The following is a 56,811-nucleotide window of genomic DNA, read 5'->3' as shown; positions in this document are numbered from 1 at the left end:
CTCGTGAGGGAGGCGGCGGCACGTTATGGCCGGGATGATCTCGATGTTCCCTCCGATATCGTCTCGACACTTGCCATGCAGGAGTGGCCCGGCAATGTGCGGGAACTGCGAAATGCGGCAGATCGGCTGGTGCTGGGGCTTGATGGCAGTGCCGCCGATGGGGCGCAAACGGCATCGGAAAGTGCCGCAAGTCTTTCGGACAAAGTCGCGGAGTTCGAAAAATCCGTTCTGGCAAGAGCGATTGCACTCCACAAAGGCAACCTCAAAGCTGTCTACGAGACGCTCGGAATATCGCGCAAGACGCTTTATGAAAAAATGCAAAAGCACGCGCTGACGAAACATGGCCTGGTCGATGAAGACCTGAAAACCCTGCCCTGAACCTTTGCCTCTATTGCGATGGGTGGATTTCCACCCATTGATGATGTCGAATGTTTCGCTTTCCACCCATTATGCCCATGTATCGAGGGCTTTTCTTCTGCGTTGCTCTGCCCGGCATTGCGCCAACGCCGACACCGATTGCAAATAACCTCACCCCGACCGGCGCAATAGGAGTGCGACGGTCGATGAGGCCATATTTCATCGGGAGAAAAAGATGAAAATTCTGAAAACCGTCACAGGTGCCGTGGCTGCTGCCGCCGTATCGCTGTTTGCTCTGTCCGCCGCCGCGCAGACCTATCCGCAGCGCAACATCACCATGGTCGTTCCCTTCGCCGCCGGTGGCCCGACCGATACGGTTGCCCGCCTCGTTGCCGAATCCATGTCGAAGGATTTGGGCCAGCAGATCATCGTGGAAAATGTCGGTGGTGCCGGTGGCACGCTGGGTGCAGGCCGCGTCGCATCCGCTGATGCGGATGGCTACACCGTCCTTCTCCACCACATCGGCATGGCGACCAGCGCCACGCTCTACCGCAAGCTGGCCTACAACACGCTCGAAGCCTTCGATTATGTCGGCCTTGTCACCGAAGTGCCGATGACCATTCTGTCGCGCAAGACGCTTGAGACAACCGATCTCAAAGGCCTGATCGAATATGCCAAGGCCAACAAGGACACGGTCACAGTGGCCAATGCGGGCATCGGTGCGGCCTCGCATCTGTGCGGCATGCTGTTCATGAGCGCGATTGAGACACCGCTCGTCACCGTACCTTACAAGGGGACAGGTCCGGCCATGACCGATCTTCTCGGCGGCCAGGTCGATATCATGTGCGACCAGACCACCAACACCACCAAGCAGATCCAGGGCGGCACCGTGAAGGCCTATGCGGTGACGACACCAAAGCGCCTGGACGTGCTGCCGAATGTACCAACCTCTGCTGAAGCCGGTCTGCCGGACTTCGAAGTTGGCGTCTGGCACGGTATCTATACGCCAAAGGGCACGCCCGCCGAGATCAACGAGCGCCTGTCCAAGTCGCTTCAGATCGCGCTGAAGGACCCCAATGTCGCAGCCCGTTTTGCAGAGCTGGGCACCACGCCATCGCCTGAAGCCGATGGCACGCCTGCGGCGCTGAAGGCGAAGCTCGAAAGCGAGATACCACGCTGGAAAACGGTAATCGAGGCCGCTGGCCAATACGCCGACTAAGTCTGCGCGCACGCAATCGACCGGTGGTGTTTCCATGCCACCGGTTTTCACTCGCCAGCGGGGGGACACACACATGAAATCACTTTCTTTCGACGCAACAGAGGCGATTTGTGGCGCCTTTTTCATTCTGCTCGGCATTTTCTTTGCCTGGCAATCCTACGGGCTGGAACTGGGAACGGCATTTCGCATGGGCCCCGGCTATTTCCCGCTGGTGCTGTCGCTCATCCTCGTCGGGCTCGGCACACTCATCCTCGTGCGGGCTGGCAAGGTTCAGGGCGAACCGCTCGGCCCCATCGCGTGGCGTGGTATTTTCCTCATTCTGCCAGCACCGATCTTCTTCGGCATGACGGTGCGTGGGCTTGGTTTCGTCACGGCACTCTTCATCAGCGCACTGATCGCATCCTTTGCATCGCATAAGATGAAACCGCTGATGGCCGTCATTCTGTCCATCGGCATCACCATCTTTTCCGTCGCAGTCTTCGACTACGGTCTTGGTCTGCCCTTCCAGCGCTTCGGCCCCTGGCTCAATTTCTGAGGTGCATGATGGAACTGTTCAATAATCTCGCGCTGGGTTTTTCCACCGCAACCTCTATCGACAATCTGTTCTTCTGCCTCATCGGAGTGCTGCTGGGCACCCTGATCGGCGTGTTGCCCGGCATCGGTGCCACGGCAACCATTGCCATGCTGCTGCCGATCACCTTCCAGCTGGAGCCGGTCTCTTCGCTCATCATGCTCGCGGGTATCTACTACGGCGCGCAATATGGCGGCTCGACCACGGCGATCCTCATCAACATGCCGGGCGAATCCTCGTCCGCCGTCACCGCCATCGATGGCTACCAGATGGCGCGCAAGGGCAAGGCGGGCGTGGCACTTTCGGTCGCAGCACTCGGCTCGTTCTTCGCCGGCACGGTTTCGACTTTCCTCGTCGCCGTCTTTGCACCACCGCTGACGGCCATCGCTCTGGAATTCGGCGCTGCCGAATATTTCTCGCTGATGGTGGTCGGCCTCGTGTCCTCCATCGCGCTGGCCCACGGCTCCATCATCAAGGCGCTGGCTATGGTGGTCCTGGGCCTGCTCTTGGGTCTCGTCGGTACCGATATCTACAGTGGTACGCCACGCTTCACGCTGGGCATCCGCGAATATGCCGATGGCCTGAACTTCGTGGCCGTTGCTGTCGGTGTTTTCGGCATTGCTGAAATCTTAAGAAACCTCGAAAACGAAAAGACACGCTCCGTCTTGATGGCAAAGGTCAGCGGCCTTCTGCCCAGCAAGGAAGACTTCAAGCAGATGATCGGCCCCGTTCTGCGCGGTACGGCCATTGGCTCGGCGCTGGGCATCCTGCCCGGTGGCGGTGCGATTCTTGCGGCCTTTGCGTCCTACACGGTCGAAAAGCGCGTGTCGAAGCATCCGGAAGAGTTCGGCCATGGCGCTATCGCCGGTGTGGCTGGTCCTGAATCGGCCAACAATGCCGGTGCACAGACCTCGTTCATTCCGCTTCTGACGCTTGGCATTCCCGCCAACCCGGTCATGGCGCTGATGATCGGTGCCATGATCATCCAGGGCATCGTCCCCGGACCCAATGTCGCCACCGAACAGCCCGCTCTGTTCTGGGGCATCATCGCGTCCATGTGGATCGGCAACCTGATGCTAGTCGTCCTCAACCTGCCGCTGATCGGGCTGTGGGTGAAGCTGCTGACCATCCCATACTACGTGCTGTTCCCCATCATCATGGCCTTCTGTGCCATCGGGGTCTACAGCGTCAACTCCAACGTCTACGACCTCTATGCCGTCGCCTTCTTCGGGCTCATCGGCTATGCGCTCGTCAAACTGCGCTGCGAACCGGCACCGCTTCTGCTGGGCTTCGTTCTGGGGCCGCTTCTGGAAGAAAACCTGCGGCGTGCGATGATCCTGTCGCGCGGCGACGCGACGACCTTCGTCACCCGCCCCATCAGCGCAACGTTGCTCTTGATCGCACTGGCGGTTCTGGTCGTCGTCTTCCTGCCCAGTGTGAAGAAAAAGCGCGAAGAGGTCTTCCAGGAAGAAGACTGACCCACCATCACACCACGGAAATCATCAACGGCCGGGCTTCATGTCCGGCCTTTGTCTTGTTTGCGGGATATAAAGCTGGCAAAGCAGGGCATTGACGAGGAGAGACCCATGGCCGACGACAGCGAAAACCGTATCATTGCGCTCGAAGAGACCGTGGCGCATCAGGCAAAGACCATCGAAGAACTGTCCGATCAACTGACAGAGCAGTGGAAAGTCGTCGAGCAGACCCGCGCCAAGCTGGATCGGCTGACCGACAGGTTCCTGAACCTCGAGGAACAATCGCTCGAAGCCCCCGCTATTACCAAGCCACCGCATTATTGAGGAGAGCGCCATGAGCAAAGGCATCGCTACGTCCGCTTCTGACGTTATGGCGTTTTGGAAAGATGCCGGACCCGAAAAGTGGTTCGACAAGGACGCCCAATTCGACGCGACGTTCCATGATCGTTTCCAGGATTTGCATTTCGCAGCCGCACGGCGCGAGTTGGAGACATGGTTCGAGGACGCGGAAAGCAGTCTTGCGCTGCAGTTGCTGCTGGACCAGTTTCCCCGCAACTGCTTTCGCGGCACGGCGCATATGTATGCGACAGACCCGCTCGCCCGCCGCTACACCCAAGAGGCCCTGCGGCGCGGCCATGACAAGACAATCGATCCAGAGCTTCCCATCTTCTTCTATCTCCCTTTGATGCATTCGGAAGACCTCGAAGACCAGCATCTATGCTGCAAGCTGTGCGAACCTCTGGGCGAGCGTTATCTGCCTTTTGCCATCGAGCATCGCGACATCATCGAACGCTTCGGTCGCTTCCCGCATCGCAACGATATTCTTTTGCGAGAGAGCACGGCGGATGAAAAACGCTTTCTGGAAGAGGGCGGGTTTGCGGGCTGATCTGGCCTGACATTACCGCATAAAAAAGCCGCGCATTCTTTTCGAAGCGCGGCTTTTTTTTGACGTTTCGACAGCATCAACCGTCGAAGAATTCCTTCATCCGGGCGAAGAAGCCGGTGGATTCAGGGTTGTTGTCCTTGGACGACAGTTCATCGAATTCCTGCAACAATTCCCGCTGACGCTTTGTCAGCTTCTGCGGTGTTTCGATCTGAATCTGGATATAGAGATCACCCTGCTGCGCAGACCGCAGAACCGGCATTCCCTTACCCTTCAGACGGAACTGCTTTCCGGCCTGCGTGCCCTCAGGCACCGTCACGCGCGACTTCGTGCCATCCAGCGTCGTCACATCGAAGGTGCCGCCAAGGGCCGCCGTCGTCATCGAGATCGGCACGGCGCAGTAGAGATCGGCCCCGTCACGCTGGAAAAACTCGTGCGGTCGCACCGACAGGAAGATGTAGAGATCGCCCGAGGGGCCACCGCGCATGCCTGCCTCGCCTTCGCCCTGAAGGCGAATGCGCGTACCGTCTTCGATACCGGCTGGAATATTGACCGACAACGACCGCTCTTCCGTCACACGGCCCTGACCATGGCACTTCACGCAAGGATCGGTGATCGTCTGGCCGCGACCGTGACAGGTCGGGCAGGTGCGTTCCACCGAGAAGAAACCTTGCGCCGCACGCACACGACCGGAGCCCTGGCAGGTGGCACAGGTCTTCGGCTGTGTGCCGGGTTTTGCGCCGGAACCGGTGCAGACGTCGCAGGTAATCGAGGTCGGCACACGGATTTGCGCCGTCTTGCCCGCGAAGGCCTCTTCCAGCGATATCTCCATGTTGTAGCGCAGATCGGCGCCGCGTTCGCGGCCGCCGCTGGAGCGACGCGCACGTCCGCCACCCATCATCTCGCCGAAGATGTCTTCGAAGATGTCGGAGAAACCACCGCTGGCACCGCCGCTGAAGCCGCCGCCCGCATTGCCCATGCCGCCTTGCTCGAAGGCCGCGTGACCGAAGCGGTCATAGGCGGCCCGCTTCTGCGGGTCTTTCAGTGTCTCATAGGCTTCGTTGAGTTCTTTGAATTTCTTCTCAGACTCGGCGTCACCAGGATTCTTGTCCGGATGATATTTCATCGCGAGTTTGCGGAAGGCGCTTTTCAGCTCTTTTTCGTCAGCTGTCCTGCCGACGCCAAGTGTTTCGTAAAAGTCTGCTTTCGCCATTAATTAACAAGCCCCGGAAATGGATTTCCGGCTGCACGAGGCAGCCGGATTTCAGTCAAGCATCAATTGGAGTTCAAGAGCCACGCTTATGCGGACTTCTTGTCGTCCTTGATTTCCTCGTAGTCTGCATCGACCACGTCATCCTTGTGACCTTCGGCAGCGCCTTCGCCGCTTTCAGCCTGCTGGGCTTCGTAGACGGCCTGACCAAGCTTCATGGAGACTTCCATGAGGGTCTGAGTCTTGGCCTGAATGTCGTCGGCGTCAGGCTCGGAGGCCTCAACCGATGTCTTCAGCGCAGCGATCGCATCTTCGATGGCCTTGCGGTCCGTTTCAGAAACCTTGTCACCATACTCCTTGACCGATTTCTCGGAGGAGTGGATCAGGCTTTCGGCCTGGTTCTTGGCTTCCACACCGGCACGACGCTTCTTGTCGGCTTCGGCATTGGCCTCGGCGTCCTTCACCATCTTGTCGATGTCGGCGTCGGACAGACCACCAGATGCCTGGATGCGGATCTGCTGTTCCTTGCCGGTGCCCTTGTCCTTGGCCGAAACCTGCACGATGCCGTTGGCGTCGATATCGAAGGTGACTTCGATCTGCGGAACGCCACGTGGCGATGGTGGCAGGCCGACGAGGTCGAACTGGCCGAGAAGCTTGTTGTCCTGCGCCATTTCGCGCTCACCCTGGGAAACGCGGATGGTCACGGCAGACTGGTTGTCTTCGGCTGTCGAGAAGGTCTGGCTCTTCTTCGTCGGGATCGTCGTGTTACGGTCGATCAGACGGGTGAAGACACCACCCAGCGTTTCGATGCCGAGCGACAGCGGTGTTACGTCGAGAAGCAGAACGTCCTTCACGTCACCCTGCAGAACACCGGCCTGAATGGCGGCACCCATGGCAACCACTTCATCCGGGTTCACACCCTTATGCGGCTCCTTGCCAAACAGCTGCTTGACGACTTCCTGAACCTTCGGCATGCGGCTCATACCACCGACGAGAACGACTTCGTCGATCTCGGCTGCGGTGACTCCAGCATCCTTCAAGGCTGCCTTGCACGGTGCAACAGTACGCTGAACCAGGTCATCGACCAGGCTTTCGAACTTGGCACGCGTCAGCTTCAGCGTCAGGTGCTTAGGACCGGTTGCATCAGCGGTGATGAAGGGCAGGTTGATTTCGGTCTGCTGCGAAGAGGACAGTTCGATCTTTGCCTTTTCGGCAGCTTCCTTCAGGCGCTGAAGCGCAAGCTTGTCGCCCTTGAGATCAATGCCCTGATCCTTCTTGAACTCACCGGCCAGATATTCGACCAGACGCATGTCGAAGTCTTCACCGCCAAGGAAGGTATCGCCATTGGTGGACTTCACTTCGAACACGCCGTCGCCGATTTCCAGAACGGAAATATCGAAGGTACCGCCGCCCAAGTCGTAAACGGCAATCGTCTTACCTTCCGTCTTGTCGAGGCCATAAGCCAAGGCAGCTGCGGTCGGCTCGTTGATGATGCGCAGAACTTCAAGACCAGCGATGCGGCCTGCATCCTTGGTGGCCTGACGCTGTGCGTCGTTAAAGTAGGCTGGAACGGTGATAACGGCCTTTTCGACCTTCTCGCCGAGATAGGATTCGGCCGTTTCCTTCATCTTCTGAAGAATCATGGCGGAAATCTGCGAAGGGGAGTAGCCCTTGCCCTGTGCCTGAACCCAGGCGTCGCCATTGTCGCCCTTGACGATCTCGAACGGAACGAGGCCCTTGTCCTTTTCGACGGTCGGATCTTCGTAACGGCGGCCGATCAGGCGCTTGACGGCAAACAGAGTGTTGGTCGGGTTGGTGACGGCCTGACGCTTTGCAGGCTGGCCGACCAGACGCTCGCCATCGTCGCTGAATGCAACCATGGAAGGGGTCGTGCGTGCACCTTCCGCGTTTTCAATAACTTTGGTGTCCTTGCCGTCCATCACTGCAACGCAGGAATTGGTCGTGCCAAGGTCGATACCGATTACTTTTGCCATTTTTCTTCTCTCCTTGAAGCGAGTTGTCGGAACCCCGGGAGGCATTCCACTGACAACTCCTTGACTTGGATGGTCTTCCGGTTTTGTCAGCATTTCTGCTGGTCTGCGGGGTATATAAGGAGCGATTTTTCAGGCTGCAAGGCGATAGCGCCGATGAGAGGTGCAAAAATATGGAAATGAAGCCTTCATAATCGAATGAGGCACATCCAAGCGCCCTGAGAGCGTCCGAATACAAGAAATATGAGGGTTTGGGTGTTCGCGGCAAATCCGTGAAAACCGTCACGTCTCTGTCATGGGCGGTCCTTATAGGCGAGTATATCTTCAACCCAACACCCATCCCGCGAGGTTCCCATGCGCAAATTTCTCGCGCTGCTTGTCACAACCACCGTTCTTGCAGGTGCCGCACAGGCCGCCACCGTCTATCCCCTGGATCGCGCGACGATTCTGTCCGGCTCGCCTTTTGATTTCAAAGTCGAGTTCAAGACAGTCGTAAAGCCCGAAGATGTCAAGATCACGGTCAATGGTCAGGATTACAAGACCCTCTTCGGCTCCGACGTGACGTTCACGGCAGAAGAAAAGGGCAAGGAAGACAAGGTTCTCGGCTCTGCCGTCATTCTGCGCGGCCTCAAGATTGCCAAGGCCGGCGATTACAAGGTCGAGGTGTCCGCCGGTTCCGAAACCAAAAACGTCACATGGACGGTTTACGGCACCCCTGAAACGCCAAAGGCCAAGAACATCATCTTCCTGCTGGGCGATGGCCTGTCTGTTGCGCACCGCACGGCGGCCCGCATCATGTCCAAGGGCATGACCGAAGGCAAGGCGAACGGCCGCCTCAACATGGACGAGATGGACCGCATGGCCTTCATCGGCACATCGTCTACGGAAGCTGTCGCAACCGATAGCGCCAACACCATGTCGGCCTATATGACCGGCCACAAGACCGCTGTGAATGCACTGGGCGTTTATGGTGACCGCACGCCTGCAAGCCTTGACGACCCAAGGGTCGAAACGATGGCAGAAGCCCTGCGTCGTCAGACCAAGAAGTCGATCGGCATCGTCACAACGTCCGAATTGCAGGACGCGACCCCTGCTGCGGTTGTTTCCCACACCCGCAAGCGCGCCGACAAGGCCGAAATCACCGGCATGATGTTCGATGTGAAGCCCGACGTTGTTCTGGGCGGCGGTTCGGCCTACTTCCTCGGCAAGGACACCCCCGGTTCCAAGCGCAAGGACGACAAGGACTATATCAAGCTGTTCAAGGATGCCGGTTACACGCTGGCCACCGACAAAAGCGAGCTGGAAAAGGCCGAGGGATCCAACACCGGCAAGCTTCTCGGCCTGTTCCACCCCAGCAATATGGACACCGTTCTCGACCGCAACTTCCTCAAGAAGGGCACCGTCGACAAGTTCCCGAACCAGCCGGGCCTCGTCGACATGACGAAGGCGGCCCTTGGTGAACTGTCCAAAAATCAGGACGGTTTCTTCCTGATGGTCGAGGCTGCCAACATCGACAAGATGTCCCACCCGCTGGATTGGGATCGCGCTGTCATGGAAACCATCGAATTCGACAAGGCCATTGGCGTTGCCCGCGAATTTGCGGCCAAGAACCCGGATACGCTGATCGTCGTCACCGGCGACCACACGCACGGTGTCTCCATCATCGGCACCGTCGATGACGACAAGCCGGGCGATGAAATGCGCGCCAAGGTCGGCACCTATGCCGAAGCCGGTTTCCCGAACTACGAAGACAAGGACGGCGATGGTTATCCTGACCGGATCGACGTCAGCCGCCGTCTGTTCCTGAATGCCAATAATGGTCCTGACCATTACGAAACATTCCGTCCAAAGATGGATGGTCCTTTCGTTCCGGCCATCCAGAACGAGAAGAAGGAATATATCGCCAACGAAGCCTATAAGAATGTACCCGGTGCCGTCTTCGTCCAGGGCAACATTCCAAAGGATGGCGATAGTGGCGTTCACGCCGTCGACGATATCGTTCTCCAGGCCACAGGCCCAGGCTCGGAAGAGTTCAAGGGCTATATGGAACAGAGCGACGTCTACCGCGTGCTGGCGGATACATTTGCGCTCGGGGCAAAGCAGACGCAGTAAATACGACGGTTGTTGACAACGATCCGGCTCGCGACCTGCGGGCCGGATTGCCGCGTTTTAGAACAATCCGGACAGGTCGAATCGGAGATCGTCATGGCGCATCCTTCCCACATGCTGACACGCAGACAGTCGCTTCAACTCGCCAGTCTGGCCATGTTGTCGCTGAGTGCTCGCCAGGCCGCTGCCGCGCCGTCGCAGCTCACCTTTGATGAGATGTATGGCAAGGTGGGCGTGCTGGGGCTGGAGTTTTCCGATAAACTCAAGCAGTTGTCCGGCCAGGAAATCCGCATGAAGGGCTTCATGGCCCCACCGCTGAAGGCAGAAGCCGCCTTTTTCGTACTGACGGAAATTCCCATGGCGCTTTGCCCCTTCTGCTCGTCGGATGCCGACTGGCCCGATAATATCGTCGTCGTCTACCTCTCGGAAAAACAGACCTTCGTTCAGCCGAGCACCACGATCGAGGTTACCGGCGTGCTGGAACATGGCTCCTGGACAGACCCGGAAACGGGTTTCGTCAGCCTCGTGCGCATCCGCAACGCAGAATATTCGGTATCGTAAACATGCTGTCTTTGACCATATCCGGCCTGGCGGTCTCCTATCCCGGACTTGCAACGCCGGTCTTGTCCATCGACGCTTTGAGTGTCGCAGCCGGTGAGATGATCGCGATCACAGGGGCGTCCGGTTCGGGCAAAAGCACCTTCGTCAATATCATCACCGGGTTGGAACGGGTTCGCGAGGGCAAGGTCGTCTGGAGCGATCAGGATATCGCCGGCTTGAGCGAGACAAGACGAGATCGCTGGCGCGGCGAAAATGTCGGGCTGGTCATGCAGGAGTTTCATCTTCTGCCTGGCCTGTCCGCCATCGAAAACGTCCTGCTACCGGTTCGCCTCAGCCGCGTTATGTCGGGTGACTACGGCAAGCGTGCCGCGGCATTGCTCGAAAAAACCGGTCTCGGCAGGCCCGATCAGACCATCGACACCATGTCGCGCGGCGAGATGCAGCGTGTGGCGATTGCACGCGCGTTGCTGCGAAAGCCCGGTGTCATCGTCGCCGATGAGCCCACCGCGAGCTTGGACCCCGACAATGGCGAGGCCATCGGCCGCCTGCTGGTCGATCTGGCGCGGGCAGACGGCACGACACTCATCGTCATCACCCATGACAGGCTGTTGGCGCAACGCTTCGACAGCCGTCTGGAACTTGCCAATGGCCGTATCCTGACCGATACCGCCGGGAACCCGTGATATGATCCGTTTTATCCTCTCCGATCTAAAACGCCTATGGGCCGGTTCTCTGGTGGTCGTGTTGCTGGTGTCGCTCGCCACAGCGCTCGGCGTCACGGTCACCTTGCAAGAACGCGCTTTGCGCCTGGGAACCGCGCGCGCCGCCGACAAGTTCGATCTCGTGATCGGTGCTGCTGGAAGCGAAACGCAGCTGGTTCTGTCCTCGGTCTTCCTTCAGGCCGCGCCCTTGCCGCTGGTCAGTGGCGAAACGCTGGCGTCCTTGGCCAAAGACCCGCGCGTTGCATGGGCAGGGCCGGTTGGCTTCGGAGATTCCTTCGCCGGCTACCCAATCGTCGGAACGACGACCGCGCTGATCAACAATACTTCCGGTGGCTTTTTGGAAGGCCAGGGCTTTGCCGACGGCGAGGATGCCGTCATCGGGTCCGCAGTCGATCTGCCCCTCGGCGCGGACATCAAGCCGATGCACGGAACGGCAGAGGAGGGGGGCCACACGCACACCGAAATCGTCTATCATGTGCAGGGTCGCCTGAAGCCCACAGGCACCCCCTGGGACCGCGCCATTCTGGTGCCGATCAGCTCCGTCTGGCACATTCACGGCATGGAAGCGCACGAAGATGGTCATGATCACGCCCATGAAGGGCAAGAGCACGCGGCGGAGGAGCATGAGGCTCATGCCCACGAAGAGGGCGGGTTGAACGAGACCTTTACGACTGAAACACCCGGCGTGCCCGCCATTCTGGTCAAGCCGAAAACCATCGCCGATGCCTATAAGCTGCGCCAGCAATACCGGCAGGGCAACACGCTGGCGGTGTTTCCAGGCGAGGTGCTGACGAAGCTCTACGCCACACTGGGCGATGCGCGTCAGGTTCTCTCCGTCGTCGCCATCGGTGCGCAGGGGCTGGTGGGTGCGTCCCTCATTCTCGTGACATTGACGCATATCGTCCAGCGACGAAAACAGATCGGGGCCTTGCGCGCGTTCGGCGCTCCGCGGTCCTCCATCTCGCTGATTGTCTGGACGGAGCTGTTTACGCTCTTTGCCACAGGCATCGCGCTGGGCTTTGCCATCGGTTTCGCTGCCGCAAAGATCATCACCGGCATGCTGGTCGCCAAAAGCGGGGTGGTCATGCCGGTGGAATTTGCCAGGGCTGATGCGACTCAGGCTGCGGTGCTGCTCATCGTTGCCGCTGGTCTGGCAATCTTGCCCGCATGGCTCGCCTACCGCCAGTCACCGGCAGAGGCGCTTCGCGGCTAAGCGCTAGCGGCTCGCTGTCAATGCGGGTCGATATGCGCCTTGTGGAAAATGTCGTCCTGAGGCGGGATCGCCTGACGCTCGATCATCCGGTGCACGCGGGGGCGTGTCGCGCCGCGGTGTAGCTTCAAGATGCTGTCCCAGCTTTCCGCATCTGCCTGCGTGCGGCGGTGATTGTGCCGCACATATTCCACCCATGTCGGCACATGGTAGATTTCCGTCCAGATGTCAGGGTTTTCCAGATCTCGCATCAGCGTCCAGTTCTGCGCCCCGTCGCGCAGACGAATGCGCCGCCGCTCCACCATGATCGCCATGAATTCCGGCAAATCGCTGTCATCGATCTCGTAATCCACCAGAATGGCGATCGGGCCGCTTCTCGGCTTGATGTCGAGACGCAGGTTCGGCTCCACGAAGCGGTTGAGCGGATCGAGATTGAGCGAGGCGAAGGCGGGCATGGTCAGCTTGAAACCGACGAGAACGCCTGCCAGCATTAGCACGCACGAACAGAGCAGCGAATAGGTGAGGCCGTAATTTTCCGCCAGCGAGCCCCAGAGCCAGCTACCCACAGCGATCCCGCCGAAGGTCAGCGTCTGGTAGAGCGACAGCGCACGTCCCACCACCCAGCGCGGCGTGGACAATTGCACGATGGTGTTGAACAGCGACAAGGCCAGCACCCAGCTTGCGCCCGAGACCGTCAAAACGAACGCCGTCAGGATGGCATTGGTGCTGATGGCAGTGACGCCAGCGCTAAACGCAAAACCGAGGAAGGCGACGCGCACGATCCACTCGCTGCTCAGGGTTTCGCGCAGACGCGCACTGATCAAGGCCCCGCCGATGGCGCCCACCCCGAACGCGCCGAGCATGATGCCGTAGGTCAACGGCCCGCCCTGCACCAGATCGCGCGCAACGAGCGGCATCAGCGCCAGAATGGCGCTGGCCGACAGGCCAAACAGGAAGCCACGAATGAGAACCTTACCGATATTAGGCGACATCGCCACATAGCGCATACCCGCCGAAATCGCGGCGAAAAGCTGCTCGCGCGGCAAAGTGGATGTGTTCTTCGGCGGCTGCCATTTGACCAGTGCGTAGATCAGCGTGAAGTAACTGAAGGTGTTGACGAGAAAAGCGGCTGCCGCGCCTGCAATCGCGACGATCACACCGCCGATGGCCGGGCCGACGCTGCGGGTGATATTGAAGCCGACGCTGTTGAGTGTTACGGCTGCAGGCAAGTCCTCGCGCGGCACCATTTCGCCCACCGATGCCTGCCAGGACGGATTGTTGAGCGCCGTTCCGCAGCCGATCATGAAGGTAAAGAACAACAAAAGCCATGGCGACAACCAGTCGAACCAGGCAAACGCGGTCAGCATGACGGAGGCGGTCAGCATCAGCAGTTGCGCCGAAATCATGATGCGGCGGCGGTCGAAACTGTCGGCCAGGGCGCCGGACACCAGCGAAAACAGCATGATCGGCAGGGATGTGGAGGCCTGCACCAGCGCAATCATGTTTTCCGACGACGACAACGCCGTCATCATCCATGCCGCGCCCACTGCCTGAATGAGGCCGCCGAAGTTCGATGCGATGCTCGCAAACCAGATCGTGCGGTAGGTTTGATGCTTGAGCGGCGTAAGCGGAGATTTTCTATCGGGCACGGGGCAGTCCAGTTGATGCAATTGCTGGTGATGCGGCTGACACTATAGACGCCGTTTAAGAGGATGCCACTGTTTCAGGGCCTGCAACGGTAAAATTGTGACGACGGTCAATTTTGCTGCACTTGCGCCTTATCCTTGCAATGGCGACCATAAGGGTTTATACGGACCTTCAAATTCTTGATCGTCTGATGAAGAGTGGGGTCGCAAGGCCCCGCTCTTTTTCGTTAGGCGCCCTGAAAACCGGTGTGAATGCCGGTTTGAGACATGAAGACCGGAAGACCATGATGGCAGAAGCCGAACCAAGACTGATAACCGAAACGGGTGTGGATCAACGCATCGCCGAGATCATCGAGCCGGTGCTGACAGGCATGGGCTACCTGCTGGTCAGGGTTCGGCTGTCCAGCCAGAACGGGTCTACCCTGCAGGTCATGGCAGAGCGCGAAGACGGCACCATGACCGTTAAGGACTGCGAAGCGGTGTCGCTTGCCATTTCTCCGGTTCTGGATGTGGAAGATCCTGTCGAAAAAGCGTATCATCTGGAAGTGTCGTCGCCCGGCATCGACAGACCGATGGTGCGCAAGGTGGATTTTGCCCGTTGGCAGGGCCATATCGTCAAGGTCGAGACATCGATCCTGGTGGACAATCGCAAGCGCTTCCGTGGCAAGATCGCAAGCGTCGAGGAAGACGGTTTCAAGCTCGAGCGCGACCAGATCGCTTACGGCGAGGAGCCGGTGGTGATGATCCCGTTCAATACACTGTCCGACGCGAAGCTGATCCTGACGGACGATCTCATTCGCGACGCTCTGAAGGCGGACAAGCAGGCCAAGGCCGCAGCCGCCAACCAGAACGAAGAAGCAGACGAAGACTAATTCCAACGTAAGCCCTGATACGCGGGCAAAACGACTGACGGAGACATAAAAATGGCAGTAAGTGCTAACCGGCTTGAGCTTCTGCAGATCGCCGATGCTGTGGCGCGCGAAAAGGTCATCGACCGCGAAATCGTGCTCGCCGCGATGGCCGATGCCATCCAGAAGGCTGCCCGCTCGCGTTACGGTTCCGAGACCAACATCCGCGCCGACATCAACTCCAAGACCGGCGAAATCCGCTTGCAGCGTCTGCTCGAAGTGGTCGAAAAGGCCGAAGATTACGGCACGCAGATTCCGCTGGAACTGGCGCGCGACCGCAACGTCGACGCCAAGATCGGCGACTACATTGCCGATCCGCTGCCGCCGATGGATTTCGGTCGTATCGCTGCGCAGTCCGCCAAGCAGGTCATCGTCCAGAAGGTTCGTGAAGCCGAGCGTGACCGCCAGTATGACGAGTTCAAGGACCGCATCGGTGAAATCATCAACGGTACCGTCAAGCGCGTCGAATATGGCAACGTCATCGTCGATCTTGGCCGTGGCGAAGGCATTATCCGCCGCGACGAGATGATTCCTCGGGAAAACCTGCGTTACGGCGACCGCGTTCGTGCGTTTGTCTACGACGTGCGCCGCGAACAGCGTGGCCCGCAAATCTTCCTGTCGCGTACGCATCCGCAGTTCATGGTCAAGCTCTTCACCATGGAAGTGCCTGAAATCTACGACGGCATCATCCAGATCAAGTCGGTTGCCCGTGACCCGGGTTCGCGCGCCAAGATTGCCGTCATCTCCAACGATAGCTCGATCGATCCGGTTGGCGCTTGCGTCGGTATGCGCGGTTCGCGCGTTCAGGCCGTTGTCGGTGAGCTCCAAGGCGAAAAGATCGACATCATTCCCTGGTCTCAGGACCCGGCATCCTTCATCGTCAACGCGCTTCAGCCCGCTGAAGTTTCCAAGGTCGTTCTCGATGAAGAGGCAGAGCGTATCGAAGTTGTCGTTCCCGATGAGCAGCTGTCGCTGGCCATCGGTCGTCGCGGCCAGAACGTGCGCCTCGCTTCGCAGCTGACCGGCTGGGATATCGACATCATGACGGAAGCCGAAGAGTCCGAGCGCCGTCAGAAGGAATTCAACGAACGCACCGGCATCTTCATGGAAGCGCTGGATGTGGACGAAATGGTCGGCCAGGTTCTGGCGTCCGAAGGCTTCGCACAGGTCGAGGAACTGGCTTACGTGGACCTGAGCGAAATCTCGTCCATCGACGGCTTCGATGAAGACACAGCTGTCGAAATCCAGACCCGCGCCAAGGAATATCTCGAGCGCATCGAGACGGAAATGGACGCCAAGCGCAAGGAACTCGGCGTGTCCGACGAATTGCTTCAGATCGAAGGCCTGACCTCGCAGATGCTGGTCGCCCTGGGTGAAGAAGGCGTCAAGAACATCGAAGACTTTGCAGGCTGCGCCGCCGACGATCTGGTTGGCTGGAGCGAACGCAAGGACGGCGAGACCAAGAAGTTCGAAGGCACCTTCTCCAAGCTCGACGTGTCGCGCGTCGAAGCCGAAAACATGATCGTTCAGGCCCGTCTTCTGGCTGGCTGGATCACCGCTGAAGACCTTGCTGCGCAGCAGGAAGAGGTTGCTACCGAGGAGGCGGATACCGCCGATCAGGAATGATTTCGCAGGCGCATGAGCCTGAAGACCTGTTCGATGACGCGCAGGTCGAGGGTAAAGGCAGCGAGCGGATGTGTATTGTGACACGGCAAATCGGAACGCCTGAGGAGCTGATCCGTTTTGTCGCAGGCCCGGACCAGAGTGTTGTTCCGGACCTGAAACGCCAATTGCCAGGGCGCGGATGCTGGGTCACACCCGAGCGCGCCCTGATCGAAAAGGCCATTGCGAAGAAACTCTTTGCGCGTGCCTTGAAGACGGATGTGAAAGCCGGACCGGACCTTCTGGATATGATGGACCGGTTGATGGCGCAGCAACTGGCCGGAATGATGAACATGGCGCGCAAAGCCGGTCAGTTCATCTCCGGTGCGACGAAAGTCGATGCCTCCGTGCGATCGGGAAAAGCCCTTGCGGTTTTTCACGCCACGGATGCGGCGCCGGATGGCGTGAGAAAGATAAACCAGGCCCGCAAGGCCTGGACACTCGGCTCAGGCGCCGAGACGGAAATACCGTCCTTTCAGCTCTTCAGTGAGCAGGAAATGGACGACCTGATGGGTCAGAATGCTTTTATCCATGCCTGCGCGCTTGCGGGACAGGCGGGTGAGGGTGTAGTGAAGCGCGCAAAGATGCTTGAGCGGTATCGCCACGGCGAGAAAGCTCAAGACGAAATTGACGCTGCCCGGACGGAAACACGATGACGCGGTTATCGGACATGACCGTCTACCGCGTTCGGATACAGCAATTGTAGAGACAGAGTCTGGTGACGTCATCCGGCTCTCGTCTGAAGGAACGGGAACGGAATGACCGACAACAACGACGACAAGACACTGAACGCACCAGCCAAGAAGACCCTGACACTCAAGCCGAGTGGGGCGTCTCAAGGCACCGTGCGTCAAGATATGGGTCGAGGTCGCACGAACGCGGTTGTAGTGGAAACACGCAAGCGCCGCCCTTTGCGTCCTGAAGACGAAAAACACGTGATTGCACCGGTTGCCGCACGCCCGGCAGCACCCGCTGCCGCTGCGCCGTCAGCACCGCGTCCGCAGCAGCCTCAGCAGCGCGTCCACCAGTCCGGTAATCAGCAGCGTCCAGCACCATCGCCGCAGCCACAGCGCCAGCCGGATCGCCCGCGCGGCAACGTGCTGCACGATCTGTCGGCCGGTGAAATGGATGCGCGCCGCCGCGCTCTCGCCGAAGCACAGGCCCGCGACATCGTCGAAGCCAAGCAGCGCGCCGAAGATGAAGCGCGCCGCAAGGTCGAAGAAGAAGCCCGCCTCGTCGCCGAAAAAGAAGAAGCGGCCCGCCGCGCCGTGGAAGATGCGGCCGCTGCCAAGCTCGCAGCGTCTCAGCCAGCACCTGTCGAACCTGTGGAAAGCCCGGCTGAAGCATCGGCCCAGCCTGCTCGCCAGGATGCGCGGTCACAGACGACACGCACAGCAACACCTGCGGCTGCACCCGCACCGGGCTTGATCCCGACGCGTGGCGCGCCTGGCGTTCGCCGGACCGAAAAGGAAGACGAAGACGATCGCGGTCCGCGCCGTGGCAACCTGCCGGTTCGCGGCAAGGTCGCAACACCGGTTCCGGCCAAGCCTGCTGCCCGCCTCAAGACAGAAGAAGAACGCCGTCGTGGCAAGCTGACCGTCACATCCAACCTTGAAGAAGACGGTCAGGCCCGTGGCCGCTCGCTGTCTGCCATGCGCCGTCGTCAGGAGAAATTCCGCCGCGGCCAGATGCAGGAAACCCGCGAAAAGGTCATGCGCGAAGTCATTCTGCCTGAGACCATCACCATTCAGGAACTGTCGCAGCGTATGTCCGAACGGGCTGTCGATGTAATCAAGTATCTGATGAAGGAAGGTCAGATGATGAAGCCCGGCGACGTCATCGACGCCGATCTGGCTGAAATCATCGCAGGCGAATTCGGCCATACCGTCAAGCGTGTCTCTGAATCCGACATCGAAGAAGGCATCTTCAACGTTTCGGACGAAGATGGCGGCGGCGAACTGGTGTCGCGTCCTCCTGTCGTCACCATCATGGGTCACGTCGACCACGGCAAGACATCGCTGCTCGACGCCATCCGTCAGACGAGCGTTGTTTCAGGTGAAGCCGGTGGCATCACCCAGCATATCGGTGCCTATCAGGTCGAGAAGAACGGTCACAAGATCACCTTCATCGACACTCCCGGCCATGCTGCCTTTACGGCCATGCGTGCTCGCGGTGCACAGGCAACCGACATCGCCATTCTGGTGGTCGCAGCCGACGACAGCGTGATGCCGCAGACGATTGAATCGATCAACCACGCGAAAGCCGCTGGTGTGCCGATCATCGTCGCGATCAACAAGATCGACAAGCACGAGGCAAACCCTGAAAAGGTCCGCCAGCAGCTGCTGCAGCATGAAGTCTTCGTGGAATCCATGGGTGGTGAAGTTCTCGATGTGGAAGTCTCCGCCAAGAACAAACTCAACCTCGACAAGCTTCTCGAAGCCGTTCTGCTCCAGGCCGAAATTCTCGACCTGAAGGCAAACCTCAACCGCACGGCGGAAGGTACGGTTATCGAAGCCCAGCTCGACCGCGGTCGTGGTTCCGTCGCAACGGTTCTGGTCCAGAAGGGCGTTCTGCGCCCAGGCCAGATCATCGTTGCCGGCGATCAGTGGGGCCGTGTGCGTGCTCTGGTCAACGATAAGGGCGATCACGTCAAGGAAGCCGGTCCGGCCATGCCGGTGGAGGTTCTTGGTCTCTCGGGTACGCCGTCTGCCGGCGATCGCTTTGCGGTCGTTGAAAACGAAGGACGTGCGCGCGAAATCTCCGAGTATCGTCAGCGTCTGGCCCGCGACAAGGCCGTTGCCCGTCAGACGGGTCAGCGCGGTTCGCTGGAACAGATGATGACGCAGTTGCAGTCGACGGGTCGCAAGGACTTCCCGCTGCTCATCAAGGGTGACGTGCAAGGCTCCATCGAAGCCATTGCCGGTGCGCTGGACAAGCTTGGAACGGACGAAGTTCGTGCCCGCATCATCCATTCGGGTGCAGGCGGTATCACAGAGTCGGACATCTCGCTGGCAGAAGCATCGAACGCAGCCATCATCGGCTTCAACGTTCGTGCCAATGTACAGGCGCGTCAGGCCGCCGAGCGGGCTGGCATCGAAATTCGCTACTACAACATCATCTACGATCTGGTGGATGACGTGAAGTCTGCGATGTCGGGCCTTCTGTCTCCGGAACGTCGCGAGACCTTCCTCGGCAACGCCGAAATCCTCGAAGTCTTCAACATCACCAAGGTCGGCAAGGTTGCCGGTTGCCGTGTGGTCGAAGGCAAGGTGGAACGTGGTGCAGGCGTTCGTCTGGTGCGCGACAATGTCGTCATCCACGAAGGCAAGCTCAAGACGCTCAAGCGCTTCAAGGACGAAGTCGGCGAAGTACCGGTTGGTCAGGAGTGCGGTATGGCATTCGAAAACTACGAAGACATCCGCGCTGGCGACACCATCGAGTGCTTCCGCGTAGAGCACATCACCAGAACGCTCTAAGCGTTTCGCCACACGAAATAAAACTGTCGGGCGCCGGCTTAACCGGCGCTCGCTTTGTTTGAGGCTAAGACAAAATGGCAAAAGCATCATCATCCGCGCCCACACAACGCATGCTGCGCGTTGCCGAACAGGTTCGCGCTGCGGTGACCCAAATTCTGCAACGTGGTGAAGTCCGCGACGATCTGATCGAAAAGACGGTGATTTCCATTTCGGAAGTGCGCATGTCGACCGATCTCAAGATCGCGACCGCTTACGTGACGCCGATTGGCGTTGACGACCACACCGATACGATCACGGCACTGAACCGCCACGCCAAATTTTTGCGTGGCCGCTTGGGCCCGCATTTGCGACAGCTGAAATACGTGCCGGAACTGCGGTTCCGCGACGATACCAGCTTCGACAATTACAAGAAGATCGACGCGCTCCTGCGTTCGCCGGAGGTTCAGCGCGATCTGGGACCTTCCACCGAAAAAGACGACGAACAGAACTGAAGCATGTCCAAACCACGCAAACAGCAAAACCGTAAGCCCAAGGGCCGGCCGATTTCCGGCTGGCTCATTCTCGATAAGCCCTTCGATTTCGGCTCCACGGAAGCCGTGTCCAAGATCAAATGGCTCTTCAATGCCCAAAAGGCCGGCCACGCCGGAACGCTCGATCCGCTCGCGTCGGGCATGTTGCCGATTGCTTTGGGTGACGCCACAAAGACCGTGCCTTACGTGATGGACGGGCGCAAGATCTATGAATTTGCCGTTTCCTGGGGTGAAGAGCGCACCACCGACGATATGGAAGGTGAAGTCCTCAACACATCGCCAAACCGCCCCGACGAACAGGCAATCCGCGATTTGCTGCCGAATTACACCGGCACCATCATGCAGACGCCACCGCAGTTTTCGGCCATCAAGATCGCTGGCGAGCGCGCCTATGATATTGCGCGCGGTGGCGACGCCGTCGAAATCCCAGCCCGCGAGGTGGAAATCCACCGCATAACCCTGCTGACCTGCCCGGATGAAAATACGGCGCATTTCGAGGTCGAATGCGGCAAGGGCACCTATGTGCGGGCACTGGCCCGTGACATGGGCCGCGATCTGGGCTGCTACGGCTTTATTTCTGAGCTACGCCGCTCCATGGTCGCACCCTTTGCCGAAGATGCCATGGTGCCCTTGGCAAAGCTGATTGAATTCGAAGCCATCGAAGACCGTGACGAGCGGTCGGCGGCGCTCGATGCCTATCTGATCGACACGTCGGAGGCGCTGTCGTCTCTGCCGCACCTCATCATCAATGATGATCAGGCGCACCGGCTGAAGATGGGCAACCCGATCCTCCTGCGTGGGCGTGATGCGCCGACACAGGAAATGGAGGCCTATGCCACGGCACGCGGCAAGTTGGTCGCCATCGGCGAGATTGCGGAAGGCGAGTTCCGCCCCAAGCGCGTTTTCGGTTAAGCGCTCAAACACCCGATCATCCCAAAGAGGCGGTTCCAATCGCCTCTTTCCTTTATAGACCAATTGGTTTATAGGCAGCGGCAGCTTGGGCAGCGCCCGCGCTAATGAATGGCCAGCCCTGGACGACATCCCGGTGCTTGGCGTCTTGTTTTTTCCTTAAATAGAAAGGATCGTCCGATGTCGATTACTGCAGAGCGCAAAGCCGCCCTCATCAAGGAATATGCCATCAAGGAAGGTGATACCGGTTCGCCGGAAGTTCAGGTCGCAATTTTGACCGAACGGATCAACAACCTGACAGGCCACTTCAAGGATCATAAGAAGGACAACCACTCGCGTCGTGGCCTTCTGACCATGGTTTCCAGCCGCCGTTCGCTTCTCGACTACGTCAAGAAGAAGGACGAAAGCCGTTACACCAAGCTGATCAGCGCACTCGGCATCCGCCGCTAAAAACATGACACCGGCGGGTTTCTATACGAAGTCCCGCCGGTTTCTTTACCCGCAGTCTTTTTTGAAGACGCGAAACAGAAGATGGGCCGGATGGGCCGGTGCCGTCTGAAAAAAACCGATGACCTGTCATGGGGCAGGATTGCCGGATGCTTTTGCAGCGCTTGGAAGCGTTGCCGCATTTTTGAAAAAATGCGCGTTTTAAGCCTCCCGCTGTCTTGCCCGTGACGTGTTAAAGCCGCCGCGTTTTCCTTTGCTGTGAGAACCGAGGCTACATTTGAGGACAAGATATGTTCAATCAACATTCCGTCGAAATCGAGTGGGCAGGCCGCCCTCTAAGACTTGAGACAGGCAAAGTCGCCCGTCAGGCAGATGGCGCCGTTATCGCTACCTACGGCGAAACAATGGTTCTCGCGACCGTCGTTTCTGCAAAGTCGCCAAAGCCCGGTCAGGACTTCTTCCCGCTGACCGTTAACTACCAGGAAAAGACCTACGCAGCCGGCAAGATCCCCGGTGGCTATTTCAAGCGCGAAGGTCGTCCTTCCGAAAAGGAAACGCTGGTTTCCCGCCTGATCGACCGCCCGATCCGCCCGCTGTTTCCTGAAGGCTACAAGAACGACACCCAGGTTGTCGTCACCGTCATTCAGCACGACCTCGAAAACGATCCTGATGTTCTGTCGATGGTTGCAGCCTCTGCTGCCCTGACACTGTCGGGCGTTCCCTTCATGGGTCCCGTCGGCGGCGCACGCGTCGGCTACATCAACGGCGAATACGTTCTGAACCCGCATCTCGACGAGATGGACGAGTCGGTTCTCGATCTGGTCGTTGCCGGTACGCAGGACGCCGTCCTGATGGTCGAGTCCGAAGCCAAGGAACTGAACGAAGAGATCATGCTCGGCGCTGTGATGTTCGGTCATCGCGGTTTCCAGCCGGTCATCGACGCCATCATCAAGCTGGCTGAAGTTGCTGCCAAGGAACCACGCGAATTCGAGCCGGAAGATTTCTCCGCTCTCGAAACAGAAATGCTCGGCCTTGCCGAAGCAGAACTGCGCGACGCCTACAAGATCACCGAAAAGGCTGCCCGTTACAACGCAGTCGACGCCGTCAAGGCCAAGGTGAAGGCGCACTTCTTCCCGGAAGGTGCAGAGCCGAAGTACACCAATGAAGTCATCGGCGCTGTCTTCAAGCACATTCAGGCGAAGATCGTTCGCTGGAACATTCTGGACACCAAGAGCCGCATCGACGGCCGCGATCTGTCCACCGTTCGTCCGATCGTGTCTGAAGTCGGCATGCTGCCACGCACCCACGGTTCGGCGCTGTTCACACGCGGCGAAACTCAGGCCATCGTTGTTGCCACACTCGGCACCGGCGAAGACGAGCAGTATGTTGACTCGCTCACCGGCATGTACAAGGAACGTTTCCTTCTGCATTACAACTTCCCTCCCTACTCGGTTGGTGAAACAGGCCGCATGGGCTCCCCGGGCCGCCGCGAAATCGGTCACGGCAAGCTGGCATGGCGCGCTATTCGCCCGATGCTGCCATCGGTCGAACAGTTCCCTTACACGCTGCGCGTCGTCTCCGAGATCACCGAGTCCAACGGCTCGTCCTCGATGGCAACCGTTTGCGGCACATCGCTCGCTCTGATGGACGCAGGCGTTCCGCTTGCCAAGCCAGTGGCCGGTATTGCCATGGGCCTCATCCTCGAAGGTGAACGCTTCGCCGTTCTCTCCGATATCCTGGGTGATGAAGATCACCTCGGCGATATGGACTTCAAGGTTGCGGGTACTGCTGACGGCATCACTTCGCTGCAGATGGACATCAAGATCGCCGGTATTACCGAAGAGATCATGAAGGTCGCTCTGGAGCAGGCAAAGGGCGGTCGTACGCACATTCTCGGCGAAATGGCCAACGCCATCACCGAAGGACGTTCGCAGCTCGGCGAATTTGCTCCACGCATCGAAGTCATGAACATTCCGGTCGACAAGATCCGTGAAGTCATCGGCTCCGGTGGCAAGGTCATCCGCGAAATCGTCGAAAAGACCGGCGCGAAGATCAACATCGAAGACGACGGCACCGTCAAGATCGCCTCGTCCTCGGGCAAGGAAATCGAAGCAGCCCGCAAGTGGATTCACTCCATCGTTGCAGAGCCTGAAGTCGGCATGATCTACGAAGGCACGGTCGTCAAGACCGCTGACTTCGGCGCATTCGTCAACTTCTTCGGCGCACGCGATGGTCTCGTTCACATCTCGCAGCTGGCATCCGACCGCGTTGCCAAGACCTCCGACGTCGTCAAGGAAGGCGACAAGGTTTGGGTCAAGCTGATGGGCTTTGACGAACGTGGCAAGGTTCGCCTGTCCATGAAGGTTGTCGATCAGGCAACCGGCAAGGAAGCCGTTGCTGAAAAGAAGAGCGAAGGCGAAGCTGCCGAATAAGGTAGCTGGCGCTTGACCGTATCGAGGCGCGGGATTTCTCCCCGCGCCTTTTTTCTATTTGAACTTAGGAACGACCCCATGAGCCGTGACGCTGTCAAAACCCTGTTTCATCCCTTTGCCGCAGATATGCTGGCGAGCCCCAAAGCGGGCGAACGCGTTCTGTTTTTGGGCGCAGAAGCAGGCGCGCCACGTCTGGAAGGGTTCGAAGCCGCCATCACAGCCGTTCAGAACCTGCGCCCGCTTTACCGCGCATTGCAAGCGCAGGGCGCAGAGGTAGCACCAGATATTTCTGGTGAAGACTATGATGTGGCACTTCTCATCGGTGGCAAGCACCGTGGCGAAAATGAAAACCGTCTTGCCGAGGCGCTGACCCGCGTCAAGGCAGGCGGCCTGATCGTCGCTGCCGGTTCTAAGGAAGATGGCATCGTCACCCTGCGCAAGACCCTGTCGAAGCTCGGCATCGAAGCGGAGTCGACACCGAAGTATCACGGCGTCGCCATCTGGTTCAGACGCCCCGACGATGTCTCTGCTGCCGTTTCCAAACTCCAGCAGGGCACTGTGACCATCGATGGTCGCTTCACTGCCATGCCGGGCATGTTCTCTCACGACCGCGTCGATGGCGGCTCCGAGCTTCTGGCCTCACGCCTGCCGACGGATTTCGATGGCAACGCTGCCGATTTCGGCGCTGGCTGGGGGTATCTCTCTGTCATGCTGGCTGAGAAGTCTTCGCGTACGGCCCGTATCGATCTGTTCGAGGCAGACTGGAACGCGCTGGAATTTGCCAAGACCAACATGCTGGAAAATTGCCCACGTCTGACGGCACGTTTCTTCTGGCAGGATCTCGTGGCAGAGCCGCCGAAGGAGAAATACGACCTCATCATCATGAACCCGCCGTTCCATGCCAATGGCCAGGCGTCGGAACCGGCTCTCGGTCAGGCCATGATCAAGACGGCCGCAACGGCACTGCGCAGTGGCGGCAAGCTGCTGATGGTCGCCAATCGCGGCATGCCCTACGAGACGATCCTGTCCACCGAATTCCGCTCCAGCCAGGAAGTCTGCCGCAACTCGCGCTTCAAGGTTTTGAGCGCACAGAAGTAATCAGCTCAAAAGCCACGCCCAGAACGACACGGTCAGCACACCGAACAAAGTGGAAATGCTGATCGTGGAGGCCGCTATGCTGTGGCCAATCCCAAAACGGTTGGCCAGCAGCCAGGAATTGATGCCGGTCGGCACACAGGACGTCAGAACCAGCGCCGCCGTCCAGGCAGGGCTCAGGCCCAGGGCATGCGCCATTAGCCAAACGCAGGCGGGCATCAGGATCAGCTTGAACGCCGTCATCGTCACCGCAATGCGCAGATTGCCGCGTATGGGGTATTTGGTCAGCGCCATACCAAGCGAAATCAGCGCCGCCGGTCCCGCCATGCTGGCGATTTGATCGATCACGGTCGTCATCACCTCCGGCATGGCAAAGCCGGTCATATTGAAGCACAGCCCCAGCACGAGCGCGATCACCAGCGGATTTTGCGCCAGATTGCGCCCCACCTGTTTCAGCACGGCAAACGCACTGCGCTTTTCTCCGCCCAGAACCTTGTGCGTTGCATTTTCCATCAGGATCGTACCAGCAATCATCATGATCGGCAGATGCACCACCAGCAGAATGGAAATCGCGACAATGCCATCGCTACCGATGGAGCGACCGACGAGCGGCAGGCCGATGAAGATGTTGTTGGCAAAGGCAGACGAAATGCCAGCGATGACGCTGACCCGCAAATCCTGCTTGAAGACGTGCCGCGTCACCAGTTGCCCCGCTGCCCAGGTAATCGCAACACCGACGAAATAGGTCACCCAGAGCTTGAAGGGCGAAGCGCCGTGGAAATCAGCCGACGCAAGCGTCCGAAAAATCAGCGTGGGAACGGCGATCTTGAAGACGAAGTCGCTGAGCACATCGCTGGCTTCCGCCTTGAACAGCTTAACCTTGACGGTTGCCCAGCCAATGAGAATGAGAAGGAAGATCGGCGCGACATTGATGGCGACAGCATACATTGCGGAGGGACTTTCGCGGGCCTGCAGAAGCTTTCGGTCTAACGCATCTATCGGGACCGAACAACGCCAACCGCTTCCACAAAAGAAAAAAGCGAGGTCGCCCCCGCTTTCATCCGCTTGCCCCACCAGTACATCCGTGATGACGCAATGCGCATTCTATACCAACGCTGCATGACAGACACATGACGCATTGTTTTTTTGTAGCAGGGCTGTTCTGTTACAACCGCCAAGCGGTTTTGGCTTTTCTTGTCGCCAGAATTCTTTAAGACCGGATGGTATATAACGCATCCACCGATGCATCCCGGACAAGAGGCCCATGACAAAATTCGACGTACTGACGGTTGGCAATGCCATTGTGGATATCATCTCCCGCTGTAACGATCAGTTTCTAGAAGAGACAAAGATCACCAAGGGCGCGATGAACCTCATCGATGCCGAGCGTGCCGAATTGCTCTATTCGTTGATGGGCCCGGCGCTCGAAGCCTCTGGCGGCAGCGCTGGCAACACGGCAGCGGGCATTGCCAATTTCGGCGGAAGCGCGGCCTATTTCGGCAAGGTGGCCGAAGATCAGCTCGGGGAAATTTTCCAGCACGATATCCGCGCCCAGGGCGTTCATTTCGAAACCAAGCCACAGGGCACATTCCCGCCAACCGCGCGCTCGATGATTTTCGTCACCGAAGACGGCGAGCGTTCGATGAACACCTATCTCGGTGCCTGCGTGGATTTTGGCCCTGAGGATGTCGAACCGGCAGTCGTTGCAGAATCCAAGGTCATCTATTTCGAAGGTTATCTCTGGGACCCACCGCGCGCCAAGGATGCGATCCGCGATTGCGCCCGCATTGCCCATGAGAACGGTCGCGAAGTCTCCATGACGCTTTCAGACAGTTTCTGTGTCGGTCGTTACCGGGAGGAGTTTCTGGAACTGATGCGCTCTGGCACGGTCGATATCGTCTTCGCCAACAAGCAGGAAGCGCTCTCACTCTACGAGACCGATGATTTCGATCTGGCACTGAAGAAGATCGCTGCCGATTGCAAGATCGCAGCCGTGACCATGAGCGAAGAAGGCGCCACCATCGTGCGTGGCACAGAGCGGGTGAAGGTAGAAGCCTACCCGGTCTTCGACGTGGTGGACACGACGGGTGCAGGCGATCTGTTCGCCTCTGGTTTCTTGTACGGCTACACGCAGGGCCGTTCGCTGGAAGATTCGGGCAAGCTTGGCTGCCTTGCTGCCGCCGCCGTCATCCAGCAGGTCGGCCCACGTCCCATGTCATCGCTGAAGGCGCTGGCCGAAAAGCACGGTCTTGTTTAAAGGCTTGGCTTATTTGAAGGCTTCGCCGGGGTAAGCACCCCAGATTTCGCCCTGAGATACCCAGCCGGTCACCTGATCGGCTTGGGCCTTGCACCAGTCGCCATTGCATTCACCGATCCTGATCTGGACGCCGGGCTCCAGCTTGGCGACGACGGATGCACCCGATTGCGCTTCGCGGCGCATGTTGACGTAGACGTCCTTGCCCTTGCCGCGCATCCATGGGGCCGCAACGGCGGTTCGCTCCCCCGAGAGAAGTGCCTGGTTGACCCAGCCTTCGGTGCCATCGGCATCGCGAATGCGCCGCCAGTTTTCATATTCCTGAATGATTTCGACCGGCATGCCGGACTTCATATACATCCACGACACAGCGTAATCGGTGCTTGGCCCGATGCGCATGTTGACGCGCCGTGATTTGAGGCTGACGAAGCGTGGCAACGGCAGGCCGCTTGCGCCCTTGGCGGCACCTTGTGCCATCACAGGTGCGCTTGCAGCGTCGAGAAAACCCAGCGACAATGCAATGCAGACAATAAAGACAATGCTACGCATGCCGGTTTCCGTTTCCTTGCGGTTGGTAATCTTGGGTGACGAACGAAACCACCATTTTTAAAAGTCGACGACGGCAACATGCGAGATTTGTTTGTCTTCGCCGGTGGGTCTGGTAGAAACGCCCGTGGTGAAAGAAATTATCGCTCTTTTTGGTTAACGACCTCTGAACAAGGTGCCCTCGGACAATGACGAATAAGAAGAGACCGACCGTCTATTTGACACGCAAATTGCCGGATCTGGTCGAAACCCGCATGCGAGAGCTGTTCGACGCGGAACTGAACATCGAGGACACCCCACGCACCAAGGCCGAACTCATCGCGGCCATGCAGACCGTGGACGTTCTGGTGCCCACGGTCACGGACCGCATCACCGCCGATATGATCGAGCAGGCAGGCCCGCAACTGAAGTTGATCGCCGGTTTTTCCAACGGCATCGACCATATCGACGTGGATGCCGCCGCTCGCAAGGGCATCACCGTCACCAACACGCCTAATGTTCTCACCGAAGACAGCGCCGATATGACCATGGCGCTCGTGCTTGCCGTGCCGCGTCGGCTTGTGGAGGGAACCCGCGTTCTTGCCAATGGCTCGGATGAGTGGCTGGGCTGGTCGCCCACATGGATGCTGGGCCGTCGCCTGTCGGGCAAGCGCATCGGCATCGTCGGCATGGGCCGCATCGGCACTGCCGTCGCCCGTCGCGCCAAGGCGTTTGGCCTGTCGATCCACTACCACAACCGCAAGCGCGTCAACCCGGCAACGGAGGCGGAGCTAGAGGCGACCTATTGGGATAGCCTCGACCAGATGCTGGCCCGCGTCGATATCGTCTCGGTCAATTGCCCATCGACACCGGCCACCTATCACCTGATTTCCGCCCGTCATCTGGCGCTGATGCAGCCAACGAGCTACATCGTCAACACCGCGCGCGGCGATATCATCGATGAGGCCGCGCTGATCCGCTGCCTGATGGACGGCAAGATTGCCGGTGCGGGTCTGGATGTTTTCGAAAACGAACCGGTCGTGAACCCCAAGCTCATCAAGCTAGCTAAAGAGGGCAAGGTCGTCCTCCTGCCGCATATGAGTTCGGCCACCATTGAGGGCCGCATCGACATGGGTGACAAGGTCATCATCAACATCCGCGCCTTCTACGATGGCCACCGCCCACCCAACCGCGTGCTGCCGGGGCGTAGCTAGACGATCAGCTAAGCCGCTTCGTCATTTCGATGGACGTGACACGCGTATAGCCGGGATGGGAGTTTTCTGCCGTCCTCACAAAACCCCATGCTGCGAAGCGACGATGGTTGCCGGTAAGCTCGATGCGCGTTTCCAGCCGAAGTGCGGGAAGCCCCAGACCACGGGCCACCTCTTCCGCTCTTCGCAACAATGCAGAGCCCACGCCTTTACCCTGCGCCAACGGGGAAACGGCCAGTTTGCCGACATATAGGCTTGTCACTTCCGGCTTGCAGAAGATGCAGCCCAACAACAGCTCGCCATCCAGCGCAACAAAAGCGATCTCGTCCTCGGCTTTCTGCGCCAGCGTGTCCAATGTCAGCCGGTGCGCGGAAGACGGCGGATCGATGATCCCGTCCATATAGGCAAAGGACGACCTGATCAGCGCCAGCAACTTGGCAAACCGCTTGAAGCCGCCATCAATCTTCACGATCTCGATCATGATGTCTGCGCACGCCGCTTGTAGCGAACGGTATCGAACCGCGCCGCCAGCGCATCGTATAACAGCAGACGCCCGATCAATGGTTCACCGGTCTGGGTAATTAGCTTGATCGCCTCCATCGCCATGATCGTGCCGATCACCCCGGTCAGGGCACCGATGATGCCGGTTTCAGCACAAGACGGCACGACGCCCTCTGGCGGTGGTGCGGGAAACAGATCGCGATATCCCGGCAGTAAGGTGCCGTCCGGCCCAGCCTCATAGGGCTTCAGCACGGTAACCGAACCATCGAATCGCCCAACCGCCCCCGTCACCAGCGGCACCTTCGCTGTTTCCGACGCATCGGCTGCGGCATAGCGCGTGTCGAAATTGTCGGAGCCATCAATGACCAGATCGAAACCCCTGAGGTGGTCATGCGCCCAGACGATGGAGAACCGCTCTTCGAAATGTAACGTCCGCACATGCGGGTTCAGCCGCGCAATGGAGCGACGTGCGCTTTCCGTCTTCTGCTCGCCGATGGTGCCGGTATCGTGAATGACCTGTCGCTGAAGGTTGGACAGCGAAACCACATCATCGTCGATCATACCAAGCGTGCCGACCCCTGCCGCCGCCAGATAATAGAGCACCGGCGCACCCAGCCCACCCGCGCCGATCACCAGCACCTTGGCAGCTTTCAGACGTTGCTGGCCCGCACCGCCGATTTCCGGCAAAAGAATATGGCGCTTGTAACGGTCTATTTCCTCTGGCGTCAGCGGGTCCAACGTTGTGTCTCCTGGCAATAGCTAAAGGATTTAAGAACTATCACCCGATGCTTCCATGGGAAACATCGAAAAACTGCGCCCGGTCTCCAAGGCCCGCAAACATCGACGCATCCGTCCCGGTCATAAAGCTTTGGCCACCCAACGCGTGGATGAGATCAAACAGCGCCGCGCGCCGCCCCTCATCCAGATGCGCGGCGATTTCGTCCAGAAGCAGCACCGGTGCGTGGCCGGTCATGTTGGCCGTGAGCTGCGCATGCGCCAGAACCAGCCCGACGAGCAACGCCTTTTGTTCACCCGTCGAGCAGCGCCCCGCATCCATGTCCTTTTCCGCATGGCGCACGAAGAGATCGGCGCGATGCGGACCCTCCAGTGTGCGTCCGGCGGTAGCATCGCGGTAGCGATTGTCCTTCAATGTCGCGAGATATTCGTCCTCCAAATCGACCGCCGGGCGATGAAACTCGCCATCCATGAAGCCGGAGAGCGTCAGCGATGCCGTCGGAAAATTCGTGTCATTGCTGCGGCTGTCGATCAGCGCTCTCAGGAGGCCCAGCATCTCATGACGCGCAACCGCCATGGAAATCCCAAGCTCTGCCATCTGTTTCTCGATGCCCTCCAGCCAGACGGGATCGAAGCGACCATCCGACAACAGGCGATTGCGCCCGCGCATGGCTTTTTCGAAGTCGCTGGCCCTGCGTCCATGGCTAGGGTCCAGCGATAGAACAAGCCGGTCGAGAAACCGGCGGCGGTCGGATGAGGAGCCGGTGAACAGGCCGTCCATAGCGGGCGTCAGCCACAGAACGCGAAGGTGGTCGGTCAACTCATCGACGGATTTGACCGAGGTGCCATTCAGCCGCAAACGGCGCGACAAGGCCTCGCCTTCGCCCTCCACGCCGGTGCCGATGGCCACCTCGCCATCCATACCATCAACCTCGGCAAAGATGGAGAAGCCTACATTCTCTGCGCCAACGCGCGTCACATCGGAAAGCGTCGCGCGCCGCAATCCGCGGCCCGGCGAAAGAAACGAGACGGCCTCCAGCAGATTGGTCTTGCCCGATCCGTTGTCGCCCGTCAGCACCACGTGACGTGCATCAAGGCGCAGCGATACCTCCGCATAATTGCGAAACTCGCTCAGTTTCAGCCGGGAGAGGAAAACCTTGGCAGTCATGCCGCATCCAGAATCGTCATGGGATCATGACCTACAACATGCGCTCGAAAATCGGAATGGATTTTCAGATAAAGCGCATATTGATTGCCCCTTCTGTGCCGCTATTCCCAGATATCGATGCTGATATCAGCACCCACAGAGTTCTCGACCACACGCTTGCCATTCGGCAGATCGTTTTCGTAAAGCTTGGCATGGATGCCCGCCTCGTCCAGCCCGTATCCAACCCAGCGATCCCGCAGCCGTTGCTCCAGAACCTCGACCGATGGGCCGACGAAGATTGAAAAGTCGAAACTGCTTTTCAGCCGCGCCCATGGCTCTTCATTGAGCAAGAGATAATTGCCTTCCGCCAGAATGAACCGCGTATCCGGCGCAATCGCCCGTGCCGATGCAATCGCGATCTCCCGCGAACGATCGAACACCGGCACCAGCACCTCCTGATCCGCCTTCCGAACGGCGGCCACGATATCGGCAAAGCCGCGCACATCAAAAGTCTCAGGCGCACCCTTGCGGGCAAACAGTCCGCGTGCTTGCAGAATGCCGTTGTCCATATGAAACCCGTCCATGGGCAGGACTTCAGCTTTTTCACCGCGTCTGGTCAGCTCGCCGTGAAGCGCGTCAGCCAGAGTGGACTTGCCGGCCCCAGGGGGACCGGCAATCGCAACGATGAAGCGGGGATTGTCTGACGCGCGCTTGACGATGTCGTCAGCTATCGCATCGAGTGTCATCGTCATGCCGCGAGCGTCTCTTTCGGTGGTTCCTTGGCGCCCGTCATGAAGGCCACCGCATCGGACATGGTGTATTCCTTTGGATTGATGACGCAAAGGCGCTTGCCCAGCCGGTGAATGTGGATGCGGTCTGCGACCTCGAACACATGCGGCATATTGTGCGAAATAAGCACGATCGGCATGCCACGCGAGCGCACATCGAGGATGAGCTCCAGCACACGACGGCTTTCCTTCACACCCAAGGCTGCTGTCGGTTCATCCAGAATGACGACCTTGGAGCCGAAGGCCGCCGCGCGTGCCACGGCCACGCCCTGACGCTGGCCACCCGAGAGGGTTTCGACCGACTGGTTGATGTTCTGAATGGTCATCAGCCCGAGTTCGGAGAGCTTGTTACGGGCGAACTTGTCCATGGCGGCGTGGTCGAGCTTGCGCAGGACCGAACCCAGAAAGCCGGGCTTTCGCAACTCACGCCCCAGAAACATGTTGTCGGTAATCGAAAGGGCAGGTGAGAGCGCCAGGTTCTGGTAGACGGTCTCGATGCCAGCATCGCGGGCTTCTAGCGGCGTCTTGAACTGCACCGGCTTGCCATCCAGCCGGATTTCGCCTTCATCGGGACGGACGGCTCCGGACAAAGCCTTGATCAGAGAGGATTTGCCCGCGCCGTTATCGCCGATAACGGCCAGGATTTCGCCGGGGTAGAGATCGAAATCCGCATTGTCGAGGGCGGTCACGCGGCCGTAGCGCTTGACCAGACCATGGGCGGACAGAATCGGTTGCTTCGTGGTGTCTACGGTCATTACACACCTGCCTTTCGGATCCATTGGTCGATTGCGACGGCGGCGATAATCAGCCAGCCGGTCAACATGACTTTCCATTGCGGGTCTGCGCCGAGCATGTTGAGGCCCATGGAGACAACACCAACCAGCATCGCACCAAACAGCGTGCCGAGAATGGAGCCGCGTCCGCCAAACAGCGAAATGCCGCCGATCACAGTCGCCGTAATGGCCTGCAGGTTATAGTCGGTCACCGCAGCGGACGGCGAAATCGAGCCGTTACGACCGATTGCAACCCAGGCTGCGAAGGCTGCGATCACACCTGCAACGGTATAGACGCTCAACAGAACTTTGCGGGTCTGGATGCCGGAAAGCTTTGCTGCTTCCGGATCGTCACCCACCGCATAGACGTGGCGACCCCAGGCGGTGTGATTGAGAATGTACCAGAGCAGGGCGACCAGCAGCACCATGGCGATAACGCCAAGCGTGAAGATGGCGGTGCCGATGCGGAAATTGGTGGCGAAAATCTGGAGAAGCGGTGCGTTCTGGGTGACATCGGCATCGCGTATGGTCTCATTGGCCGAATAGATGAAATTCGTCGCCATGACGATATTCCAGGAGCCCAACGTCACGATGAAGGGCGGTAACTTGACGACCGCAACGAGAAATCCGTTGAAAAGCCCGCACAATCCGCCGACCACGAAACCGGCCAGAACGGCAACGCCGCTCGGCAATCCGTAGGTCACGGCCACATTGCCCATCACAACGGACGAGATAACCATGACGACGCCGATCGAAAGATCGATACCGGCGGTCAAAATGATGAGTGTTTGCGCCGAGCCGAGAATGCCGACGACGGCAATCTGCTGCAGGATCAGCGTCAATGTATAGGATGAAAAGAAGCGACCGCCGATGGTCAGACCGAAAATAGCGATCGACATCACCAGAACGATCAGCGGCACAGCCGCCGGTGTCGAGTGCAGAAAATGCTGCGCTCGTTTCAAAGGTGAAATATTTTGCTGTTCGAACGAAGCGACATTCTTGTCGCTGCCATCGAGCACCTGCTCGAATTCCTGTATTCCGCTCATGTTTCCTCCTCCCGCTCGCCAGCGTAAGCCCTATGCGGGATCCGATCTTTAGCCGGGTAATCTGACAGCGAAAACTTCTGGGCGAAGCCAGCCGGAACCTGTGTTCCGGCCAGCATGGGTTTTGTCAAAGGCTAAGGGATCAACCCCAGCACTTGGCCAGACCTTCTTTGACGCTGATGGCCGGCACGCCAGACACCGGCTTGTCGGTGACGAGCGAAACGCCTGTGTCGAAGAAAGACTTGCCTTCGGTCGGCTTTGGCTTTTCACCGGTATCAGCGAACTTCTTGATCGCTTCGACGCCGAGTGCGGCCATCATCAGCGGGTACTGCTGCGATGTCGCACCGATCACGCCGTCCTGAACCGATTTCACGCCCGGGCAACCGCCGTCAACGGAAACGATCAGCACGTTCTTTTCCATGCCGACAGCCTTCAGCGCTTGATAGGCACCAACAGCGGCTGGTTCATTGATCGTGTGGATGACGTTGATGTCAGGGTCCTTCTGGAGAAGGTTTTCCATGGCCTTGCGGCCGCCTTCTTCATTGCCGTTGGTCACGTCGTGGCCAACGATGCGCGGATCGACTTCATCGCCAATCTTGTTGGGGTCCTTCGGGTCGATGCCGAAGCCGATCATGAAGCCCTGGTCACGCAAAACGTCGACGCTGGGCTGGTCGGGTGTCAGATCGAGGAAGCCGACCTTGGCGTCCTTGGCTTTTTCGCCCATCGTGCCCTTGGCCCATTCGCCGATCAGCTTGCCGGCCAGCAGGTTGTCGGTGGCAAACGTCGCGTCAGCCGAATCGACCGGATCGAGCGGGGTGTCGAGAGCGATCACGAGAACGCCAGCGTCGCGTGCCTTCTTGATCGAAGGAACGATGCCCTTGGTGTCGGATGCGGTGATGAGGATACCCTTGGCACCATCGGCGATGCAGGATTCGATAGCGGCAACCTGGCTTTCGGAATCGCCGTCGATCTTACCGGCGTAGGACTTCAGCGTAACGCCAACTTCCTTGGCCTTGGCAGTCGCGCCTTCCTTCATCTTGACGAAGAATGGGTTGGTATCTGTCTTGGTGATGAGGCAGACCGACGTATCGGCGGCCGATGCAACGGATGCAAACGAAACGCCAAGCGCAAGCGCGCCCAGAATGGCGGAAACAGTGCTTTTCATGTAGTCCTCCCTGGTGAGACAAGTGCTTCTGTTGAAGCGACTATTGCGGCCCTTCTCCTCCAAGAGCGGAGCCACTGCCGCAGATGGAAACACCAAATCAGGCACCTGTCAATAAATAAATCCAATTGAATTATTAATTCCTTATGGCATGTTAGGCTTTCCGCACCTGAGGGAAAAGAGGTGAGAGGACACCACTTTTCTCTGAGATATCAAGGCTGTGGAGAGCATATGCAGGCGGCGGAACACGTCGCTGGCAGGGAGGGAATGCCATATGAGACGCTCAAGCGAGCCCAAACAGAACGCGCCAGCCACCGCACCGGATTTGAGTGGAGGCGCCAATCAGGTACGTGTCCGTGCCTATAATGAACGCCTCGTTCTGTCGCTCGTGCGGCGGCACAGCGGCCTGTCGAAAGCAGAAATTGCACGCAGAAGCGGCCTGTCTGCCCAAACCGTGTCCGTCATCATGCGCTCGTTGGAAAGCGATGGACTTCTCATCCGTGGCGAACCCCTGCGCGGCAAGGTCGGCCAACCCTCCACGCCGATGCGGCTGAACCCGGACGCGGTGTTTTCCTTCGGTGTCAAAATCGGTCGCCGCAGTGTCGATCTGGTGCTGATGGATTTTGTCGGGCGTATAAGGCTGAAGCTGCGCAACACCTACCCCTATCCGATGCCCGAATGGATTTTGCCCTTCGTGGTCAATGGCATCGCCGAACTGGAAGCGCAACTGACGCCCGATCAGCGCCAACGGATTGCCGGGATCGGCATCGCCGCCCCCTTTGAACTGTGGAGCTGGGCAAGCGAAGTGGGCGCGCCACAAGCGGAGATGGACCGCTGGCGCGGTGTCGATCTGCGGGCGGGAATAGCCGAACAGGTCGATTATCCGGTGTTCCTCCAAAACGATGCCACCAGTGCCTGCGGTGCGGAACTCGTCTTCGGCGCCGGTCAGAACTATCCCGATTTTCTCTACGTCTTCATCGGCTCCTTCATCGGCGGCGGCGTCGTGTTGAACTCGGCGCTGTTTTCCGGCCGAACAGGAGCAGCCGGTGCCATCGGCCCGCTTCCGGTGCAGGGACGAGACGGCTCCACCGTCCCCCTGCTCAAGATCGCCTCGATCTTCGTTCTCGAAGACATGCTGCGCGAACACGACATCGACCCCAAACCGCTCTGGTTCTCACCCGATGAATGGGTGGATTTCGGTGAGCCGCTTGAACGCTGGATCCAGAATACGGCCGCCGCTCTCGCCCAAGCCGTGCTTGCCGCCGCCTCGATCATCGATTTCGCATCCGTCATCATCGACGGCGGCTTCCCGGAATGGGTCCGCGCCCGCATCACCAAAGCCACCCGCAAGGCGCTCGATCTCCACGACCTCCAAGGCGTCGTCGTCCCGGAAATCCTAGAAGGCGCCGTCGGTAGCCAAGCCCGCGCCATCGGCGGCGCCAGCCTACCGTTGTTTTCGAGATATCTGCTGGATCAGAACGTGCTGTTTAAGGAAACGGCTGGCTGAGTAAGGCGAGCGACTTAAGTCTGGTGAGGTTTACATTGGGAGAATGGCGGACAGGGTGGGATTCGAACCCACGGTACGCTTTCACGCACACACGCGTTCCAGGCGTGCGCCTTAAACCACTCGGCCACCTGTCCGTCTAAACGTCTGCATGTTTGGAAAACTGCAAATCACTGGAACGGCGCGATATATACCGATGAATTCGCTGGGATCAACCCGAATCTGACAGTTTTTTCATTTGCCGGGCAATTCATCGTCATTGGCGCGATTGCAAAGGTGGTTTGGCACCTTTATCCAGTGGGGATAACGCGCAAACGGACTGCGCCGGTCAAATACAGACCGCGCAGTCCCGCACATCCATCGGCAGAGGTTTTTTCGTGAAAGCGATGTTCCGGTTCATCAGTTTTGTGTGTCTGGCGGCAGCCGTGGGCGTGGGTGTGTTTGATTCGATCCGCTCCGTGGCCACCTCGTCGGTGGACCTGATGAGCGCGAAAGATGCCTGGTTTCAGCTTTTTCCCGCCTCGCTTGCCATGGCACAAGCCGGGGTCGCACACTATATTCATCCTGAAGCGTGGCGGTGGTTCGAAAACGGGCTTGCGATGGTTCCGGCCTTTGCAGTTCTTCTGGCCCTGTCCCTCCTGTTCTGGATGGCGGGATACAGGAAGCGTAGGGCTCTGGGCCGCTTTTCCGGTTGAAAACGCGGATATCGCCACGACCATGACTGCACAAACCAGATGGCGGCGCGTGTGAGCGCCAAGGAGAATGCAATGTTCGGGTTCGATACCAAGTCCAAGAAAACCGTGATGCCGACACCGGAAACCGCTTATCCCGGTCGCGACGAAGAAGTGACCGTGCCGGAACACCACTTCGTCAACGGCAACCCCCTCAAAGGCCCGTATCCGGATCATCTGGAAACGGTCTATCTCGGCATGGGCTGTTTCTGGGGCGCAGAACGTTTGTTTTGGAAGACCCCTGGCGTTTGGGTCACCGCCGTTGGCTATTCTGGCGGCATCACCCGCAATCCGCATTACCAGGAAACGACCACGGGGCTCACCGGCCACGCCGAGGTGGTGAAAGTCGTCTACGATCCGGCAACGGTCTCCTTGGCCACGCTGCTGAAAACATTCTTCGAGGAGCACGACCCGACCCAGGGCATGCGCCAGGGCAATGATATCGGTACGACCTATCGCTCGGTGATCTATACGACGAGTGACGCGCAGCTGGCGCAGGCAAAGGCCGCTCGCGATACCTTCCAGCAGGCCTTGAAGGCTGCGGGTCATGGCCAGTCGATCACCACGGAAATCGAGCCGCTGGATATCTTCTATTACGCGGAAGATTATCATCAGCAATATCTGGCGAAGAACCCCGGCGGCTACTGCGGTCTGCGTGGAACCGGCGTCAGCTGCAACATCGGCTGAGCCTCGAGCTTGGACGACCGATCAGAAGCGCTCTCTCAACGTCTGCCAAGGCGTGAGGGGCGCTTTTATTTTTTGCAGATGCCTGTCGTCAGGGATTAAAATATCGGCAGTTAACGGTTTTTCCATCGGGTCAAAAAAAGCGGATGAATTTTTCTTGCAGGCATGCAAGTATTCCCCCGCACGGTCTAAAAAAGGCTGGCGGTTCCGCAGACATGCCCGTATCAGCGGGTTTGCGGGAGGACCCTTTAAAAAACCAAACTGTAACAACAGGGCTGCACAATGAAAAAATCCCTTCTGACGCTTTTCGCGCTGGCCGCGATGTCGGCTTCCGCTTTGGCTGCGGACATCAAGCCTGCGCTAGTCTATGGCACGGGCGGCAAATTCGACAAGTCGTTCAACGAAGCCGCTGCCGCAGGCGCCGAGAAGTTCAAGGCTGAAACCGGTACCGAATACCGCGATTTCGAGCCGACCAGCGACACGCAGGGTGAGCAGGCCATCCGCAACTTCGCCAGCCGTGGGTTCAACCCTGTTGTCGCGGTCTCCTTCGCCTGGACTTCGGCAATGGAAAAGGTTGCAGCCGAGTTTCCCGACACCAAGTTCGTGATCGTCGATTCCGTCGTAGAGCTGCCAAATGTGCGCTCCGTGGTCTACAAGGAAGAAGAGGGTTCCTACCTCGTCGGTCTTCTGGCTGGCATGGCATCCAAGACCGGCAAGGTCGGCTTCATCGGCGGTATGGACATTCCGTTGATCCGCAAGTTCGCCTGCGGTTACGCCCAGGGTGCCAAGGCTGCCAATGACAAGATCGAAGTCTTCCAGAACATGACCGGCACAACGGGTGCTGCCTGGAACGACCCGGTTCGCGGTGGTGAATTGACGAAGAACCAGCTCGATCAGGGCGCGGACGTGATCTACGCGGCAGCAGGCGCCACGGGTCTTGGCGTTCTCCAGACCGCAGCCGACAATAAGAAATACTCCATTGGTGTGGACTCGAACCAGAACCACCTGCACCCCGGCTCTGTTCTGACCTCCATGGTCAAGCGTGTTGACCTCGCCGTCTACAATGCGTTCAAGGACACCAAGGACGACAAGTTCACCGGTGGCGTTCAGTCTCTGGGCGTCAAGGAAGATGGCGTTGCGTATGCTGTCGACGACAACAACAAGGCTCTGATCACGCCGGAAATGACGGCAGCCGTCGATAAGGCGAAGGCCGATATCATCGCTGGCACCGTCAAGGTTCACGACTATATGTCGGACAATTCTTGCCCAAAGTGATGTGATTTTCGGATCAGGGCGCATCGCGGTATCCGCGTTGCGCCCTTTTCATATCCAGCCTCCGGAGACGTTTGGGTTGACGATGGAACCTGCAATCGAGCTTGTCGGTATCGATAAAAAATTCGGCACCGTACACGCCAACAAGAATATCAATCTCACCGTTGCCAAGGGCACCATCCACGGTATTATCGGGGAAAACGGGGCGGGGAAATCGACATTGATGTCGATCCTCTACGGCTTCTATTCCGCCGATTCTGGTGAAATCCGCATCGACGGCAAGCCCGTCAATATCAAGGACAGCCAGGCCGCCATCGATGCGGGCATCGGCATGGTGCATCAGCACTTCATGCTGGTCGAGAATTTTTCGGTGCTGGAAAACATCATGCTGGGTGCCGAAGGCGGCATGCTGCTCGCCAAGGGCACGGCGGCAACCCGCAAGGAATTGAAGCGGCTGGAAGACGAATATGGCCTCGAGGTCAATCCCGATGCGATCATCGAGGATTTGCCGGTGGGCCTGCAACAGCGCGTCGAAATATTGAAGGCGATGTATCGCGGTGCCGAAATCCTCATCCTCGATGAGCCGACCGGCGTGCTGACACCGGCGGAAGCCGATCACCTCTTCAAAATTCTGGGCGTGCTGCGCGATCAGGGCAAGACGGTCATCCTCATCACCCACAAGCTGCGCGAGATCATGGCGATCACCGACGAAGTCTCCGTCATGCGCCGCGGCGAAATGGTGGCGACACGCAAGACCTCGGAAACGACGGTCGAGGAACTGGCCGAACTCATGGTCGGTCGCCGCGTGCTTCTGCGTGTGGAAAAAGGCGAAGCCAATCCCGGCGACGTGCTGTTTTCCGTCCGCAATCTCACCGTCAAGGACAGCCGTGGCGTGACCATGGTGGACGATGTCTCCTTCGATGTGCGCGCTGGCGAAATCGTCGGCATTGCCGGTGTCGCTGGCAACGGCCAGTCTGAATTGCTGGAAGCCATTGCTGGCATTCGCAAGCCGCATTCCGGTGAAATCCTGATGGGCGGCAAGACCGTCGACAAGGTCGACCCCGCCGTGCTGCGTAAGCTGGGTCTCGCCCATATTCCCGAAGACCGCCACCATATGGGCCTCGTTCTGAAATTCGAGGAATATGAAAACTCCATCCTCGGCTATCACCGCGATGACCGCTACGGCAAAGGCATGTTCCTCAACCCCGAAGCCATTCGCAAGGATGCGGTCGAAAAGATCGAGAAATATGACATCCGCCCACCGAATGCCCGGCTGAAGACCGCCAATTTCTCCGGTGGCAACCAGCAGAAGATCGTCGTTGCGCGTGAAATCGAGCGCGATCCGAAGATGCTGATCATCGGCCAGCCGACGCGTGGGGTGGATATCGGTGCCATCGAATTCATCCACCGTCGCATCATCGAAATGCGCGATGCGGGCAAGGCCATTCTGCTGGTCTCGGTAGAGCTGGATGAAATCCGCTCTTTGTCGGACCGCATTCTGGTGATGTTTGCAGGCCGGATCGTCGGAGAAAAAACGGCGGAAGCCGAAGAACAAACGCTTGGCCTGATGATGGCCGGCATCGCCGCATAAGGCAAAGGCTTTAAAGCTCATGAGTACAGCTTCCGTCCCACTTCCCAACTGGATGTCCTACGGCCTTCTGCCGTTTCTCAACCTCGTCACCGCGTTTTTCATCTCCGGCCTCGTGGTCTGGGGCATCGGCGAAGACCCGTTTGCCGCCCTGCGTCTGCTGATCGAAGGAGCGTTGGGCCGGGGTGATGCCATCGGCTTCACCCTGTTTTACACAACCAGCTTCATCTTCACCGGCCTTTCGGTCGCGGTCGCCTTCCATGCGGGCCTCTTCAACATCGGCTCGGAAGGGCAGGCCTATATTGGCGGTCTGGGTGCCGCCATGGTCGCGCTGGCGCTGGATCGTTACGTGCCCTGGTATGTCACCATGCCGTTTGCCGTCATCGGCGCTGCCGTGTTCGGTGCGGCCTGGGCCTTCATTCCCGGCTGGCTTCAGGCGAAACGCGGCAGCCACGTCGTCATCACCACCATCATGTTCAATTTCATCGCAGCCGCCTTGATGGTCTATCTGCTGGTCAACGTCTTCATCGTTCCCGGCAAGATGGCGCCGGAAACCCGCACCTTTCTGCCCGGCGGCCAATTGCCGAAGCTGGATTGGTTGATGGCGATGTTCGGCCTGAAGCTCGGTCCGGCACCCTTCAACGTCTCTTTCATCATCGCGCTGGTTGCGGCGTTTCTGGTCTGGGTGCTCATCTGGCGCACCAAGCTGGGTTATGAAATGCGCACGCTCGGCATCAGCCCGTCTGCGGCTGTTTATGCGGGCATTCCCTATTCGCGCACCGTCATCATCGCCATGCTGATCTCCGGCGGTCTGGCGGGCATGATGGCGCTCAACCCTGTCATGGGCGCATCAGCACGCTTGCAGGTGGAGTTCGTCGGTGGCGCAGGCTTCGTCGGCATCGCCGTGTCGCTCATGGGCCGCAGCCATCCGCTCGGCATCGTCTTTGCGGCCCTGCTTTTCGGCATTCTCTACCAGGGCGGCGCGGATCTCTCCTTTGAAATGCCCAACATCACCCGCGAGATGATCGTCGTCATTCAGGGTCTCGTCATCCTGTTTGCAGGCGCGCTCGAATATATGTACCGCCCCGCGCTGGTGCGCATCTACCAACAATTCGTGAAGAGGTAAGGCCCCATGGAAACCTTCGATATGCTGGTCAGCATTCTCGGTTCGACCGTCCGCCTGACCATTCCGTTGTTGTTTACGGCCCTTGCAGGTCTGTTTTCGGAGCGCGCCGGTGTGTTCGACATCGGCCTTGAAGGCAAGATGCTGGCTGCGGCCTTCGCATCGGCCTGCGTGGCCTACATCACGTCCGACCCTTGGGCGGGTCTGGCCGCTGGCATCGGCGTGTCGATCTTCTTTTCGCTGGTCCATGGCTTTGCCGTCATCACCAACCGCGGCAACCAGATCGTCTCGGGCGTGGCGCTGAACTTCGTTGCCGCCGGTCTCACCGTCGTTCTGGGACAGGCATGGTTTGGGCAAGGCGGTCGCACGCCGCAGATCACCGGCGAAGGCCGTTTCACGCCGATCATTCTGCCGGGTGTGGATGCCATGCGCGAGGTGCCTTTCATCGGCCCGCTCTATGCCAACGTCATCTCGGGCAACAATATTCTGACTTATCTCGCCTTCATCGCCGTGCCGATTTCGTGGTGGGTCTTGTACCGCACCCGCTTCGGTCTGCGCCTGCGCGCCGTAGGTGAAAATCCCGGTGCGGTCGATACGGCGGGCATTTCCGTCACCTGGATGCGTTTCCGCGCTGTGATCGTCGCAGGCTTTCTCTGCGGCTTTGCAGGCACCTATCTCGCCGTCGCACAGTCTGCCGCCTTCATCGCCAACATGTCGGCGGGCAAGGGTTACATCGCTCTGGCCGCCCTGATCTTCGCCAAATGGAAGCCGGTGCCGGTCATGTTCGCCTGTCTGCTCTTCGGCTTTCTGGATGCGGTCGCAAACTTCATGCAGGGCAAGGCCATTCCGGGCATCGGCGAAGTGCCGGTGCAGATTTTCCAGGCGCTGCCCTATATCCTCACCTGCATTCTGCTGGCCGGTTTCATAGGCGTTGCCAAGCCGCCAAAGGCTGGCGGCGTTGCTTACTCGAAGGAGCGTTAAACCATGTCCCATGAGCTTTTTGAAGCCGCCCGCGAGGCCATGGCCTTTGCCCACGCACCCTACTCGAAATTCCCCGTCGGTGCGGCCATCCGCGCCGAAGACGGCAAGATCTACAAGGGCGCCAATATCGAGAACCTGTCCTTTCCTCAAGGCTGGTGCGCGGAACCGTCGGCCATCAGCGCCATGGTCATGGGCGGGGCAAAGAAGATCACTGAAATCGCCGTGATTGCCGAAAAGCTGGCGCTCTGCCCGCCCTGCGGCGGTTGCCGCCAGAAGATCGCGGAATTCGCCTCCGCCGATACGAAGATTTATCTCTGTGACGAGGCTGGCGTGCAAAAGGTCATGACCATGGATGAACTCCTGCCCTTCAGCTTCAAGACAGAGTTGGATTGATGGATCACGCGATCATCGACGTCCTCGTGGACAGGCTGAACGGGCTGATGCCACGCACCGCCGTGGTTCTCGGCTCCGGCCTCGGCTCTCTGGTGGACGAGGTGACCGACCCCATCCGCATTCCCTATGCCGATATTCCGGGCTTTCCCGAAAGCGCCGTTTCCGGCCATGCGGGTGAGCTGGTGGCGGGATATCTCGGTGGGCAGCCCATCCTCATGCTGGCCGGTCGTGTGCATTACTATGAACAGGGCAATGCCAGCGCCATGCGCCCCGCCATCGAGGCCCTCTCCGGCATTGGCGTGCAATCGCTGATCCTTACCAATTCGGCAGGTTCCGTACGGCAGGACATGCCGCCGGGCTCGGTCATGCAGATCACCGATCACATCAACTATTCCGGCATGAACCCGCTGATCGGCGAAGACAGCGACAGCCGTTTCGTTGGCATGACCAGCGCTTATGATGCGGATCTGTCGATTGCCATGCGCAACGCCGCCATCCGCGCCACCGTGCCACTGTTTTCGGGCGTTTATATGTGGTTCTCAGGCCCCAGCTTCGAAACACCGGCGGAAATCCGCATGGCGCGGACCCTGGGTGCGGATGCTGTCGGCATGTCCACCGTGCCTGAAGTCATCCTCGCGCGCTTTTTCGGGATGCGCGTTGCCGCCGCTTCCGTTATTACCAATTACGGTGCCGGAATGACCGGGGCCGAACTGAGCCATGAAGAAACCAAAGACATGGCGCCCATGGGCGGCAAGAGACTGGCCGCGATCTTAACGGAAATGATTTCAGGAGGAAATTGAGCATGGAACTTCAGCGCCCGCGCGAAGCCGCCGCTCTCGCCTTGTCCTTGCTGGACCTCACCAATCTCAAGGAAGACTGCACACCGGAGCAGATCGCCGCCCTGTGCCAGAAAGCCCATACGCAATACGGTACAACAGCTGCCATCTGCATCTGGCCACGTTTTGTGGCCCAGGCCCGTGCCGCTTTCGGCAAGGATCACTCGATCCGCATCGCAACCGTCGTCAATTTCCCATCCGGCGATCTCGATGTCGCAACCGTGGTTGGCGAGACCGAACGTGCCATTGCCGATGGCGCCGATGAAATCGATCTCGTCATTCCCTACAGGAAATTCATCGCAGGCGATGAAACCGCGGTGTCGGAGATGGTTGCCGCCGTGCGCAAGGCCTGCGTGGCACCTGTCCTGCTGAAAGTCATTCTCGAAACCGGCGAGTTGAAGGACAAGGCGCTCATCCGCCGCGCCTCTGAAATCGCCATTGTCGAGGGTGCGGATTTCATCAAGACCTCCACCGGCAAGGTCACGGTCAACGCGACGTTGGAAGCCGCCGACATCATGTTGCAGTCCATCCGCGACAGCAGGAAGAAGGTCGGCTTCAAGCCCGCCGGTGGCATCGGCACGGTGGAAGATGCAACGCTCTATCTGCGTCTGGCGGAAACCATCATGCAGCCCAACTGGGCCATGCCCTCCACCTTCCGCTTCGGCGCCTCCGGCATTCTGGACGATATCTTGAACGTGCTGGGCGGTGGCGAACCGGCCAAATCCGCCAGCGGATATTGATCCCCCATGATCCCGCAGGAAATCATCCGCCGCAAACGCGATGGGCAGGTGCTGACGGCGGATGAGATTTCCGCCTTCATCTCCGGTCTGTCCAAAGGTTCGATTTCCGAAGGGCAGGTCGCAGCCTTCGCCATGGCCGTGTTCTTTCGCGGCATGAGCCGCGATGAGACGGTGGCCCTGACGCTTGCCATACGCGACAGCGGTGATGTTCTGTCCTGGGCCGATATCGGTAAGCCCATTGCCGACAAGCACTCCACCGGCGGCGTGGGCGATAACGTCTCGCTCATGCTCGCCCCCATCGTTGCCGCCTGCGGCCTCGCCGTCCCGATGATTTCGGGCCGTGGCCTTGGCCACACCGGCGGCACGCTGGACAAGCTCGAATCGATCCCCGGCTATGATGTCATGCCGAACGAGACGCTGTTTCGCCGCACGGTCAAAGACGTAGGCTGCGCCATCATCGGCCAGACGGCCGATCTCGCCCCTGCCGACAAACGGCTCTATGCCATCAGAGACGTAACCGCGACGGTGGATTCCGTTCCCCTGATCACCGCCTCCATCCTGTCGAAGAAGCTCGCCGCGGGCCTTGAAACGCTGGTTCTGGACGTGAAATTCGGCAATGGCGCCTTCATGCAAAGCGCCGACGAAGCCGAGCAACTGGCCCGCTCCCTCGTAGAAGTCGCCAATGGCGCAGGCGTCAAAACCTCCGCCCTCATCACCGACATGAATGAGCCCCTGGCCGATGCCGCAGGCAACGCGCTGGAAATCATCCATTGTCTTAATTTTCTGAGCGGCAAAAAGGCCGGAACCCGCATCGAAACGCTCGTTCTCGCGTTTGCCGCCGAAATGCTGCTGCAATCCGGCCTCGTCACCAGCCTTTCGGAAGGCGAAGCCTTGGCGCGCAATGCGCTTGCGTCCGGTGCGGCCATGGAGCGTTTTGGCCAGATGATTTCAGCCCTCGGTGGCCCCACGGATTTCATCGAAAAGCCGGGCGAATATCTCAAACCGGCACCCCATATCGCGCCGGTTCTGGCGAACGAAACCGGTTTTCTGTCCTCCTGCCAGACGCGCGATCTCGGCATGGTCGTCGTCGGCCTTGGCGGTGGTCGCCGCCACCCAAATGACGTCATCGATCATCGTGTGGGCATTTCGGATATACTGCCCTTGGGAACGAGGGTGGAGAAGGGTCAGCCGATTGCGATGGTGCATGCGGCAACGCAGGAAAGTTTGGCCAAGGCCATTCAGGACGTGTCTGACGCCTATGGCCTGTCGCAGGAAGCGCCGGGTGAACAGCCGATCATCGTGTCGCGTATCGGTGCCTGACCGCTACCGCGTCAGGACAAGCTTGCCGTTTTCCGATTTGAAAGATTTCAGCTGCGTTAGAAAGCTCATACCGATCAGCACTGTGTCCAGCCCGCCATCTTTCGATACGGCTGCCCGCACGTTGCGCGCAACGATATTGCCGAGCTCCACCCTGTCCAGTGTAATGACGGCAACGGATTTGACGCCGTTCGCGGTGGACGTCTGATATTTATAGTCGCTGTCCTTCAGCACATAACCCAGCCGTCTGGCAGTGCTCTCATCGAAGGCAACCAGCGAAGCGCCGGTATCGATCATGCCTTCGATCTGCTTGCCATTGATTCTAAGCTTAGCGGCATAGTGGCCACGCCTGTCCGCCGTCAGCGTTACCGTGCCTGCACTTGGCGGCGCGGTCGGCGTGCTGGCTTTGGTTACCGGTAAAGCAGCGCTGGTCGCCTCCGTCTCGGAGGGAATGGCGACATAATCCTCAAGGAATTTGGAGGCTGAAACGGCCAGAATGATGATGCCGCCCGCCGCGAACAGAAATCCCCGTGACATCATCTTCGCTCATTTTCCCTTGCGCCCAACCTCAAGCGGTATGATGTGGGAAGAAGTCGTGAAAAAGTCGCTAACTGTCCGATGAAAGCGCCCTTTGATGTGCGGCTTTAAGGCTTCAAGAGAATATCTGGTTAATAGCCGTTTCAACGTCAGATGACGTCGCCCCAAATATGAACAGCCAAGTGTGGCCGTTCACGCGATTGCACTTTGAAAGCCAAGGGCTTAGGTTTCCCATCAAACAGGAATTCGGTCGGCATCATGGCACTTTCGGGCAAGCATATTCTTCTCATCATCTCCGGCGGCATCGCGGCCTATAAAAGCCTTGATCTCATCCGCCGCCTCAAAGAGCGCGGTGCGATGGTAACGCCTGTCATGACGCGCGGGGCACAGGAATTCGTCACACCCCTTGCCGTTGGTGCCCTCTCGGCCACCCACGTCTTTACCGAACTGTTTTCCCGTCAGGACGAACAGGATGTCGGCCATATCAGGCTGGCGCGCGACTGTGATCTGGTTCTGGTTGCACCTGCCACCGCCGATCTGATGGCGAAGATGGCCAATGGCCTGGCCGATGATCTGGCCTCCACCGTTCTGCTGGCCACAGATCGCAAGGTGCTTGTCGCGCCCGCCATGAACCCCAAAATGTGGACCGCCAAGGCAATTCGGCGCAACATCGAAACGCTGAAAGCCGATGGCATCCGTTTCATCGGCCCCATGGCAGGCGAAATGGCGGAAAGAGGTGAGGCAGGCCTTGGCCGCATGGCCGAACCCTTGCAGATCGTCGATGCCGTCGAAACACTGCTGGACGACAGACCAAAGCCGCTGGCAGGCAAGAGCGCCATCGTGACGTCCGGCCCCACGCATGAGCCGATCGATCCCGTCCGCTACATCGCCAACCGCTCCTCCGGCAAACAGGGCCACGCTATTGCGGTGGCCTTGGCAGAGCTCGGCGCCGAGGTAACGCTCGTCTCCGGCCCCGTCACGATTGCCGATCCAATGGGCGTCACGACGGTCCACGTCGAACGGGCCGAGGAGATGCTGGATGCAGTCATCTCGAATCTGCCGGTCGATATTGCGGTGATGGTCGCAGCTGTCGCCGACTGGCGGGTGGCAACGGCGGTCGATCAGAAGATCAAGAAGCAACCGGACGGCCAGCCTCCCGCCCTGCACATGGTCGAAAACCCGGATATTCTCAAAACCATCGGCCACCACGCCAACAGGCCGAAAATCGTCGTCGGCTTCGCCGCGGAAACTCAGGATGTCGAAACGAACGGTCGGGCCAAGCTGGATCGTAAGGGCGCTGACCTCATCGTCGCCAATGACGTGTCCGCCGAAACCGGTATCATGGGTGGAGATCGTAACAGCGTGAAGATCATCTCAAAAACCGGCATCGACGCTTGGCCTGATCTCGACAAGGTCGAGGTCGCAAGACGCCTCGCGGCCCTCATCGTGGAGAAACTGGCATGAGCCTGTTCGAACGCAAAAGCTTCGATGCCACCCTGGGCAAATGGCCCGGCGTTTCCTTCGTCGATCAATGGGACTCCCATGTCGCCAAAGTGGGCGAGAAGGTCTTTGCCGTTCTCGGCGACCGAGACGACTGGCGGCTCGTCGTCAAATGTTCGGAAGAGAGTTTCGAGATTCTGACCGCTCTCGAGGGCATCGCCCAGGCCCCTTATTTCGCCAAGCGCAAATGGATTTCCATTTCCGACCATTCGCCCTTGGAGGCGAAAGATTTGGAGCACTATGTCCGCCGATCCTATGAACTGGTGGCGAAGGGGCTGACGAGGAAGCTACGGGCGGAATTGGGGATTGTGCTGGGATGAGCATCCGAAAGCGCCCGCGACGCAGCAATCCTCATCCTGAGGTGGGAGCATAGCGACCCTCGAAGGACGAGGGTTGCAGGCTTGAGGTCATACGGTGCGGGATGCTTCGAGACGGCCTGCGGGCCTCCTCAGCATGAGGGCGTGGCTGGGCCGGAACCGCCCGTCAGCTGATCCGCACCGCAATATAAACCAGCACCAGGGCAATCACCCACAGCGCAATGCGGCCCCAGCGCGTGTGCCGGGCTTCCGCCTTGCCGATCGCTTCCGCCGTGCTGGCATCGAAGCGCAATCCGTGCTCGCTCATATAGACCAGATCGGCATGCAGCTTTTCGGTCTTGGCGGCAATTTCCGGCGCGGCCTCGGCGAGTTTGACCGCCGCTTTCAGGCCGTCCTTGAAATCGGTAACGATGCGTTTGGGGCCGAGATTGTCGCGGATCCAGCCGCTGACGACGGGGTCTGCCGCCTTCCACATGTTGAAGCGCGGGTTGAGTATACGCGACACGCCTTCCACCACCACCATGGTCTTTTGCAGCATCACCAGTTCCGGCCGCGTTTCCATGTCGAACAGTTCCGTCACTTCGAAGAGAAGCGTCAACAGCTTGCCCATGGAGATGGTTTCGGCTGGCTGTCCGTGGATCGGCTCACCGATGGCGCGGATGGCCTGGGCGAAGCTGGCAATGTCGTGGTGGCCGGGAACGTAACCTGCCTCGAAATGTACTTCCGCCACCCGCATGTAGTCGCGGGTGATGAAGCCATAGAGAATTTCGGCCAGGAACCGGCGTTCCTTTTTGCCCAGCCGCCCGGCAATGCCCATATCGACGGCGACGATCATGCCCTGCGGATCGACGAACAGATTGCCGGGGTGCATGTCGGCATGGAAAAAGCCATCCCGCAAGGTGTGGCGCAGGAAGGACTGGATCAGCGTATCGGCCAGCGCATTGAGATCGTGGCCAGCAGCCCTCAAGCCCGCGACATCCGACATCTTGACGCCGTCGATCCACTCCATGGTAACGACGTCTCGGCCTGTGCGCTCCCAGTCCACTTCCGGCACGCGAAAGCCGGGATCGTCACGGGTGTTTTCGGCAATTTCGGAAAGTGCGGCCGCTTCCAGCCGCAGATCCATCTCGATCTTGGTCGTCTGTTCCAGCGCGCGAGTGACTTCGACCGGGCGCAGGCGTCGGGCGGAACGAACGAAGCGCTGTTGCAGATCGGCAATCAGATACATCGCCTCCAGATCGTTCTGGAAGCGCTGGCGCACGCCAGGGCGAATGACCTTCACGGCCACCTTCTTCTGCCCCGTAGGGGTTCGCACGATGGCCGGATGCACCTGCGCAATCGAGGCGGCAGCGATCGGATCACGGAATTCGAGGTAAAGGTCTGAGACGGGACGCCCCAGCGATCCCTCGATATTCGCCTTTGCCGCAGCATTCGGGAAAAACGCCATGCGGTCCTGTAGCCGCGACAAATCCTCCGCGAAATCCGCTCCCACTACGTCGGGGCGGGTCGCCAGAAACTGGCCCATCTTCACATAGGAAGGGCCAAGGCGCTCGACGGCGGTCGCCAGGCGGTCGCGGCGGTCGGCATGTTTGGCGCGGTTGCGGGCAAAGGGTTTTAGCAGCGCTTTTGCGAATTTGGCCGTGGCTGGCAGGTCGTCCGATGGCAGGGCCAGCACCACGCCTTCGCGCACCAGAACCCAGCCGACCTTTGCAAGGCGAAAATATGCGCCGGGAGTGCTCATGCGAATGCCTTCTTCCTGCAGCTGCAAGCCATCATGTCGGTCAAAGCTTCCAGCCGGAATGCAGGGCAGCGATGCCGCCGGTATAATTGGTATAGGTGACGCGCGAGAAACCGGCAGTGCGGATCATCGCGGCAAAATCCTCTTGATTGGGAAACTTGCGGATCGATTCCACCAGATATTGGTAAGGCTCGGCATCGCCGGTGATCATCTTGCCGAATTTCGGAATCGCATTGAACGACCAGGCATCATAGACCTTGTCGAGAAGCGGCATGTCCACCTCGGAAAATTCCAGCACCAGCAGACGCCCGCCGCGCTTCAACACCCGGTGCGCTTCCTTCAGCGCCACATCGATGCGCGGCACGTTGCGAATGCCGAACGCCACCGTATAGGCATCGAAGCTGTTAGCCTCGAACGGCAACTCTTCGGCATTGGCCTCTACAAAGGTCAGATTGTCGGACAGCTTCTTCTTCGCAGCCCGCTCTTCACCCACCGCCAGCATCGAGCCGTTGATATCGAGAACGGTGGAATGCGCCAGACGATTGGAGGCTTCGATGATGCGAAATGCGATATCGCCGGTGCCGCCCGCCACGTCCAGCGTCTTGTAGGACGGGTCCTTGCGCGGGTTGAGCGCGCGGATCATCGCGTCCTTCCACACCCGGTGCATGCCTGCCGACATCACGTCGTTCATGATGTCGTAACGTTTGGCGACCTTGTGGAAGACCTCGTTGACCATGCCCTGCTTTTGGCCTTCATCAACTTTGTGAAAGCCGTAAGAGGTTTCCATGCCACCATCGGCGGTGGTGCGAGCTTCGGTCATAAGCGGTCTCCATCTTTAATTACGGTGCGGACCATAGCGGAAAGGCGAATGCGACGCTATCTGTTGCGGCACGAGATGCCTGCGACATGTATGTCCGCAGGTTTTCAATCACAAGACCATTGCGATAAACATGTGGGATAAACTCCATGCCAGAATTGCCCGAAGTGGAAACCGTCAGACGCGGCCTTGCGCCGACCATGGAAGGCGCACGCGTCGAAAAAGTCGTGCTCGCCCGTCCGGATTTGCGCTTTCCCTTTCCGCCAGGTTTTTCGGAGCTGGTGGAGGGCAAGCGCATCGTCTCGCTCGGTCGCCGGGCCAAATATCTGCTGATCGAGCTGGAAGACGGTCTCACCATCATCTCCCATCTGGGCATGTCCGGCTCGTTCCGCATCGAGGAGCAGGGAGAAACATCCGAGACGCCGGGCGAATTTCACTACGCCCGCTCCAAGGACGGCAAGCATGATCATGTCATCTTTCACCTCAGAAGCGCCAACGGATCGTCTGCACAGGTCATCTATAATGACCCGCGCCGTTTCGGCTTCATGCATCTGGTGGAGCGCGCCCATATCGATCTTTACCCTGCCTTTGCAGACCTTGGCCCCGAGCCGACCGGCAATGCGCTCAGCGCCGATTATCTGGCTAGCCGCTTTTCGGGCAAGAGCCAGCCGCTGAAAAGCACGTTGCTGGATCAGAAGGTGATTGCCGGGCTTGGCAATATCTATGTCTGCGAGGCGATGTGGCGGGCACATTTGTCTCCTTTAAGAGCGGCAGGCACACTGGTGACGAAGACGGGAAAGCCCAAGGCGCCGCTGATCGATCTCACCCAGAAAATTCGCGAGGTGATTGCCGATGCGATTGCCGCTGGCGGCTCGTCTCTGCGCGACCATATCCAGACGGACGGCACGCTTGGTTATTTCCAGCACTCCTTTTCGGTCTATGACCGGCAGGGTCATGCTTGCCCCACACCCGGTTGCGGGGGTACGGTCGAGCGGATCGTGCAGGCCGGGCGCTCCACCTTCTACTGCGCGGCCTGTCAGAAGTAATGGGAGAGGACCCTGACCATGGATTATGAAACGCTCATCGTTGAAAAGCGCGACAATGTCGGCGTCATCACGCTCAATCGCCCGCAGGCACTGAACGCGCTGAATTCCGTCTTGCTGAAGGAGCTGCGGCATATTCTGGCGTCGTTTTCGACAGATGATTCCATAGGCGCCATCGTCATCACCGGGTCGCAAAAGGCTTTTGCTGCCGGGGCGGATATAAAGGAGATGCAGTCGCTCGATTTCGTCGATGCCTATCTGGGTGATTTCCTGGGCGGCTGGGACGATGTGGCAGCTGCCCGCAAGCCGGTGATTGCCGCGGTCTCGGGCTTTGCGCTGGGTGGTGGCTGCGAACTGGCCATGATGTGCGATTTCATCATCGCATCCGACACGGCCAAATTCGGCCAGCCGGAGATTACGCTGGGCATCATTCCCGGCATGGGCGGTTCGCAGCGCCTGACGCGGGCCGTGGGCAAGGCCAAAGCCATGGATATGGTGCTGACCGGCCGCAAGATGGATGCAGCCGAAGCCGAGCGGGCAGGGCTCGTTTCGCGCATCGTGCCGCAGGAGCGGCTGATGGATGAAGTGGTGGAAGCGGCCAGCACCATCGCGTCTCTGTCGCGTGCCTCGGTGCTGATGGCCAAGGAAAGCGTCAACCGATCTTTCGAAGTGTCTTTGAGCGAAGGCCTGCGGTTCGAGCGCCGCCTGTTCCAGTCGCTGTTTGCGACGGAGGATCAGAAAGAGGGCATGGCGGCTTTCGCGGAGAAGAGAAAACCTGTCTTCAACAATCGCTAGGTTTTCTTGAACCGTGCCAAATGGGCCGAAACGCTTCATGCATTTTGGGCTCAACCGGTGCCAAGGATTCGGAATATCAGCGTTTTTGCTGTAAATGCGCGTTGACGGGCCGCTGCTTTAGGGTTATATGCCCGCCCACGGTTAGGAAAAGCCATCCGGCTTGTTCCAATTACTCCCGCACTCTTTGGAACGCGAGGTCTTTGAAGGACCTGATCCTGTGGTTGCGGATTTTGGTTTGAATTCGAAGAGAGGCATACATGGCCAATACAACTTCGGCGAAAAAGGCGACTCGCAAGATCGCTCGCCGTACGGAAGTCAACAAGGCTCGTCGTTCGCGCGTTCGTGGTTTCATTCGCAAGGTCGAAGAAGCCATCGCATCGGGTGATCTGGCAGTCGCGACAGAAGCGCTGAAAGTAGCGCAGCCTGAGATCCAGCGCGCCGCCACCCGCGGTGTCATGCCAGGCAACACGGCAGACCGTAAGGTGTCCCGTTTGGCACAGCGCGTGAAGGCACTTTCCGCCTAATCTGCCATTTTAAAATTGTGATAAAAGCCTGGTCGTCTGACCGGGCTTTTTTCGTTTCTTAACCACCATTAACGTCTTCGCTCATAGGATGACATTTATGCGTCAGAGCAATGACGAAAAAAATCGTTTAAAAACATATACTTGTAAAAGGTGCCCAAAAGCGGAGCTTCCTAACCTTACGGAAGGTCGCCTCAATGTGAAGTCAAGATAAATTTAATTTTTCAGTTCTGACGGCCTAAAAAAAAGCCATGAAATTGAATCTCATTGATTCATAAGAGATTCTCCAGAAAGCATCCCGGGCCATACAAAACGGCCTGTATGAGTCAATGGCAGATCGTCCGCTTCGCGCAAAAAACCCGATTGATCTCCCCTCCCAATCCTGCCTAAATGCATCTCGACAAGGGGCACGGATGTCTATCCACAAGCTATCTCGATCCTGAGTTCGAAGGTGCATGCTCCTTGCGGACGGGTCCTGTTTGGGTTCGTTTTTTCAAGTATTGGGGTCGGTTTGGCTGCAACTCTAACGGTTGCGGGAAAGCGAAACTGTGTCTGGACGTGATGATATTGAGAGACGTGTTGTGGAAGTCGTTGTTTGAGTGATCGCAGGCCTCTCCATGATGAAGAGGGAAATGGGATAACCGGCTCGCGTCGATAGACGTGACTTGAGGACTTCTTTCGAGGGGACGTCCGAGAGGCAGAAATAAACGAGGGGTATCCCTGATGGGCTTTGGTTCGTCAGGCTATGATTGGCAATTTGAAAGGCGGCAATATGCAATTAAATTTGGTGATGGGTGCGGTGGCAAATGGGGACCGCACGCCAAAGGCATGTGATGCAGCTGGTACTGAGATTTTAGGGGAAAAGCAGGATATGAAGCATGACGCGCTGTTTGAACGTTTTAGCGCGCGGTTGAAGGCACGGGTCGGACCGGAAGTTTATGCAAGCTGGTTTGCACGCCTCAAGCTTCATTCCGTTTCCAAAAGCGTCGTGCGGTTTACCGTACCGACGACGTTTTTGAAGTCCTGGATCAACAACCGTTATATCGATCTCATCACGACGCTCGTCCAGAGCGAGGATGCAGATGTGCTGAAGGTGGAAATCCTGGTGCGTTCGGCAAGCCGTCCTGCCCGGCCCATGCCGGTCGAGGAGCGGGCACAGCCCGTTTCCGACGCGGCAACGACGGCGCAGCGTGCAAAGCCGTTCATTCCACCGCAGCCTTCTGCACCCGGACAAATCGCCGGCGCTTCGCAATCGGTTCACGTGGCCCGTCATTCAGGCGCCGGTCCCTTGTTCGGATCGCCGCTCGACAGTCGCTTCACCTTCGACACCTTTGTCGAGGGTTCGTCCAACCGCGTCGCGCTTGCGGCCGCAAAGACGATTGCCGAGGCCGGTGCCGGTGCCGTACGCTTCAATCCGCTGTTCATCCATGCGGGTGTGGGCCTTGGAAAGACGCATCTTCTTCAGGCCATCGCCAATGCCGCCATCGACAGCCCGCGCAATCCGCGTGTCGTCTATCTGACGGCGGAATATTTCATGTGGCGCTTCGCAACCGCGATCCGCGACAATGACGCGCTGACGCTGAAGGATACGCTGCGCAATATCGACCTGCTCGTCATCGACGATATGCAGTTCCTGCAGGGCAAGATGATCCAGCATGAGTTCTGCCACTTGCTGAACATGCTGCTCGACAGCGCCAAGCAGGTCGTGGTGGCCGCAGACCGCGCCCCATGGGAACTGGAATCGCTCGATCCGCGCGTTCGCTCGCGTCTTCAGGGTGGCATGGCCATCGAAGTCGAAGGCCCCGATTACGAGATGCGCTACGAAATGCTGAACCAGCGGATCGCAACGGCCCGTCAGGACGATCCAAGCTTCGATATTCCGGAAGAAATCGTCTCCCACGTGGCCCGCAGCGTCACCGCCAGCGGTCGCGAACTGGAAGGCGCGTTCAACCAGCTGATCTTCCGCCGCTCCTTCGAGCCGAACCTGTCGGTCGAACGCGTGGATGAGCTGCTCGCCCATCTCGTCGGTGCCGGTGAAGCCAAGCGCGTGCGCATCGAAGACATCCAGCGGATCGTCGCCAGACACTACAATGTCTCGCGTCAGGAGCTGGTTTCCAACCGCCGCACCCGCGTCATCGTCAAGCCACGCCAGATCGCCATGTATCTCGCCAAGATGCTGACCCCGCGTTCCTTCCCGGAAATCGGTCGTCGCTTCGGCGGACGCGATCACACAACCGTTTTGCACGCGGTTCGCAAGATCGAGGAACTGATCGGCGGCGACACCAAACTCGGCCACGAGGTCGAGTTACTGAAGCGGTTGATCAACGAAAACAACGCGTGAATGTGGTGGCCGGGGGAACCCGGCCCTTTCCTGGTTATATCTTTCCGTCCATCAGAGACCGGCTGCGTTTTCAAGACGATAGCCGGTTTTTCTATTTGTAATTGCGGATTGTGCGTGATTATCTGATCGTTAGAGCTTCTTCACCAAGCTCCCATCAGAGCGTTCTCTCAATGGGCGCAAAATGTATTTTGAAATCCGTCATGACGATTTGAGACGATGGAAGGGTATGACGTGGGAAGTTTTTCGCTTTGGCATTGGATCATTTTTCTTGTTCTGATTTTTTTCCCGCTGATTTTCGTCTTCAGACCACCGCCACCAGGAGCCAACAGGTTCGGTGCACCTGCCATGCCCATGAGTTTAGGCGAGGCTATCGCCAGTTTTTTCAGGAACTATGTCAACTTTCAGGGGCGGGCGGCCCGCTCGGAATATTGGTTCTCGTTTCTTTTTCTCTTTGGCAGTTCCGTTGTCATCGAGGTGATCG

General features: G+C 58.8%; 54 protein-coding genes and 1 tRNA gene (2 of these 55 running past the window's edge). 39 read left to right on the top strand and 16 right to left on the bottom strand.

Annotated features, from left to right (window positions below; genetic code table 11):
* From RRU01S_RS10450 to RRU01S_RS10425, 6 genes are all read left to right on the top strand, one after another.
* On the top strand, positions 1–378 hold the end of the coding sequence (locus RRU01S_RS10450; protein WP_045230200.1) for a sigma-54-dependent transcriptional regulator. Its footprint begins 987 nt before the window's first position; the window shows 378 of its 1,365 coding nt (coding positions 988–1,365); its start codon lies beyond the left edge, outside the window; the stop codon is at positions 376–378.
* Positions 379–592: 214 nt separating this feature from the next.
* Complete coding sequence (locus RRU01S_RS10445; protein ID WP_045230199.1) at positions 593–1,576, top strand: tripartite tricarboxylate transporter substrate-binding protein; 984 nt, start codon at positions 593–595, stop codon at positions 1,574–1,576.
* Positions 1,577–1,649: 73 nt separating this feature from the next.
* The gene (locus tag RRU01S_RS10440) at positions 1,650–2,111 is read left to right on the top strand and encodes a tripartite tricarboxylate transporter TctB family protein (protein ID WP_045230198.1); all 462 of its coding nucleotides are present in this window, start codon (positions 1,650–1,652) and stop codon (positions 2,109–2,111) included.
* Positions 2,112–2,119: 8 nt separating this feature from the next.
* Positions 2,120–3,625 carry a tripartite tricarboxylate transporter permease gene (locus RRU01S_RS10435; protein ID WP_045230251.1) on the top strand — a complete coding sequence of 502 codons (1,506 nt, stop codon included), beginning with the start codon at positions 2,120–2,122 and terminating at the stop codon, positions 3,623–3,625.
* Positions 3,626–3,733: 108 nt separating this feature from the next.
* A complete protein-coding gene (locus tag RRU01S_RS10430) occupies positions 3,734–3,946 on the top strand; it encodes a SlyX family protein (protein ID WP_042616170.1) in 213 nt (70 codons plus the stop codon).
* A gap of 10 nt (positions 3,947–3,956) precedes the next feature.
* Complete coding sequence (locus RRU01S_RS10425; RefSeq protein WP_045230197.1) at positions 3,957–4,508, top strand: DUF924 family protein; 552 nt, start codon at positions 3,957–3,959, stop codon at positions 4,506–4,508.
* Positions 4,509–4,584: 76 nt separating this feature from the next.
* Here the strand turns inward: RRU01S_RS10425 and dnaJ are convergent, their stop codons facing one another.
* Together dnaJ and dnaK are read right to left on the bottom strand one after the other, a co-directional pair.
* Positions 4,585–5,718, bottom strand: a complete 1,134-nt coding sequence (gene dnaJ / locus RRU01S_RS10420; RefSeq protein ID WP_045230196.1) for a molecular chaperone DnaJ — start codon at positions 5,716–5,718, stop codon at positions 4,585–4,587.
* An 86-nt stretch (positions 5,719–5,804) separates the two neighbouring features.
* Positions 5,805–7,709, bottom strand: a complete 1,905-nt coding sequence (dnaK, locus tag RRU01S_RS10415; RefSeq protein WP_045230195.1) for a molecular chaperone DnaK — start codon at positions 7,707–7,709, stop codon at positions 5,805–5,807.
* Positions 7,710–8,060: 351 nt separating this feature from the next.
* Here dnaK and RRU01S_RS10410 point away from each other — a divergent pair, with 351 nt between their 5' ends.
* The 4 genes from RRU01S_RS10410 (at position 8,061) to RRU01S_RS10395 (ending at position 12,311) form a co-directional block, all read left to right on the top strand.
* Positions 8,061–9,818: an alkaline phosphatase gene (locus tag RRU01S_RS10410; protein ID WP_045230194.1), complete on the top strand. Its 1,758-nt coding sequence runs from the start codon at positions 8,061–8,063 to the stop codon at positions 9,816–9,818.
* Between the two features lie 93 nt (positions 9,819–9,911).
* On the top strand, positions 9,912–10,376 hold the full coding sequence (locus RRU01S_RS10405; protein WP_108722605.1) for a hypothetical protein: 465 nt from the start codon (positions 9,912–9,914) through the stop codon (positions 10,374–10,376).
* A 2-nt stretch (positions 10,377–10,378) separates the two neighbouring features.
* Entirely contained in the window at positions 10,379–11,059 is a 681-nt protein-coding gene (locus RRU01S_RS10400) for an ABC transporter ATP-binding protein (protein ID WP_045230193.1), read from the top strand.
* 1 nt (position 11,060) lies between these two features.
* Positions 11,061–12,311, top strand: coding sequence for an ABC transporter permease (locus RRU01S_RS10395; protein WP_045230192.1), 1,251 nt, complete (start codon positions 11,061–11,063; stop codon positions 12,309–12,311).
* 17 nt (positions 12,312–12,328) lie between these two features.
* Here RRU01S_RS10395 and RRU01S_RS10390 read toward each other — a convergent pair whose 3' ends face one another.
* Positions 12,329–13,957, bottom strand: a complete 1,629-nt coding sequence (locus RRU01S_RS10390; RefSeq protein ID WP_045230191.1) for an MFS transporter — start codon at positions 13,955–13,957, stop codon at positions 12,329–12,331.
* 281 nt (positions 13,958–14,238) lie between these two features.
* Between RRU01S_RS10390 and rimP the strand changes: the two genes are divergently transcribed.
* The 9 genes from rimP to RRU01S_RS10345 all read left to right on the top strand — a co-directional run bounded on the left by rimP (position 14,239) and on the right by RRU01S_RS10345 (position 25,416).
* Complete coding sequence (rimP, locus tag RRU01S_RS10385; protein ID WP_412674285.1) at positions 14,239–14,826, top strand: ribosome maturation factor RimP; 588 nt, start codon at positions 14,239–14,241, stop codon at positions 14,824–14,826.
* A gap of 51 nt (positions 14,827–14,877) precedes the next feature.
* Positions 14,878–16,488, top strand: a complete 1,611-nt coding sequence (gene nusA / locus RRU01S_RS10380) for a transcription termination factor NusA (RefSeq protein WP_045230190.1) — start codon at positions 14,878–14,880, stop codon at positions 16,486–16,488.
* The gene (locus tag RRU01S_RS10375; protein WP_045230189.1) at positions 16,485–17,180 is read left to right on the top strand and encodes an RNA-binding protein; all 696 of its coding nucleotides are present in this window, start codon (positions 16,485–16,487) and stop codon (positions 17,178–17,180) included. The genes nusA and RRU01S_RS10375 overlap by 4 nt, the downstream gene beginning before the upstream one ends.
* Before the next feature lie 102 nt (positions 17,181–17,282).
* Positions 17,283–20,000: a translation initiation factor IF-2 gene (infB, locus tag RRU01S_RS10370; protein WP_045230188.1), complete on the top strand. Its 2,718-nt coding sequence runs from the start codon at positions 17,283–17,285 to the stop codon at positions 19,998–20,000.
* A gap of 74 nt (positions 20,001–20,074) precedes the next feature.
* The gene (gene rbfA, locus RRU01S_RS10365) at positions 20,075–20,491 is read left to right on the top strand and encodes a 30S ribosome-binding factor RbfA (protein WP_045230187.1); all 417 of its coding nucleotides are present in this window, start codon (positions 20,075–20,077) and stop codon (positions 20,489–20,491) included.
* A gap of 3 nt (positions 20,492–20,494) precedes the next feature.
* Entirely contained in the window at positions 20,495–21,442 is a 948-nt protein-coding gene (gene truB / locus RRU01S_RS10360; RefSeq protein ID WP_045230186.1) for a tRNA pseudouridine(55) synthase TruB, read from the top strand.
* 177 nt (positions 21,443–21,619) lie between these two features.
* Positions 21,620–21,889 (top strand): 30S ribosomal protein S15, encoded by a 270-nt coding sequence (gene rpsO / locus RRU01S_RS10355; RefSeq protein ID WP_045230185.1) that lies wholly within the window; start codon positions 21,620–21,622, stop codon positions 21,887–21,889.
* Positions 21,890–22,176: 287 nt separating this feature from the next.
* Positions 22,177–24,318, top strand: a complete 2,142-nt coding sequence (pnp, locus tag RRU01S_RS10350) for a polyribonucleotide nucleotidyltransferase (protein ID WP_045230184.1) — start codon at positions 22,177–22,179, stop codon at positions 24,316–24,318.
* Positions 24,319–24,396: 78 nt separating this feature from the next.
* Positions 24,397–25,416 (top strand): class I SAM-dependent methyltransferase, encoded by a 1,020-nt coding sequence (locus tag RRU01S_RS10345; protein WP_045230183.1) that lies wholly within the window; start codon positions 24,397–24,399, stop codon positions 25,414–25,416.
* Here the strand turns inward: RRU01S_RS10345 and RRU01S_RS10340 are convergent, their stop codons facing one another.
* Positions 25,417–26,361 carry an AEC family transporter gene (locus RRU01S_RS10340; RefSeq protein ID WP_045230182.1) on the bottom strand — a complete coding sequence of 315 codons (945 nt, stop codon included), beginning with the start codon at positions 26,359–26,361 and terminating at the stop codon, positions 25,417–25,419. It abuts the gene before it with no gap.
* 316 nt (positions 26,362–26,677) lie between these two features.
* On the opposite strand from RRU01S_RS10340, the gene RRU01S_RS10335 reads away from it, so the two are divergent.
* A complete protein-coding gene (locus RRU01S_RS10335) occupies positions 26,678–27,670 on the top strand; it encodes an adenosine kinase (protein ID WP_045230181.1) in 993 nt (330 codons plus the stop codon).
* 9 nt (positions 27,671–27,679) lie between these two features.
* On the opposite strand, the gene RRU01S_RS10330 is transcribed toward RRU01S_RS10335, so the two are convergent.
* Positions 27,680–28,216: an SH3 domain-containing protein gene (locus RRU01S_RS10330; RefSeq protein ID WP_045230180.1), complete on the bottom strand. Its 537-nt coding sequence runs from the start codon at positions 28,214–28,216 to the stop codon at positions 27,680–27,682.
* A gap of 185 nt (positions 28,217–28,401) precedes the next feature.
* Here RRU01S_RS10330 and RRU01S_RS10325 point away from each other — a divergent pair, with 185 nt between their 5' ends.
* A complete protein-coding gene (locus tag RRU01S_RS10325; RefSeq protein WP_045230179.1) occupies positions 28,402–29,406 on the top strand; it encodes a 2-hydroxyacid dehydrogenase in 1,005 nt (334 codons plus the stop codon).
* A 4-nt stretch (positions 29,407–29,410) separates the two neighbouring features.
* Here RRU01S_RS10325 and RRU01S_RS10320 read toward each other — a convergent pair whose 3' ends face one another.
* From RRU01S_RS10320 to RRU01S_RS10290, 7 genes are all read right to left on the bottom strand, one after another.
* On the bottom strand, positions 29,411–29,884 hold the full coding sequence (locus RRU01S_RS10320; protein ID WP_045230178.1) for a GNAT family N-acetyltransferase: 474 nt from the start codon (positions 29,882–29,884) through the stop codon (positions 29,411–29,413).
* On the bottom strand, positions 29,881–30,642 hold the full coding sequence (locus tag RRU01S_RS10315; RefSeq protein WP_045230177.1) for a molybdopterin-synthase adenylyltransferase MoeB: 762 nt from the start codon (positions 30,640–30,642) through the stop codon (positions 29,881–29,883). The genes RRU01S_RS10320 and RRU01S_RS10315 overlap by 4 nt, the downstream gene beginning before the upstream one ends.
* Positions 30,643–30,682: 40 nt before the next feature.
* Entirely contained in the window at positions 30,683–31,807 is a 1,125-nt protein-coding gene (recF, locus tag RRU01S_RS10310) for a DNA replication/repair protein RecF (RefSeq protein ID WP_045230176.1), read from the bottom strand.
* Between the two features lie 101 nt (positions 31,808–31,908).
* Positions 31,909–32,538, bottom strand: a complete 630-nt coding sequence (locus RRU01S_RS10305) for a nucleoside triphosphate hydrolase (protein WP_045230175.1) — start codon at positions 32,536–32,538, stop codon at positions 31,909–31,911.
* Positions 32,535–33,329: an ATP-binding cassette domain-containing protein gene (locus tag RRU01S_RS10300; protein ID WP_045230174.1), complete on the bottom strand. Its 795-nt coding sequence runs from the start codon at positions 33,327–33,329 to the stop codon at positions 32,535–32,537. Before RRU01S_RS10300 ends, RRU01S_RS10305 begins: the two co-directional genes overlap by 4 nt.
* Positions 33,329–34,393: an ABC transporter permease gene (locus RRU01S_RS10295; RefSeq protein ID WP_045230173.1), complete on the bottom strand. Its 1,065-nt coding sequence runs from the start codon at positions 34,391–34,393 to the stop codon at positions 33,329–33,331. The genes RRU01S_RS10300 and RRU01S_RS10295 overlap by 1 nt, the downstream gene beginning before the upstream one ends.
* A gap of 139 nt (positions 34,394–34,532) precedes the next feature.
* Positions 34,533–35,555 (bottom strand): sugar ABC transporter substrate-binding protein, encoded by a 1,023-nt coding sequence (locus tag RRU01S_RS10290; protein WP_045230172.1) that lies wholly within the window; start codon positions 35,553–35,555, stop codon positions 34,533–34,535.
* A gap of 271 nt (positions 35,556–35,826) precedes the next feature.
* On the opposite strand from RRU01S_RS10290, the gene RRU01S_RS10285 reads away from it, so the two are divergent.
* Positions 35,827–37,059: an ROK family transcriptional regulator gene (locus RRU01S_RS10285; protein WP_045230171.1), complete on the top strand. Its 1,233-nt coding sequence runs from the start codon at positions 35,827–35,829 to the stop codon at positions 37,057–37,059.
* A 44-nt stretch (positions 37,060–37,103) separates the two neighbouring features.
* On the opposite strand, the gene RRU01S_RS10280 is transcribed toward RRU01S_RS10285, so the two are convergent.
* A tRNA-Ser gene (locus RRU01S_RS10280) sits at positions 37,104–37,193 on the bottom strand.
* A 249-nt stretch (positions 37,194–37,442) separates the two neighbouring features.
* Here RRU01S_RS10280 and RRU01S_RS10275 point away from each other — a divergent pair.
* From RRU01S_RS10275 to deoA, 10 genes are all read left to right on the top strand, one after another.
* A complete protein-coding gene (locus RRU01S_RS10275) occupies positions 37,443–37,751 on the top strand; it encodes a hypothetical protein (RefSeq protein ID WP_234936146.1) in 309 nt (102 codons plus the stop codon).
* Positions 37,752–37,823: 72 nt separating this feature from the next.
* Positions 37,824–38,474: a peptide-methionine (S)-S-oxide reductase MsrA gene (msrA, locus tag RRU01S_RS10270; RefSeq protein WP_045230248.1), complete on the top strand. Its 651-nt coding sequence runs from the start codon at positions 37,824–37,826 to the stop codon at positions 38,472–38,474.
* Between the two features lie 279 nt (positions 38,475–38,753).
* Complete coding sequence (locus RRU01S_RS10265; RefSeq protein WP_045230169.1) at positions 38,754–39,746, top strand: BMP family lipoprotein; 993 nt, start codon at positions 38,754–38,756, stop codon at positions 39,744–39,746.
* Between the two features lie 82 nt (positions 39,747–39,828).
* Positions 39,829–41,334 carry an ABC transporter ATP-binding protein gene (locus RRU01S_RS10260; protein ID WP_045230168.1) on the top strand — a complete coding sequence of 502 codons (1,506 nt, stop codon included), beginning with the start codon at positions 39,829–39,831 and terminating at the stop codon, positions 41,332–41,334.
* Between the two features lie 19 nt (positions 41,335–41,353).
* Entirely contained in the window at positions 41,354–42,457 is a 1,104-nt protein-coding gene (locus RRU01S_RS10255; RefSeq protein WP_045230167.1) for an ABC transporter permease, read from the top strand.
* A gap of 6 nt (positions 42,458–42,463) precedes the next feature.
* A complete protein-coding gene (locus RRU01S_RS10250; protein WP_045230166.1) occupies positions 42,464–43,435 on the top strand; it encodes an ABC transporter permease in 972 nt (323 codons plus the stop codon).
* A 3-nt stretch (positions 43,436–43,438) separates the two neighbouring features.
* Positions 43,439–43,828 (top strand): cytidine deaminase, encoded by a 390-nt coding sequence (locus tag RRU01S_RS10245; protein ID WP_045230165.1) that lies wholly within the window; start codon positions 43,439–43,441, stop codon positions 43,826–43,828.
* Positions 43,828–44,628, top strand: a complete 801-nt coding sequence (locus tag RRU01S_RS10240; protein WP_045230164.1) for a purine-nucleoside phosphorylase — start codon at positions 43,828–43,830, stop codon at positions 44,626–44,628. Before RRU01S_RS10245 ends, RRU01S_RS10240 begins: the two co-directional genes overlap by 1 nt.
* 2 nt (positions 44,629–44,630) lie before the next feature.
* Positions 44,631–45,404 carry a deoxyribose-phosphate aldolase gene (deoC, locus tag RRU01S_RS10235; protein ID WP_045230163.1) on the top strand — a complete coding sequence of 258 codons (774 nt, stop codon included), beginning with the start codon at positions 44,631–44,633 and terminating at the stop codon, positions 45,402–45,404.
* A gap of 6 nt (positions 45,405–45,410) precedes the next feature.
* Positions 45,411–46,724: a thymidine phosphorylase gene (gene deoA / locus RRU01S_RS10230; RefSeq protein WP_045230162.1), complete on the top strand. Its 1,314-nt coding sequence runs from the start codon at positions 45,411–45,413 to the stop codon at positions 46,722–46,724.
* 3 nt (positions 46,725–46,727) lie between these two features.
* Here deoA and RRU01S_RS10225 read toward each other — a convergent pair whose 3' ends face one another.
* Positions 46,728–47,261: a retropepsin-like aspartic protease family protein gene (locus tag RRU01S_RS10225; protein WP_045230161.1), complete on the bottom strand. Its 534-nt coding sequence runs from the start codon at positions 47,259–47,261 to the stop codon at positions 46,728–46,730.
* A 255-nt stretch (positions 47,262–47,516) separates the two neighbouring features.
* Between RRU01S_RS10225 and coaBC the strand changes: the two genes are divergently transcribed.
* Entirely contained in the window at positions 47,517–48,722 is a 1,206-nt protein-coding gene (coaBC, locus tag RRU01S_RS10220) for a bifunctional phosphopantothenoylcysteine decarboxylase/phosphopantothenate--cysteine ligase CoaBC (protein WP_045230160.1), read from the top strand.
* Positions 48,719–49,078: an MmcQ/YjbR family DNA-binding protein gene (locus tag RRU01S_RS10215; RefSeq protein ID WP_045230159.1), complete on the top strand. Its 360-nt coding sequence runs from the start codon at positions 48,719–48,721 to the stop codon at positions 49,076–49,078. Before coaBC ends, RRU01S_RS10215 begins: the two co-directional genes overlap by 4 nt.
* 163 nt (positions 49,079–49,241) lie before the next feature.
* On the opposite strand, the gene ubiB is transcribed toward RRU01S_RS10215, so the two are convergent.
* Together ubiB and ubiE are read right to left on the bottom strand one after the other, a co-directional pair.
* Positions 49,242–50,816, bottom strand: a complete 1,575-nt coding sequence (gene ubiB, locus RRU01S_RS10210; RefSeq protein ID WP_045230247.1) for a 2-polyprenylphenol 6-hydroxylase — start codon at positions 50,814–50,816, stop codon at positions 49,242–49,244.
* A 40-nt stretch (positions 50,817–50,856) separates the two neighbouring features.
* A complete protein-coding gene (gene ubiE, locus RRU01S_RS10205) occupies positions 50,857–51,633 on the bottom strand; it encodes a bifunctional demethylmenaquinone methyltransferase/2-methoxy-6-polyprenyl-1,4-benzoquinol methylase UbiE (RefSeq protein ID WP_045230158.1) in 777 nt (258 codons plus the stop codon).
* 146 nt (positions 51,634–51,779) lie between these two features.
* Between ubiE and mutM the strand changes: the two genes are divergently transcribed.
* The 5 genes from mutM to RRU01S_RS10180 form a co-directional block, all read left to right on the top strand.
* Positions 51,780–52,676, top strand: coding sequence for a bifunctional DNA-formamidopyrimidine glycosylase/DNA-(apurinic or apyrimidinic site) lyase (mutM, locus tag RRU01S_RS10200; RefSeq protein WP_045230157.1), 897 nt, complete (start codon positions 51,780–51,782; stop codon positions 52,674–52,676).
* A gap of 18 nt (positions 52,677–52,694) precedes the next feature.
* A complete protein-coding gene (locus tag RRU01S_RS10195) occupies positions 52,695–53,468 on the top strand; it encodes an enoyl-CoA hydratase (RefSeq protein WP_045230156.1) in 774 nt (257 codons plus the stop codon).
* 257 nt (positions 53,469–53,725) lie between these two features.
* Positions 53,726–53,992, top strand: a complete 267-nt coding sequence (gene rpsT / locus RRU01S_RS10190) for a 30S ribosomal protein S20 (RefSeq protein ID WP_045230155.1) — start codon at positions 53,726–53,728, stop codon at positions 53,990–53,992.
* 868 nt (positions 53,993–54,860) lie between these two features.
* Complete coding sequence (gene dnaA / locus RRU01S_RS10185) at positions 54,861–56,330, top strand: chromosomal replication initiator protein DnaA (RefSeq protein ID WP_234936126.1); 1,470 nt, start codon at positions 54,861–54,863, stop codon at positions 56,328–56,330.
* 345 nt (positions 56,331–56,675) lie between these two features.
* Positions 56,676–56,811 carry the beginning of a DUF805 domain-containing protein gene (locus tag RRU01S_RS10180; protein ID WP_327787083.1) on the top strand. The gene runs 185 nt beyond the window's last position, so only the first 136 of its 321 coding nucleotides appear in the window; the start codon lies at positions 56,676–56,678; its stop codon lies off the right edge, out of view.

Origin of the sequence: Agrobacterium rubi TR3 = NBRC 13261 (genome assembly GCF_000739935.1) — a bacterium.
Taxonomy (GTDB): Bacteria; Pseudomonadota; Alphaproteobacteria; order Rhizobiales; family Rhizobiaceae; genus Agrobacterium; species Agrobacterium rubi.
This window is presented reverse-complemented; position numbering and strand designations above follow the sequence as displayed.

Excerpts from the sequence above, each read along its gene's own strand:
- RRU01S_RS10325 (WP_045230179.1), top strand. The coding sequence starts at position 28,402 with ATGACGAATAAGAAGAGACCGACCGTCTATTTGACACGCAAATTGCCG.
- RRU01S_RS10300 (WP_045230174.1), bottom strand. The coding sequence starts at position 33,329 with ATGACCGTAGACACCACGAAGCAACCGATTCTGTCCGCCCATGGTCTG.
- dnaK (WP_045230195.1), bottom strand. The coding sequence starts at position 7,709 with ATGGCAAAAGTAATCGGTATCGACCTTGGCACGACCAATTCCTGCGTT.
- recF (WP_045230176.1), bottom strand. The coding sequence starts at position 31,807 with ATGACTGCCAAGGTTTTCCTCTCCCGGCTGAAACTGAGCGAGTTTCGC.
- RRU01S_RS10410 (WP_045230194.1), top strand. The coding sequence starts at position 8,061 with ATGCGCAAATTTCTCGCGCTGCTTGTCACAACCACCGTTCTTGCAGGT.
- ubiE (WP_045230158.1), bottom strand. The coding sequence starts at position 51,633 with ATGACCGAAGCTCGCACCACCGCCGATGGTGGCATGGAAACCTCTTAC.
- ubiB (WP_045230247.1), bottom strand. The coding sequence starts at position 50,816 with ATGAGCACTCCCGGCGCATATTTTCGCCTTGCAAAGGTCGGCTGGGTT.
- RRU01S_RS10330 (WP_045230180.1), bottom strand. The coding sequence starts at position 28,216 with ATGCGTAGCATTGTCTTTATTGTCTGCATTGCATTGTCGCTGGGTTTT.
- RRU01S_RS10345 (WP_045230183.1), top strand. The coding sequence starts at position 24,397 with ATGAGCCGTGACGCTGTCAAAACCCTGTTTCATCCCTTTGCCGCAGAT.
- deoC (WP_045230163.1), top strand. The coding sequence starts at position 44,631 with ATGGAACTTCAGCGCCCGCGCGAAGCCGCCGCTCTCGCCTTGTCCTTG.
- RRU01S_RS10395 (WP_045230192.1), top strand. The coding sequence starts at position 11,061 with ATGATCCGTTTTATCCTCTCCGATCTAAAACGCCTATGGGCCGGTTCT.
- RRU01S_RS10430 (WP_042616170.1), top strand. The coding sequence starts at position 3,734 with ATGGCCGACGACAGCGAAAACCGTATCATTGCGCTCGAAGAGACCGTG.
- RRU01S_RS10285 (WP_045230171.1), top strand. The coding sequence starts at position 35,827 with ATGAGACGCTCAAGCGAGCCCAAACAGAACGCGCCAGCCACCGCACCG.
- RRU01S_RS10435 (WP_045230251.1), top strand. The coding sequence starts at position 2,120 with ATGGAACTGTTCAATAATCTCGCGCTGGGTTTTTCCACCGCAACCTCT.
- nusA (WP_045230190.1), top strand. The coding sequence starts at position 14,878 with ATGGCAGTAAGTGCTAACCGGCTTGAGCTTCTGCAGATCGCCGATGCT.
- pnp (WP_045230184.1), top strand. The coding sequence starts at position 22,177 with ATGTTCAATCAACATTCCGTCGAAATCGAGTGGGCAGGCCGCCCTCTA.
- infB (WP_045230188.1), top strand. The coding sequence starts at position 17,283 with ATGACCGACAACAACGACGACAAGACACTGAACGCACCAGCCAAGAAG.
- RRU01S_RS10260 (WP_045230168.1), top strand. The coding sequence starts at position 39,829 with ATGGAACCTGCAATCGAGCTTGTCGGTATCGATAAAAAATTCGGCACC.
- dnaJ (WP_045230196.1), bottom strand. The coding sequence starts at position 5,718 with ATGGCGAAAGCAGACTTTTACGAAACACTTGGCGTCGGCAGGACAGCT.
- coaBC (WP_045230160.1), top strand. The coding sequence starts at position 47,517 with ATGGCACTTTCGGGCAAGCATATTCTTCTCATCATCTCCGGCGGCATC.
- truB (WP_045230186.1), top strand. The coding sequence starts at position 20,495 with ATGTCCAAACCACGCAAACAGCAAAACCGTAAGCCCAAGGGCCGGCCG.
- RRU01S_RS10275 (WP_234936146.1), top strand. The coding sequence starts at position 37,443 with ATGTTCCGGTTCATCAGTTTTGTGTGTCTGGCGGCAGCCGTGGGCGTG.
- RRU01S_RS10290 (WP_045230172.1), bottom strand. The coding sequence starts at position 35,555 with ATGAAAAGCACTGTTTCCGCCATTCTGGGCGCGCTTGCGCTTGGCGTT.
- RRU01S_RS10295 (WP_045230173.1), bottom strand. The coding sequence starts at position 34,393 with ATGAGCGGAATACAGGAATTCGAGCAGGTGCTCGATGGCAGCGACAAG.
- RRU01S_RS10240 (WP_045230164.1), top strand. The coding sequence starts at position 43,828 with ATGGATCACGCGATCATCGACGTCCTCGTGGACAGGCTGAACGGGCTG.
- rpsT (WP_045230155.1), top strand. The coding sequence starts at position 53,726 with ATGGCCAATACAACTTCGGCGAAAAAGGCGACTCGCAAGATCGCTCGC.
- RRU01S_RS10225 (WP_045230161.1), bottom strand. The coding sequence starts at position 47,261 with ATGATGTCACGGGGATTTCTGTTCGCGGCGGGCGGCATCATCATTCTG.
- RRU01S_RS10340 (WP_045230182.1), bottom strand. The coding sequence starts at position 26,361 with ATGTATGCTGTCGCCATCAATGTCGCGCCGATCTTCCTTCTCATTCTC.
- msrA (WP_045230248.1), top strand. The coding sequence starts at position 37,824 with ATGTTCGGGTTCGATACCAAGTCCAAGAAAACCGTGATGCCGACACCG.
- dnaA (WP_234936126.1), top strand. The coding sequence starts at position 54,861 with ATGAAGCATGACGCGCTGTTTGAACGTTTTAGCGCGCGGTTGAAGGCA.
- RRU01S_RS10305 (WP_045230175.1), bottom strand. The coding sequence starts at position 32,538 with ATGACGATGACACTCGATGCGATAGCTGACGACATCGTCAAGCGCGCG.
- RRU01S_RS10375 (WP_045230189.1), top strand. The coding sequence starts at position 16,485 with ATGATTTCGCAGGCGCATGAGCCTGAAGACCTGTTCGATGACGCGCAG.
- RRU01S_RS10440 (WP_045230198.1), top strand. The coding sequence starts at position 1,650 with ATGAAATCACTTTCTTTCGACGCAACAGAGGCGATTTGTGGCGCCTTT.
- RRU01S_RS10445 (WP_045230199.1), top strand. The coding sequence starts at position 593 with ATGAAAATTCTGAAAACCGTCACAGGTGCCGTGGCTGCTGCCGCCGTA.
- RRU01S_RS10250 (WP_045230166.1), top strand. The coding sequence starts at position 42,464 with ATGGAAACCTTCGATATGCTGGTCAGCATTCTCGGTTCGACCGTCCGC.
- RRU01S_RS10400 (WP_045230193.1), top strand. The coding sequence starts at position 10,379 with ATGCTGTCTTTGACCATATCCGGCCTGGCGGTCTCCTATCCCGGACTT.
- deoA (WP_045230162.1), top strand. The coding sequence starts at position 45,411 with ATGATCCCGCAGGAAATCATCCGCCGCAAACGCGATGGGCAGGTGCTG.
- RRU01S_RS10335 (WP_045230181.1), top strand. The coding sequence starts at position 26,678 with ATGACAAAATTCGACGTACTGACGGTTGGCAATGCCATTGTGGATATC.
- RRU01S_RS10255 (WP_045230167.1), top strand. The coding sequence starts at position 41,354 with ATGAGTACAGCTTCCGTCCCACTTCCCAACTGGATGTCCTACGGCCTT.
- RRU01S_RS10405 (WP_108722605.1), top strand. The coding sequence starts at position 9,912 with ATGGCGCATCCTTCCCACATGCTGACACGCAGACAGTCGCTTCAACTC.
- mutM (WP_045230157.1), top strand. The coding sequence starts at position 51,780 with ATGCCAGAATTGCCCGAAGTGGAAACCGTCAGACGCGGCCTTGCGCCG.
- rbfA (WP_045230187.1), top strand. The coding sequence starts at position 20,075 with ATGGCAAAAGCATCATCATCCGCGCCCACACAACGCATGCTGCGCGTT.
- RRU01S_RS10245 (WP_045230165.1), top strand. The coding sequence starts at position 43,439 with ATGTCCCATGAGCTTTTTGAAGCCGCCCGCGAGGCCATGGCCTTTGCC.
- rpsO (WP_045230185.1), top strand. The coding sequence starts at position 21,620 with ATGTCGATTACTGCAGAGCGCAAAGCCGCCCTCATCAAGGAATATGCC.
- rimP (WP_412674285.1), top strand. The coding sequence starts at position 14,239 with ATGATGGCAGAAGCCGAACCAAGACTGATAACCGAAACGGGTGTGGAT.
- RRU01S_RS10215 (WP_045230159.1), top strand. The coding sequence starts at position 48,719 with ATGAGCCTGTTCGAACGCAAAAGCTTCGATGCCACCCTGGGCAAATGG.
- RRU01S_RS10320 (WP_045230178.1), bottom strand. The coding sequence starts at position 29,884 with ATGATCGAGATCGTGAAGATTGATGGCGGCTTCAAGCGGTTTGCCAAG.
- RRU01S_RS10265 (WP_045230169.1), top strand. The coding sequence starts at position 38,754 with ATGAAAAAATCCCTTCTGACGCTTTTCGCGCTGGCCGCGATGTCGGCT.
- RRU01S_RS10425 (WP_045230197.1), top strand. The coding sequence starts at position 3,957 with ATGAGCAAAGGCATCGCTACGTCCGCTTCTGACGTTATGGCGTTTTGG.
- RRU01S_RS10195 (WP_045230156.1), top strand. The coding sequence starts at position 52,695 with ATGGATTATGAAACGCTCATCGTTGAAAAGCGCGACAATGTCGGCGTC.